The sequence below is a fragment of the Nonomuraea sp. NPDC059194 genome (assembly GCF_042754765.1).
Classification (GTDB): Bacteria; Actinomycetota; Actinomycetes; order Streptosporangiales; family Streptosporangiaceae; genus Nonomuraea.
The window spans coordinates 112117-168462 of record NZ_JBHZBH010000004.1 but is presented as its reverse complement, the minus strand read 5'-3'; the positions used below and the strand labels follow the sequence as shown (position 1 = coordinate 168462).

Here is a 56346-nt window from a genome sequence, read left to right as displayed (position 1 = left end):
GCGCAGGACCGGCGGGTGCAGGTTGTAGGCGACGCGCGTGCCGGGGCCGAACTCGGCGGCGATCCTGGCGCGCTCGGCGGGGTCGAGGTGGAGGCGGGCGACCTCGTACTCGTCCTTGTAGGCCATCAGCCGGTGCAGGTGCGTGGCGTAGGCCTCGGCGACCGCGCCCGGTGCGAGGGCGTGCACCTCGCGGACGGCCGCCAGGTAGCGCTGCGCGTAGCGGGGGTTCTGGTAGGCGACCAGGTCGGGCACCCGTACGGCCAGCAGCTTGTGCAGCTCGCTGCCCTCCCCGGCGAAGGCGATCTGCCGCAGCACCTCGGCCGACGGCTCGGGCGCCGAGGTGGCGGGGAAGAGCGCGTCGACGGCCGACGGGGCGGCGATCACCGCGCGTCCCCAGTGGAAGGCGGTCGCGGACTTGCCGAGCGCCTTCTCCATCGACGTCAGCGACAGCGGGATGAGCCCGAGCTGCCACGCCGCGCCCAGCACGATCGTGTTGGCCTGCATGTGGTCGCCGAACAGCGCCTGCGCGAGCCGTTCGGCGTTGAGCGCCACGACCGAGCGGGCGCGCGCCTCCAGCGCGGTCAGCTGCGGGCCGAGGTCGGTGACGTGCGTGGCGGGGTCGAGCACCATGCCGCCGGTGGGCGACAGGTGCGTGGAGACGACCGCGACCGTGCGCGAGGGCGAGGTGGTGCGCAGGTGCTTGGGGTCGGTCGCGCCGATCACGTCGAGCGCCAGGTAGGCGTCGACCGAGGCGGCGCTGGCCTGGCCCGACCTGTCCTCCTCGCCGTCGAACAGGCGGATGTCGGAGACGACGGTGCCGCCCTTCTGCGCCAGGCCGGTCTGGTCGAGCCCGCGCGACTGGCGTCCGTCCATCAGTGCCGCCTTGCCGAGCAGCCGCGCGACCGACACCACGCCGGTGCCGCCGATGCCGACCAGCCTGATCGTGGTGTCCTTCGCGTGGAGGTCGGGCACCGGCATCTCAGGAGGAGTGGGGACGGCGGAGCGCTTCTTCGTGCCCGGGATGATCGTCAGGAACGACGGGCAGTCGCCCTCGAGGCACGAGTAGTCCTTGTTGCACGACGACTGGTGGATCTCGGTCTTGCGGCCGAACTCCGTCTCGACCGGCAGCACCGACAGGCACTCCGACTTCTGCCCGCAGTCGCCGCAGCCCTCGCACACCCGCTGGTTGATCGCCACCCGCTTCACCGGGTCGGGAAGGTCGCCCTTCTTGCGCAGCCGCCGCTTCTCGGCCGCGCACTGCTGGTCGTGGACCAGCACGGTGACGCCCTCGATCGCGGCCAGCTCACTCTGCGCCTGTTCGAGGTCGGCGCGCTCGCGCAGGGAGGCGATCGGCGACAGCCGTACCCCCTTGTAGCGGGACAGATCGTCAGTGGTGACGATCACCTTGCGCACGCCCTCCAGCTCCAGCCAGTGGGTCAGCGACGCCACCGACAGCGCGGGCGTGATCGTCTGGCCGCCGGTCATGGCGACGGCGCTGTTGTAGAGCAGCTTGTAGGTGATGTTGACGCCCGCGCCGACCGCGGCCCTGATGGCCAGCGAGCCCGAGTGGTGGAAGGTGCCGTCGCCGAGGTTCTGGAAGATGTGCCGCGTGCCGGTGAACGGCGCCTGGCCGATCCACTGCGCGCCCTCGCCGCCCATCTGCGTGAGGCCCGTCAGGTCGCCCTTGCCGGCGGGGTTGAGCACCACCATGGTGTGGCAGCCGATGCCCGCGGCCACGACCGAGCCCTCCGGGACGGCGGTGGAGCGGTTGTGCGGACAGCCCGAGCAGAAGAACGGCGTGCGCGTGGGGCCGAGCAGCTTGAGCGGCTCCCGCTGACGCGGCAGGTCGATGGACAGGCGGTCGGCCAGCACCCTGGCGACCAGGTCGGCGTCGACGCCGCCGTGCTGGGGGATCACCGCCTTGCCGGTGACGGCGGGCGGGTTGGGCGTGCCGTACAGCACGTCCTTGACCAGGCCCTCCAGCAGCGGCGCCTTCTCCTCGACGACGATGATCTCCGACAGGCCGCGGGCGAACTCCTGGACCACCGTCGGCTCCAGCGGCCACAGCATGCCGATCTTCAGCAGCCGGACCTCGTCGGTGAGGCCGAGCTTGCCGAACGCCTCGCGCACGTCGTAGTAGGCCGTGCCCGCCGCGATCACGCCGATCGCGGCCTCGGGCGCGGGCACGGTGATCTGGTTGAGGTTGTTGTCGCGGGCGTAGGCGCGGGCCAGCTCCAGGCGCGGCCCGACCAGCGTGCGCTCCATGTCGAGCGAGTACGGCGTGAGCAGCGTCGCGTCCGGTGTGTGCCGGTACGGCTTGCCCTGCCACATCACCTCGGGCATGACGGGCTTGACCCTGTCGGGGTCGAGGGTGACGGTCGCGGTGCCGTCGACCACGTTGGCCACCGCCTTGATCGCCACCCACAGGCCGCTGGCCCTTGACGCGGCGATCGCGTGCCTGCCCAGGTCGAGCAGCTCCTGGACGGTGCCGGGGTAGATCACCGGCATGCCGAGCGCGGCGAGCGTGCTCTCCGTGGCGCTGGGCAGGGTGGAGGACTTGCAGGTCGGATCGTCGCCGCACAGCGCGATCAGCCCGCCCTCAGGGTGCGCACCGACGAAGTTGCCGTGCCTGAACGCGTCAGCGGCCCGGTCGACGCCGGGCGCCTTGCCGTACCAGACGCCCAGGACGCCCGCCTTGCGCGGGTTCGGCAGCGAGGGGACGAGCTGGCTGCCCCACACAGCGGTCGCGCCCAGCTCCTCGTTCTGGCCCGGACGGTGCACCACGCCCTCGGGCGTGTTCCTGGCCAGCTCCTGGTCGAAGCCGCCCAGCGGCGACCCCGGATACCCGGAGACCATCGCTCCCGTGTCCAGGCCCGCCCTGCGGTCCGCGGCCAGCTGATCCTCGATCAGCCGCACCAGCGCCTGCGTCCCACTCATGAAGGCGTCGCTCGTCATGACGTGAGATTATTTCAAGGATGGGGGTGCGCGATGTCAATACTTGTGGTGGTTTGCGCCATGGTTAGCATCTGACGTCATGGATGCTACGGATCGCGCAATTCTTCGCCTCCTGCAGGAGGACGGCAGGCTCAGCAACATCGAGTTGGCCGAGCGGGTACGGCTAACGCCGTCGCCGTGCCTGCGCAGGGTGCGCAACCTGGAGGAGAGCGGGGTGATCTCCGGTTATCGCGCGGTCGTCGACGCGCCGTCGATCGGGCGGGGCTTCCAGGTGCTGGCCTACGTCGAGCTGGAGGGCCAGGACGCGGAGACCGTCACCGCCTTCGAGTCGGCGGTGATGGAGGTGGAGGACGTCATCGAGTGCCTGCGCATGTTCGGGCGGCCGGACTACGTGCTGCGGGTGGCGGTGGCCGACATGGACGCCTACAGCCGCCTGTGCCTGGAGAAGCTCGGCCGTCTGCCCGGCCTGGACAAGCTCACCTCGCAGATCGCCATGAAGGCCCTCAAGCCGGGCGGCTCGCTGCCCCTGTGACGCGTGGGGCGGGTCGGGGTCGCTGCGCAGGGTCGGCGAGCAGACGGGCGGTGGCCGAGAAGAGAGCGGGGAGCGGCGGGTGCTTCGAGGGGCCGCTTGCCGGGAAAGTCGGACAATGCCCGCCGGCGAGAGGACGCGAGCCCACCGAGCGACACATGGATGATCCAGCGAGAGGACCAGTGGATGACACTGCATCATGTCCGGCCCGACGACCTGACGTCCGAGACCGCGCAGACGGGCGGCATGCTCAGGCGGGCGGCCATCAGCGGCGACAGCGTCGGCTCGTCCGCGCTCTGGATGGGTCAGACCCACGTCGCACCGGGGGCCGTGTCGGCGACCCACCATCACGGCGCGTCCGAGACGGCGATCTACGTGGTCAGCGGGACGCCGTCCTTCGTCTTCGTGCGCGACGGGGAGGAGGTGCGGATCGACACCCAGCCAGGCGACTACGTCTACGTTCCGCCGTTCGTCCCGCATCGGGAGGAGAACCCGGACCCCGAGGTCGAGGCGGTCGTGGTGATCGCGCGGAGTACACAGGAGGCGATTGTGGTGAATCTTTCCGAGTAAATCCGACCTTGACGGATTGTGGGAGATATGGTCGGCTCTTACCTTTCGTGATCAGTCGGCCACACTCTCGGGGGAAAGCCACTCATGCCGCGGCTGTCCTGTGTTCTGCTCGTCTGCGCGCTGGTTGCCGGTGCGCCCGCGGCGGCGCACGCCGTACCGACGACCGGACGAACACCGGCGATGGCGGGCGGCGGTGCGGGCCCCTATATGGCGGACAGCGGAGCCGGACCTGTCGTGACGAGCAGCGGAGCAGGTCCTGGTGGGGTGGGCAGTGGAGCCGGTGCTCGCGTTGCGGGCAGTGGTGTGGCTTCGCGTCTGGCTTTGAGCGGTCCGCGCGGCGGCAAGCCGCGGGTCGAGCCGGTGGCGCGGGTGCGGGTGCCGCCGGCGGCGCAGGTGGCGATGGCGCGGCGGCCCTCGCTGGCGGCCGGGGTGGGGGCCGAGCGGCCGGAGAGCCCCGGCAAGCTCGTGGCGACGGTGCCCGCTGGGCCCACGCTGGTCGGCAAGGTGGCCGCGGAGGCCGAGAAGCGGATGGCGGGGCCGAGCCCGTCGTCGCAACTCGTTCTGCCCGACGCGGAGCAGGGCGGGCTGAGCCTGCTGCCGGTCAGGAAAGGGCTCACGTTCCCCCTCCCGGCCAAGGTGGAGCTCCCGGTGGTACGGGACGGGGTGCCGCTCATGACGTTCAAGCTGTGCGCGGCCGGGGCCGACCTGCCTGCCGCTTGCTCCTCCGCCAGACCGGTCGGCACCCCCGTCCAGGCGGACGTCACCGGCGACGGCACGCCGGACCTGCTCGCCACGCTGGTCCCGCAGCAGGCGGAGGGCGACAGCGTGGGCATCGGCTTCGGTGTCGCCCAGCTCGGCGGGCCGGTCAGGGCGCAGGTGTGGGCGGAGTACGCCGTCACCTCCGGAAAGGTGGTGAAGGTCGGCTTCGACGGTTACCGCAGGGGCCATGCGCTGCAAGGCCGCCACTGGGGCGTCTTCACCGTCGACCTGGGCGAGTTCACGGAGGGCCGGATCGATGTACGGGCGACCGTACGGCGTAGCGCGCCCGGATCCTCGGCCGCCACCATCGCCGGGCTGGAGGGCAAGGCGCTGCTCAGTGTCCGCCAGACGCCCGCCACCGAACGCTTCAGCGCCCACGCCAGGCTCGACGGCGGCAGGACCTCGCTGACCGCGACCGCATCGGCGAACGCCGAGCTCGACGCGCTCGTGGTCGCGGACGGGCGCAGGTTCACCCAGGTGACGGTGAACAAGATGGGCGCCGAGTTGACCGCCGAGCTGACCAGGCCGGGCGGCGTCCACTTCGCCAGCGCGACCCCGATCGCCAGGGCGAGCTTCCACGACTACCTGTACAGCGACGGCAAACTGGCCAGAGCGGCGGGGCTGTCGATCGACCGGCTGCCGCGCGAGTTCCGCGCCACCGCTCGTGCCAGGGGCCTGTCGGTGACCTCGGGCGCGCCCCGAGCCAGGTCCGCCGACCTGACCTTCTACGACGCCGCCAGGGACCAGACGGTCGTCAGCGCGCGTCTCACCGGGCTCCCCGCGCGGATCACGGTCGAGCACGACGCCACCACCAACAAGATCGTCCACACCGCGAGCTCGGCGCTCGGCGGTCTCTCACTGCTGCTCCAGCGCGGGCAGGGCGCGATCGCCGGCCTGCCGGGCAACCACGTCACCATGATCAAGGACGGCGCGCGGCTGGGCGTGTCCGGACGGCTGACCGGGGTGGCCGGCTTCGAGGTGACGTACGGCCCCGCGCCGCACGTCAAGCTGTCCCTCGACTCAGGGGGCAAGCCGTTCACCGGCGCGGCCGACGTCGACGGGACGCACCTGGCCAGGCTGGAGATCTCCAACACGCCCGCCAAGGTGGCCGCCGACCTGGACCCCCGGGCAGGCACGGCCGCCTACACCGCCAGCGGGACCATCGAGCGGTTGCGCGCCTCCTACGCCAACCCGAAGACGGGGCTGATCGTGGACGGCGCCGTGCGCGGGATCCGGGGCAGCGTGAAGGCGTCGTGGGCGCTCGGACCCAGGACGACCGTCGACGTGTCGGCCCCTGGCAGACTCGGCCGGATCGACTTGCGCGCGGCCGCGTCGCAGGGGGTGGTGCGGGCGAGCGTGAAGGGCGTGCGCGGGCACCTCACGGCGGTCGCCGACACCGAGGGCAGGCGGCTCGAATGGACCGCCGACGCGCCGGTCTCCTCGGTCGTCGCGTCGGCGAGGGCGGGGCAGTGGCGGGCGGCCTTCACCGCGACCGGCGTGCCCGCGCACTGGGAGGCCACGTGGTCCCCTCCAGGCACCGCGTCCGCTGGCGCCACCGCTACTCCCGGGCCGGGACACCCGCCCACCCCCTCTCCCGAGTCAGGGAGCGCGGGAGCCGCCGGACAGGCGGGGATGCCGGGTGGTGGGGTGAGGTTCAGGGCGCTGTCCGGCCCCATCGGGTCGGCGACGATCGCGATCGCCAACCACGACGGCGCCACCGCCCCCACGGGCCCCCACGTGGCCGCCCACCACGATGCCGCCACCGGCAGGTTCGACGCCAGCGTCCGTCTGGACGACCTGCGCAAGGCCGACCTCACCCAGAACGAGACCGGCACGGGTTTCACCGCCGACGTCCAGGCCGCCCGCCGTCCCATCGCCGTGGACGCCGACCTGCGCACCGCAGCGGGCGGCGGCTTCGGCGCCACGGCCACCCTCGGCCCCGCCCCCGGCCGTGTCGCGATCTCGAGCGCCGGCGGCAGGCTGACCTACGACGCCTCCGACGTCAACCTGACCGGCAAGGTCTGGCTTGGCCACGCGACGGCCGTGCCCGACGCGCCGCACGTGAAGGGCGGCGTCTCGCTCGTCGACGGCGGCACCCCCGCCCAGCCGGGCATCAGGGCGTTCGTCGACCTCAAGGGCCTGCCCGGCAAGGTGGACGTCGACCTCGCCAGGAAGACCTTCACCTTCTCCGGCTTCCACCCGGCCGGTCGCAGGCTCGCGCTCTACCTCGACAGCCGTGTGCTGTCCCCCATCCCGATCCGCGCCAGCGCCACGCTCACGGGCCTGCCCTCCGCGATCACCAGCATGACCGTCGGCCCGTTCGGGATCCAGGGCCAGTCCGTCACCGCCGGCTACCGGATAGAACCGGCCGCCACCCTCGGCACCCTCGACGTCCGCGCCGAGACCGACGGGGGCAGGCTGCGCGGCCGCGTGCTCGTCGACCCCGTGCCCGCCGCCGTCTCGGTCTCCGGCTCGTACGGCGGCCGCACCAGGATCCGCGTCCACAACTCGGCCCCGGTCGAGCGCCTGGAAGCGGCCGTGACCTCGGAGGGGGCGAAGGACGGGACGAAGGGCGGAGTGAACGACGGGGCGAAGGGCGCGACGGGACTGCTGCGCTTCACCGATGTCCCCTCCGTGTTCGGCGTCGACGCCGACTCCACCGCCTCCGCGCTGCGGTTGCCGAACCTCACCTACAAGGCCAACGCCGGCACCCTCGACGGGCTGCTGGCCGTACAGGCCGGGTTGATCGAGAAGGGCTACCAGCCGCCTCAGGGCCGCGTGCTCGACACCTTCCTCGAGGTCGGCGACCTGGGCGCGGACACCACCGCCAGGCTCAACCCGGACCTGTCCATCGACCTGGTGTCAAAGCCCGCGCCCACCCGGCTGCTGCGCGCCCGCACTGGCCTCGAACTGCAGCCGGTCGCGGCGCGGCAGGTCTCCTCGCGTAAGGACGTGCCGTACGCGGGCGGCTTCCTCGCCTACCGGCTCGACGGTCGGTTCGGGATGGGTCGCAGCAGGATCGACGACGTGACGATCGCCGTGCACAGGATGTCGTGGCTGCGGATCCGACCCGGCAAGGTGCCGTTCGGGGCGTCGGCGCCGCCGGCCTTGGGGTTCGTCTCGCCCGGGTTCGAGGGTGGCTACGACCGCCTCGACCTGCGGGCCAGTGGGGTGGACCTGCGTCCCGACGTACGGCTGGACGTGAAGGTCACCAGAAGCGTCGGCCCCGACGTGTTCGATCAGCGGGTGCGGATCGGCAAAGCCACCTCGCTGCGGTTGCGCCGCTATGACCAGCGGATGCGGCCCATCAGCTCCAGGCAGGCGGTGAAGGCGGGCGGCGTGCCGCTGGCCTGCGTGACCGTCGGCACCAAGCCGGGCGTCGTGCCCGGCAGGCGGGGCGACACGCTGACGCTGCGCGGCGCGGACGGGCCCCAGATGGTCTCGCTGCTCGATCCGGGAGGCCAGGTGCCCGGCTACGCGATCGACCTGCTGACGCACTTCATGTCGCCGTTCCCGGGGGCGGAGTGGAAGGTGTCGTCGGTCGAGGCGGGGCGCTGCGGCTAGAAAACCGCGGCTGGCAGGCCAGACGTCGTCAAGCGGCCCTCAAGCGGCGGAAGCCCAGGTGAAAGCGGTCGGGCTTACACAGGAGTCACCGAAGCCCGCCCGAAGGGACCGCATCGATGACCCACACCTCACGTTCACTCCTGGCCCTCGCGGCGAGCGCCGCCACCGCGGCCGCCGTCCTCGCGGTACCAGCCGCAGCACAGGCCTCGACCGCGGGAGCCGTACCGGCCTCGACCGCCAGGGCGTGTGACGTCCAGCTCGTGGCGCCCCACGGCAGCCTCATCGGCGGCCTGTGGCGCGCCAACGGCGCAGCCAACAGCGTCTACGGCTGCCCCACCACCCAGGAGTTCGGCTTCCCTGACAAGCTGGGCTCCTGGCAGCGCTTCAGGAACGGCAAGATCGTCTGGTCGCCCAACCTCGGGGACGGCACGCTCGTGCGCGTCTTCGCCAAGGGCGGTGGCACCGCCGTCTTCAAGTGGAGCGGCCTCGGCCGTGACTGGGACTTCTTCAACGTCCGCTGGAGCAAGGACGGCGGCCGGGCCACCCAGGTCAAGGTCGGCAGGCTGACCCCGTGGAGCGGCCAGTTCACGCTGTCGCCCTACGGGCAGGACGGCCTCGGCTCCACGACCGGCGGCCACGAGGTCAACACCTTCGCCTTCGTCGTGCAGGGGTGCGACCGCGGCACGTTCAGCTCCGACTGCGGCCCGTGGAGCATCCCGACCTCCGTCAGACTCGCCCACTGAATCTTCCACCAACATCTTCACCAACATCTTTCACCAACCCTAAGGACCACTCATGCCCACCACTCGTGCCCTGCTCGGCGCCGCGGCCGTGACCGCCGCCGTCGCCCTCCTCGCGCCCGCCACCGCCCAGGCCTCCACCACCCAGGCCTCCACCACCGCGGCCACCAGCTCCTGCAATCCCGCGTTGATCGCGCCCCATGGCAGCCTCATCGGCGGCCTGTGGCGCGACAACAACGGCGAGAACAGCGTCTACGGCTGTCCCGTCACCCGGGAGTTCGGCTTCGAGAACACGAAGGGCTCATGGCAGCGGTTCGAGAACGGCAAGATCGTCTGGTCACCGAACGTCGGGGGCGGCGCCCTGCTGCGCGTGTTCAAGAAGAACGGGAAGATGTTCTTCAAGTGGGACGGCATGGGCCGCGACTGGGACTTCTTCAACGTCCGCTGGAGCAAGGACGCCGAGCTGGGCAACAGGACCACGCAGGTGAAGGTCAAGCGTCTGACCCCGTGGAGCGGTCAGTTCTCGATCACCACGAATCCCGCCGTCGACTTCGAGAGCACGTCGAGCCACGGCAGGTCGACCGACACCTGGCGCTTCGTCGTCCAGGGCTGCGACCGCGGCACGTTCAGCTCCGACTGCGGCCCGTGGAGCATCACCAACGTCTACACCTACTAAGGTGATCGGATCGGCACCCGCACAGAGGAACCCTCTGATTGATCGCCCGAATCTGGCACGGCACCACTCCGATCGAGAAGTCGGCCGCATATCTGCGGCTGATGCGCGAGGTCGCGATCCCCGACTACCGATCGACCCCGGGAAACCGAGCCGCCTACGTGCTGCACCGCGAGGAGGACGGCGTCGCCCACTTCTGCACGCTGACGTTCTGGGACTCGGAGGAGTCGATCGCCGCCTTCGCCGGCGACGATGTCACCGTCGCGAAGTACTACGACTTCGACGGCGACTACCTGCTGGCGAAGGAGCCCCGCGTCACCCACTACCACCTGTACGACCAGTGAGCGCCCAGGCGGGGCCTGTCGAGCGGACCTGACGCACCATCGAGAAGAACAGCCCGCTCGGGCTCTCGTGGTCGGCCCAGTGCACGATGTCGTTGCCCCGCTCGGCGATCCTGCGGAACAGCGCTGACCCGCCGTGGGAGACGCCGGTCAGCACCGCCTTCTGGTCGATCGGCATCCCGGCCGCGCCCTCGTAGGACGTCCACGACGACGAATCACACGTGTCGGTCAGCCAGTACAGCGAGACGTTGGTCAGAGCTCCCGGCCGGGCCAGCCGTCGAACTCGTGGAAGCGTTCGACGAGGTAGGCGAGCTGCGCGACGGGCTCCTTCAGGTAGTCGAGGGGTGGGAGTTCGTTCCTCTTTAGAGCCTCGAAAAGTTGGTGGGTGAGGCTCATAAGCGTTCACGATCGTTGGGGTGGCGCGCTCCGGTCGCCAGCATTCGTACAACCCCACCCCCCGAGGAGCACACCCCATGTGGATTGGAAAAGCGCTGCTCGCCGCCGCGCTGCTGACGAGCGCGGCCGTCCCCGCCACCCCCGCGCAGACCACGCTTCAGGAGCCCGCGCGGCAGGAGACCACGCTGCGGGTGAAGATGTCAGGCTCGGGCGTCGACACGCTCAACCCGTTCCTCGCCTTCTTCAACGGCGCGCTCGACATCTTCGGCACGATCTACCCCTCGCTCAACTCCCTCGACGAGAACGGCAAGCCCGGCCCCTACCTGGCGACCGAGTGGACGCAGGGGCCTGACCAGCTCACCTGGACCTTCAAGATCCGCGAAGGGCTGACGTGGAGCGACGGGCGGCCGATCACCGCCGAGGACGCCGCCTGGACGCTCGACCTCGTCAGGACCGACGCCGTGGCGGGCACCGCCAACGGGTCGCTGGTCAGCAACGTCGAGCAGGTCACCGCGCCCGACCCCACCACGCTCGTGATCAAAACGAAGAAGCCGCAGGCGAACGTGATGTACGTGAGCATCCCGATCAGCGGCATCCCCATCGTGCCCAAGCACGTGTGGGAGCCGCACGTGAAGGGGCTGAAGGACTACAAGAACGACACCTTCCCCGTCGTCGGCTACGGTCCGTGGACGCTGACCGACTACAAGCCCGAGCAGTACGCGAAGTTCGACGCCAACAAGGACTTCGTGCTCGGCGCGCCCGGCTTCGACCGCCTCATCCAGCAGAGCTTCAAGGAGTCGGACGCCGCCGTGGCGGCCCTTCGCAGCGGCCAGCTCGACTACATCAACGGCGTCAACCCCACCCAGTTCACCGCGCTCAAGGGCGACGCCTCGCTGCGGGCCGTACAGGAGGTGGGCAACGGGTGGACGGGCATCGAGCTGAACCCCGGCGCCAAGACCCGCAGCGGCAAGCCCATCGGCACCGGGCACCCGGCGCTGCGCGAGCAGGTCGTGCGTGACGCGATCGCGCTGGCCATCGACAAGCCCACGCTGGTCACCAAGGTCATCAACGGCCTCGGCCAGCTCGGGCACGGCTATCTGCCGCCCGCCTGGCCGCAGTGGAGCTGGAAGCCCACGCCCGAGGAGGAGCACGTCTTCGACCCGGCCAAGGCCAACCAGCTGCTCGACGCCGCGGGCTACGCCAAGGGCGCCGACGGCGTCAGAGTCGACCCGAAGAGCGGCAAACCGTTGGCCTTCAGGCTCGGCACCCACTCCGACGACTCGGCCGACGCCGCCATCTCCACCTACCTCGTCGGCTGGCTGCAGGCGATCGGCATCAAGCTGACCATCCAGCCGCTCAGCATGAGCGCCCTCAACAGCGACCTGGCCAAGGGCGACTGGGACATCCTGATGGACGGCTGGACCACCGGGCCCGACCCGACCTACCTGCTGGGCATCCAGACCTGCGCCACCCTGCCGAAGGACGACGGCACCGGCGGCAACACCGAGGCGTACTACTGCGACAAGGACTACGATGCGCTGTTCGAGCGGCAGCTCACCACGGCCGACCCGGCCGAGCGCGCGAAGATCGTCGCGGAGATGCAGCGCACGCTCTACCTGGCCAACGTCGACCAGATCTTCTACTACGCCAACACCCTCGACGTGGCCCGCACCGACACCGTGAGCGGCATCATCACCGGCGCGCCGAACGCCGAAGGGCTCCACCCCGCCCAGACCGCCTTCTGGAGCTACCTCAAGGCCGCGCCGCCCGCCGCCAAGGCGAAGACGACCGGCTCGGCCGGCGGCGGCGCCGGCGGTGAGGCCGGCGGCAGCGGCGTGTGGCTCGGGCTGGGCGCGCTGCTGATCGTCGCCGTCGGCGGCGTGCTGGTCGTGCGCCGCAGGAAGACGGCGGGCGACCGTGAGTAGTGCCTCCTCCGGTACGGCGGTGCGCGGCTTCGGCCGCCACCTCGCCGAGAAGCTCGCCGCCGCCGTGGTCAGCTTCTTCGTCACGCTCGTCATCGGCTTCGTCATCTTCAGCCTCATGCCGGCCGACCCGGTCAGGACCCTCACCAGGGGCCGGCCCACCAGCGAGGCCCAGCTGGCCCAGCTGCGGCTGCAACTCGGCCTCGACGACCCGCTGTGGCTGCGCTTCCTGTCGTTCGTCGGCGACACCCTGCGCGGCGAGCTCGGCTACTCCTGGCAGTTCCAGCAGCAGGTCTCCACGCTGGTCGCCGAACGGCTCGGCCCGACGCTCCTGCTGATGGGCACCTCGGCGGCCATCTCGGTCGCGCTGGGGCTGTGGCTGGGCATGCGCAGCGGCTGGCGGCAGGGCAGCGTGTTCGACCGGATCACCTCCGGCGCCTCGCTGACCCTGTGGTCGGTGCCGACGTTCTGGCTCGGCATGATCCTGCTCGTCGCCTTCAGCATCCCCGGGTTCTTCCCGGCGGGCGGCATGAGCGACCCGTCCCTTCCCGGCACCGACGTGCTCGACGTCGCCCGCCACCTCGTCCTGCCCTGCCTCACCATGGTCCTGGTGATCTTCGCGCAGTACGTGACGGTCATGCGGTCCTCGATCATCGACGAGCGGGGCGCGGCCTACCTGCTCACCGCACGCGCCAAGGGCCTCACCGACGCCGACGTACGGCGCAGGCACGCCGCGCCCAACGCCCTGCTGCCCTCGGTCACCATGATCTTCATGCACCTCGGCACGCTGGTCAGCGGCGCGATCACCGTCGAGGCCGTCTACTCGTGGCCGGGGCTCGGCTACCTCACCTACCAGGCACTCAGGATCCCTGACCTGCCCCTGCTCCAGGGCACGTTCATCATCTTCAGCGCGAGCGTGATCATCATGAACCTGCTGGCGGACCTCGCCTACCGCTTCCTCGACCCCAGGGTGCGTGCCCAGTGAGGTCCCTGTTCTGGGGCGTCGGCGTGCTGGCCGCCTTCGCGCTGCTCGCCCTCACCGCCCCCCTCTACATCGGCGACGCCGACCTCAACGTCGTCAAGGTCACAGGACCGCAGCTGTCGCCGCCCGTCGACGGGTACCCGCTCGGCACCGACCAGGCGGGACGCTCGGTGCTGCTGCTGGTCATCTGGGGCGCGCGGGAGTCGCTGGCCATCGGCCTGATCGCCACCGCGCTCACCGTGGTGCTCGGCAGCGCCGTCGGCCTGCTGGCCGGGCACTACCAGGGCGCGGTCGGCAAGGCGCTGATGCACGTCACCGACTGGTTCATCGCGCTGCCCAGCCTGCCGCTGGCCATCTCGCTGTCGGCGGTGCTCGGCCAGGGCGCGGCCTCCATCACCGTCGCGATCGCCGTCACCTCGTGGACGGCCACGGCCCGCCTGGTCCGCGCCCAGACCCTCGCGGTGGAGGCCAGGCCGTTCATCGAACGGGCCAAGGTCCTCGGCGCGGGAAACGCGCAGGTGATGCTGCGCCACGTGCTGCCCAACGTCCTGCCGCTGATCCTCGTCTCCAGCACGCTGACGGTCGCCTCGGCGATCCTGTCGGAGGCGACGCTGACCTTCCTCGGCCTCGGCGACCCGACCAGCGTGACCTGGGGCTCCATGCTGCAGGCCGCCTTCTCCGGCGGAGCGGTCACCGCGGGAGCCTGGTGGTACCTGCTGCCGCCCGGAGTCGCGATCCTCGTCGTCGTGCTCGGCTTCACGCTCTCCGGGCGGGCCGTCGAGCACCTACTCGACCCCAGGAGGGCCGCCCATGCTTGAGGTACGCGACCTGAACGTCAGCTACGGCGCCGCCCATGCCGTCAGAGGAGTGAGCTTCGAGCTGGGCCGCGGCCAGACGCTCGGCGTCGCGGGCGAGTCGGGCTGCGGCAAGTCGACGATGGCGCTCAGCCTGCTGCGGCTGCTGCCCGACACCGCGCGCGTCACCGGCAGCGTGCTGTTCGAGGGAGAGGACCTGCTCACCGCGCGCTGGGCCCGGCTGCGCGCCGTCCGGTGGAACGCCGCCTCGGTGGTGTTCCAGGGCGCGATGAGCGCGCTCAACCCGGTCCGCACGGTCGGCGACCAGATCTGCGAGCCGATCCTGCTGCACGACAAGGTAGGCGCGAAGGCCGCGCGGAGGCGGGCCGCCGAGCTGCTCGACGCGGTGGGCGTGCCCGCGCGCCGGGCGGGCGACTACCCGCACGAGTTCTCCGGCGGCCAGCGGCAGCGCATCATGATCGCGATGGCGCTGGCCTGCCGGCCCGACCTGATCATCGCCGACGAGCCGACGACCGCGCTCGACGTGATGGTGCAGGCGCAGATCCTGCGGCTGCTCGGCGACCTGGTCCGCGACTCGGGCATCGGCGTCATCATGATCAGTCACGATCTCGCGGTGCTGGCCCAGATGTGCGAGCGTCTGGCCGTGATGTACGCGGGGCGCATCGTCGAGACCGGCCCGGCGCGGGAGCTGATCAGCGATCCCCGCCACCCCTACACCAGGGCGCTGGCCAGGGCGTTCCCCACCATCGGCGACCCCGCGTCCAGGCTGGCGCCCGAAGGGCTGCCAGGCGACCCGCCGCGGATCGCCGACCTGGGCGACGGCTGCGCGTTCGCGCCCAGGTGCGCGTCGGCGGAGGCCGCGTGCCGTACCGGATTGATAGAGCTGTGGCCGCTCGCTGCGGGCCGCGCCGCGGCCTGCGTGCGCGTGCTGGAAGGAGAGGCCTCATGACGCCGGTGCTGGAGGCGCGCGGGCTGGAGATCGCCTACGGGCGGGCCCGCGCGGTCGACGGAGTCGATCTCGAGGTACGGCAGGGCGAGATCGTCGCCCTCGTCGGCGAGTCGGGCTGCGGAAAGTCGAGCCTGGCCCGCGCGCTCGTCGGCCTGGTCAGACCCACGCGCGGCGAGATCCGTTACCAGGGCGCGCCGCTGGACTACCGGCGGTTGAAGGAGTACCGCCGCCATGTCCAGCTCATCCTGCAGGATCCCGGCGGGGCGCTGAATCCCCGGCAGACCGTCCGCGCGGCCGTCGCGGAGGGGCCGCGCCTGCACGGTCTCAAGGGGGACGGCGTCAATGGTGACAGGGTGACCTCGGCCCTGGCCAAGGCCGGGCTGCGGCCACCCGAGGACTATCTCAGGCGCTACCCGCACGAGCTGTCGGGCGGGCAGCAGCAGCGGGTCGTCATCGCGGGCGCGCTCGCCCTCGAACCGTCGGTGATCGTCGCCGACGAGCCCGTCGCCTCGCTCGACGCCTCCGTCAGGGGCGAGATACTCAAGCTCATCCTCGGGCTCAGGGACGAGCTCGGGATGTCGGCTCTGGTCGTCAGCCACGACCTCGGCCTGGCGTGGAACATCGCCGACAGGGTCGCGGTGATGTACCTCGGCAGGATCGTCGAGACGGGAACCGTCGAGGAGGTGCTGATCAGGCCGCGCCACCCCTACACCAGGGCCATGCTCGCCGCCGCTTCGGGCACGGCGACGCCGTTGCAGGGCGAGCCGCCCGACCCCGCCCGCATCCCCGCCGGATGCCGTTTCCACCCCCGCTGTGCCAGCCGTACCGACGAGTGCGGTTCGATCGACCCGCCCGTGCGCGCGGGCGTCGCCTGTCATCTCACTGTTTTGGAGGAGATTTCGTGATCCGTCCGCCTGCTCTGCGACCCGGCGACCGTGTGGCGGTGATCGCCGCGAGCGGCCCGCCGAACCAGGACAACCTCGACCGCGGACTGCTTGCCATGGAGGCGATGGGCCTCAAGCCGGAGGTCTTCAGCGCCGTCCGCATGGGCGGCACCGAGTACGACTACCTGGCCGGCGACGACGTCACCCGCGCCGCCGAGCTGACCGCCTCGCTGGCCGACCCCGCCTTCGCCGCCGTCTTCTGCGCGTGCGGCGGGTACGGCATGCAGCGCACACTCGAACTCGTCGACTGGTCGCGCGTCCCCGCCGACCGGCCCAAGGCGGTGGTCGGCTACTCCGACGTCACCGCCCTGCTGGAGGCGCTGGCGGCCAAGCTCGGCTGGGTGTCGCTGTTCGGCCCCATGGTCGCGTGCGACGGCTTCTACCAGGGGCAGGGACAGTACGACTTCGACCAGCTGATGAAGCTCCTCTTCACCCCCGAAGACGTTCGTGAACTGACTTTTCCGGACTTCAGGACGGTCGTGCCGGGCATCGCCGAGGGCCACACGCTCGGCGGCACCGCCACCCTGCTGGCCGCCTCCCTCGGCACCGACACCAGCGTCCCCGCCCGCGGCGCCATCCTCTTTCTCGAGGACGTCGACGAGGAGCTGTTCCGCCTCGACCGCTACATCACCCAGCTGCGCCGCGCCACCTACAGCGACGGCGTGGCCGGCATCCTGCTGGGCACCTTCACCGACTGCGGCGACCCCCGCGACGTCGAACGCATGCTGGTCGAACGCCTCGGCGACCTCGGCGTGCCCGTCATGGCGGGCGCCGACATCGGCCACGGCATCGCCATGCAGACCTATCCGATCGGCGTACGGGCCCGCCTCGACACCGAGCGCGGCACCCTGACCTTCCTGGAGCCCGTGCTCACCCCGCCCCTCGTCGACTGAGCTGTCCACTGAGCAGGCGAGCGGGCGCCTCAGTCCTGGGGCGCCCGCCGGACCAGGGAGGGCAGCAGCTCGCCCAGGCCCTTGGCGGTCATCGGCTCGGCGGTCACCAGGGCGAACCCGGCGGCGGCCGACAGGTCCTGAGCGAGCGCCGGGTCGGCCAGCACGCCGCCGGCCGGGGCCAGCGACGTCAGCCTGCTGGCCAGGTTGACGGTCGTGCCGAACACGTCGCCCATCCTGCTGATCACCGGCCCGATCGCCAGGCCCACCCGCAGGTCGGGCATGGCCTTGTCGGGCGCGTGCACCTCGACCAGGCGCAGTCCGATCTCGGCGGCCACCCTGGCCAGGTCGGCGACGAACAGCACCGAGTCGCCCAGCGTCTTGACCACTCTGCCGCCCGAGGAGGTGACGACGTCGGCCGAGCGGCCCTCGAACCGCTCCACCAGCCCGGCCAGCTCCTTCTCCGGGATCTGGCGGCTCAGCCTGGTGAAGCCGACCATGTCGGTGAAGCCGACGGCCAGCCGTACGGTGCCGACCTCCTGGTCCACGATGCGCCCGGCGGCCGAGGCGAGCTGCCGCCGCCAGGTGTAGACCAGCAACTGCTCCAGCGAGGGCACCACGCGGTCGGCCCGCGCCCGCCAGGCCGTCGGCCGCTGCGCCAGCGGCACGCCCGCCAGGTCGAGCGTCTCGGCGCCCAGCTCGGCCTGCGACTCGGCCAGGCTCGCCGCCGCCCTGCCGAGCGCCCTGGTCACCAGGAGCATGTGCTCCTCGTCGTAGCAGCCGTCGCTGACCAGGCCGACCAGCGTCTTCAACGCGTCGACGTCGGCTGCGGTGAACACCACCGCGTCGTCGGCGACGTTCGCGAACCCCAGTGCGCGCCAGTAGCGCCGGGCACGGTAGACCGGCACCCCGGCCATCGCGGCGACCTGACGGCTGGTGTAGCGCCTGGGCTGGCGGAGAAAGGCCTCTGCCAGCAGGTCGATATGAGGATCCTCGACCGTCATGGGGACATTGCACCACACACCTGGCGTAGTTAGCGTTCAACACCATGAGGTCTTATGCCGTCCAGCTCTACACCCTCCGAGACCATCTGGCCGCCGACCCCTCCGCCACCCTCTCCAGACTCGCCTCCCTCGGCTACGAGGCCGTCGAACCCTTCGACCTCACGCCCGTCGACGGGTTCGAGGTCCACTCCGCGCACGCCCCACTGCTCGGCCCCGACAGGGAGGAGTACCTGAAGGTCGCCGACACGCTGATCGTGCCCATGGTCGACCCCGAGGAGTTCACCACGGCGGAGGGAGTCCGGCGGACGGCCGACGCCCTGAACGCCGCGGCCGCGTGGGGCAGGGAACGCGGCGTGCGCGTGGGCTACCACAACCACCACTGGGAGCTGGCCTCGCACGTCGGCGGCCGGTCCGCGCTGGAGGCGCTGGCCGACCTGCTCGATCCCGAGGTACTGCTGGAGGTCGACGTCTACTGGGCGGCGGTCGGCGGAGCCGACGTGCCCGCGCTGCTCGACCGGCTGGGGGAGCGGGTGCGCTTCCTGCACGTCAAGGACGGCCCCGCCAACCTGACCGACCCGATGACCGCCGTGGGCTCGGGCACGCTGCCCATCCCCGACATCCTCGCCGCCGCGCCGCAGGCCATGCGCGTGGTCGAGCTCGACAGGTGCGCCACCGACCTGTTCGACGCGCTCGCCGAATCCCTCGCCTACCTGCGCGAGGTGGACCGGTGACCGGAGTCGCGATCGTCGGCTGCGGCAACATCAGCCACCGCTACCTCACCAACCTCGCCGCCCTGCCCGAGCTGCGGGTGGTCGCCTGCGCGGACCTCGACGTGGACCGCGCCAGAGCCGTCGCCAAGGAGTACGGCGTGCCCGTCGCGGGCGAGGTCTCCCAGGTGATCGACCACCCCGACGTCGAGATCGTCGTCAACCTGACGGTGCCGGCCGCCCATGCCTCCGTCGCGATGGCGGCCGTCGAGGCGGGACGGCACGTGTACAACGAGAAACCGCTGACGCTCGACCCCGCCACCGCCCGCACGTTATTGACCGCCGCCGAGCGAGCCGGGGTCAGGGTGGGCTGCGCGCCCGACACCTTCCTCGGCGCGGGACTGCAGACCGTCGCCCGCGCGATCGCGGCGGGCGACATCGGCCGGCCCCTGTCCGCGATCACGCTCCTGCAGGGGCCAGGACCCGAAGGCTGGCATCCCAGCCCCGAGTTCTTCTTCAAGCCGGGCGCGGGGCCGCTGTTCGACATGGGGCCCTACTACCTGACCGCGCTCGCCGTGCTGTTCGGGCCCGTCACCAGGGTGGCGGCCAACGGCAGCAAGGCCCACGCCAGGCGGACGGTCGGCTCGGGCCCCCTGGCCGGCACCGTCTTCGACGTCGAGGTGCTCACCCACGTGAGCGCGTTGCTGGAGTTCGCGGGAGGGCAGCGGGCGACGACCGTGTTCTCCTTCGACTCGCCGCTGGCGCGGGGCGCCTTCCTCGAGCTCACCGGCACCGAGGCCACGCTCGCCGCGCCCGACCCCAACAACTTCACCGGTCCGGTACGACTGCGCCGTACCGGTGCTCCCGACTGGAGTGAGCTGCCGGTGTCGGGCACCACGGCGGGCCGTGGCATCGGCGTGCTGGAGATGGCCCGCGCGATCGCGGCGGGGCGGCCGCACCGGGCGTCGGGCGAGCTGGCGCTACACGTCGTGGAGGTGATGACGGCGATACTCCAGTCGGCCGACGAGGCCCGGTTCGTCCCCGTCACCTCGACGTTCGTCCCTCCGGAGGTGTGGGAGGACCATCCGGCCGAGTGAGCCCCGGCCGGGCATCCACGCCGCGCGTGTCCGGCGGGGGTGCCAGGGCCCACCTGAACTGTCGGTGGCTCTTGGCATGATCCCGGTCGTGACCACCTCTCCGCTCACCCCCTTCCCGGAGGCCGCCGCCTTCTGGAACGCGGCCGCCGACTCCTTCGACGAGGAGCCCGACCACGGGCTGCGCGATCCCGCCGTGCGGGAGGCATGGCGGGCCCGCCTGGCCTCCTGGCTGCCCGCTCCTCCTTCGAGCGTGCTCGACGTCGGGTGCGGCACCGGCTCGCTGGCGCTGCTGCTGGCCGAGGAGGGCCACACGGTCACCGGGGTCGACCTGTCGCCCCGCATGGCCGAGCTGGCCAGGAAGAAGCTGGCGGGCCGCGCCGCCCAGGTGATCGTCGGCGACGCGGCCGACCCGCCCGTGGGCGACACCCGGTTCGACGTGCTGCTCTGCCGCCACGTGGTGTGGAACCTGCCCGACCCGCACGCCGCCCTGCGCCGCTGGCGCGAGCTGGTACGGCCGGGCGGCAGGCTCGTGCTGGTCGAGGGCAGGTGGGGGACGGGCTCCGTCGAGGGGATGCCGGTCGAGGGGATGCCGTGGGCGGGCGGCGTCAGGGCGGACACGTTGGCGCGGGCCGTGCGTGACCTGGTCGCCGAGCTGCGCGTGGAGCCGCTGCCCGATCCGAGGCTGTGGGGCAAGGAGATCGACGACGAGCGCTACGCCCTCATCGCGACGGTCTGAGCCGACTGTGGCCCGGACACAACACAGGGGGGTCGCGCTGTGGTGAGGCCATCTTGGCCGGCCTTCCCGAGCGGGAGATAGTCGTGGTCATGTGGACTCAGACCTACGGATGTGACCGTGCGACACAACCGTGACTACCTGCTCGACGACGACGAGCGGATCCGATCCCTCGTCAGGGACAACCCGTGGGCGACACTCCTCAGCGGGACGCGCGACGGCGGCCTCGTCGGATCCCACCTGCCGGTCCTGCTGGAGGACGGCCCCTCGCTCTCGGTCGTCGGTCACCTCGGCAGTCCTGACGAGGAATTGCACGAGCTGGGCGAGCACGAGGTCCTGCTGATCGTCGCGGGGCCGCACGGCTACGTCTCGCCCGGCTGGTACGGCGACGGCGGGCCCGCCGTGCCCACCTACAACTACCTGGTCGCGCACCTCTACGGCCGTCCGGAGGTGCTCGACCCCGCCGAGACCTACCAGGTCCTCACCGAGACGGTGGACCGTTTCGAGAGCGTGCGGCCCACGCCGTACCGGGTCGACGACGATCACGGGCGCAAGGTCGCCCGCGGCGTGGCCGGCTTCCGGCTGCGCCCCTCCCGCGTGGTCGCCAAGGCGAAGCTCAGCCAGGACAAGCCCGCCGCGACCGCCCACCGCATCATCCACGCCCTGGAAACCGACGCCACCTACCGCAACCCCGCTCTGGCGCGGGAGATGCGCCAGGTATGGACCCAGGAGGAGAGCAGATGAGCAACGGACGGACCCTGCTGCGCTCCGCCCGCCTCGGCGGGCGGAGCACGCCCGCCGACGTACTGGTCGCGGGCGAACGGGTGGCGCGCGTACGGGACCGGATCGATCCCGAGCCCGGCTGGGCGGTCGTCGACGTCGACGGGCGCACCGTGCTGCCCGGACTCTGGGACCACCACGTCCACTTCGACCAGTGGACCTTGGCCAGGCAGCGACTGGACCTGTCAGGGGCGACGTCGGCGGCCGAGGCCGCGGGCCTGGTGGCCGAGCGGCTGCGCGCCAAGCCGCCCGAGCCCGGCCTGCCGCTGGTGGGCTACGGGTTCAGGGACGCGATGTGGCCGGACAGCCCGCACCGCGACCTGCTCGACGCCGTCGCGCCCACGGACGTCCCTGTGGTCCTGGTCAGCGGCGACCTGCACTGCTGCTGGGTCAACTCCGCCGCCGCCCGCGTGTACGGTCACGAGGGGCATCCGACCGGCATCCTGCGCGAGACCGAATGGCAGGCAGTGGGCGAGGACGTCGCCAGGCTGCCCGAGCACCTGCTCGACGGCTGGGCGGCGGAAGCGGCGACCGCCGCCGCGGCCCGCGGTGTCGTCGGCGTCGTGGAGCTGGAGGCGCCGTGGCACCTGGACACCTGGGTGCGCAGGGTGCGCGACGGCAACAGGACGCTGCGGGTGGCGTGCGGCGTGTGGACCGCGCGGCTGGAGGAGGCCATCGCCAGAGGGCTGCGCACCGGCGATGTCATCCCCGGCACCGGCGGGCTGGTCGAGATGGGGCCGTTCAAGGTGATCACCGACGGTTCGCTCAACACGCGCACCGCCTACTGCCACGACCCCTACCCGGGGCTGGAGGACGGGGAGCATCCACGCGGCATGCTGCTCGTGCCGCCGCAGGAGCTGGTCCCGCTGATGCGCAGGGCATGGGAGCACGGGCTGTGGCCGGCCGTCCACGCGATCGGCGACCACGCCAACACCCTCGCGCTCGACGCGTTCGAGCAGGTCGGCGCGCGCGGCAGCATCGAGCACGCGCAACTGCTGAGCGGATCCGACCTGGCCAGGTTCGGCCGGCTCGGCGTGGTCGCCAGCGTCCAGCCCGAGCACGCCATGGACGACAGGGACGTGGCCGACCACCACTGGGCGGGCAGGACAGAGCGGGCGTTCCCCTTCGGCGCGATGCTCGCCGCCGGCGCGGCGCTGGCGCTCGGCTCCGACGCTCCGGTGGCCCCGCTGGACCCGTGGGTCTCGCTCGCCGCGGCCGTCGACAGGAGCAGGGACGACCGCGAGCCGTGGCACGGAGAGCAGGCCATCCCGGTGGAGGAGGCCCTGGCCGCCTCCACGCGCACGCGGCGGGCACGGCTCGTCGAGGGGGATCCGGCCGACCTGGTCGTGGTCGACGCCGACCCCTTCACCGCCACCTCGGCCGTGCTCAGGCAAATGCCGGTCGCCGGCACCATGCTCGACGGCCGGTGGACCTGGCGCAGCGGCATCTGACCGCGCCCGGCCCCGCACGCGGGGCGGCCCTCACGCCCCCAGGAGTCTGACCCTGCACGCCATCTGGAGGGCGAACCGCACGTCGGGGTCGTCGAGGTCGGCGCCGAGCGCCTCGGTGATCCAGCGCAGCCGGTAGGACACCGCGTTGGCGTGCAGGTGCAGGGCTCGCCCCGTCTTGGTGGGCGAGCCCTGGGCGTCCAGGAACGCCGACAGCGTCACGACGCCGATCCACGACCGTTCGGGTCCCAGCGCGTCCAGGGGCGCCAGCAACTCGGCCAGCAGGCCGCGTGACAGCGGCGAGGAGTAGAGGTCGGCGAGGATGCGCCGCAGCCCGCTGGCGTCGGTGTCGGCGATCGTCCCCCGCTTCCCGCTGACCGCCGCCGAGTCGGCCGCCACCCTGGCCTCGGCCGCCGACTGCCTGATGCCGTCAGGGCCCGCCTGGGGTGTGCCCATCCCGATCGTCACGAGGGCGTCGCCGCGCTCGGCCAGCGTCGCCAGCAGCTCCCGCATCTCCTGCCTGACCCTGCTGTAGAGGTGCGCGCCCGCGACGGGGTCGGTGAAGACCACGATCAGGTCGCCGCTGAAGCTCGCCACGTGCCACATTCCCGGCCGGCCGTCCAGCGCCTGCAGCGCCGCCAGCTCCAGCGCGGACAGCAACTGGCGCTGCTGGAACAGGCCCTGGACGCCCCGGGCCGCCTCGACGCGCACCCACGCCACGACATGCGTCTGCTGGACGGGCAGCCCGGCTTGCTGCGCCTGCGCGCTGAGCTGGGGAAGCTGCGCCCGCTCGGCCAGAACGATCTGCACGATCAGCTCCGCCCTGGTCATCGTCGCGGCGAAGCGGCGGCTCAACTCGTTCTGCCGCACCCTGGAGACCACCGCCGCCACGGCGGGCAGCGCCACCTGGGACGCCTCGTCCGGCAGGGCCGCGACCAGCTCGCCGACCGCCTGCTCCCCGATCACGACCGCGCCGGGCGCGCGCGGGTCGGCCGGCGCGCTCTCCAGCAGCTCGACGGTGCAGCCGAGCGCGGCTCCCGCGGCGGCGAGCACGGCCGCCACGGGGTCGTCCGACCCGGCGTCCGCCGCCCCCTGGGCCGCCTCGATGGCGGCGGCGGCCCTGGCGAGGGCGTCGGAGGCGCCCCCGCGCACGTAGCGGTCGATCCGCAGCAGCAGCTCGGCGCCGTCCTGCGCGACCTCCGAGCCCAGGACCGGCACCTGCGCCCGCTTGGCCAGGTGCTGCGAGGTCACCGGCAGCCGTACGGGCGCGGCCAGCACCAGCGCGACCAGCCCCCTGTCGGCCGCGTGCCTGATCGCCACGTCGGCCTCGTAACCGGTCAGCGCCGCGCCCGGCGGCTCCAGAATCACCACCAGGCTGCCCTCTGCCGCGTGCGCGACGGCGGGCAGCGTGGCGACGGCGGTGACCTTCTCGACGGGGCGGCCGGCCCCCGGACCGGCGAGCAGGGTGAGCCCGAACCGCACCGGATGCGCCAGCAGATCCGCAACCGTGGGAGGTGTTTGGGTCATTGCCACAGTATGACCCCCTACTGTTGGGGTCTGGCCATATTGGCTGGAGTTCTTGCAGCGCGCATAGTCGTCGGCATGCAGCTGAACGAGGCAGAACTGCCCGCGCTGGCTCGCGGATGTGCCGTGCTCGGCACAGGTGGCGGCGGGGCCGTGGAGACCGCCATCCCCAGCGCGATCCAGGCCATCAGACGCCACGGCCCCGTCCCCGTGGTGCGCTTGGCCGAACTCGCCGACGACGACCTGATCGTCCCGTTGTCCGGGATCGGCGCCCCCACGGTCGGACACGAGATGCTCATGAGCCTCGAACAGCCCCAGCGGCTGTGCGAGGAGGTCGAGCGGGTTCTCGGACGGCCGATCGCCGCGGTCATGTCGGCCGAGATCGGCGGCAGCAACGGCGTCGAACCCGTCGCCTGGGCGGCGCAGGTCGGGCTGCCGCTGCTCGACGCCGACGGCATGGGCAGAGCCTTTCCCGAGGTCCAGATGGTCTCCATGAACGTCGCAGGGCTTCCCCTCGGCCTCGTGGTGATGTCCGACGTGGTGGGGAACGTCGCCACCCTGCGCCCGGTGAGCGCGGTGTGGGCCGAACGGCTGGCCCGCGCCGTCTGCGTCGCGAGTGGCGCGTCGTCGCTGCTGGCCAGCTACGTCATGACAGTGGCCCAGGCCCGCGGAGCGGTGATCGAGGGCAGCGTCTCCACCGCCATGGCCATCGGCCGCAGCGTCGAGGGCGCCGCCGATCCGCTCGCGGCGCTCCGCGAGCGGATCGGGGCACAGGAGCTGATCCACGGAAAGATCTGCGACGTCGAGCGGCGCACCGGCGGCGGATTCGTCCACGGCTCGGTCGTGGTGGAGGGCACCGACGACTGCCGCGGCCGGATGCTCAGGGTCGAACTGCAGAACGAGAACCTGGTCGCCCTGGAGGACGGTGAGGTCCTGGCCAGCGTGCCCGACCTGATCTCGATCGTCGACACCCAGACGGCCACCGCGATCTCCACCGAGATGCTGCGGTACGGCCAGCGGGTCAGCGTCCTGGCCTGGCCCTGCGACCTGCTGTGGCGCACGTCCCGCGGCCTCGAGATCGCCGGCCCCGCCGCGTTCGGTTACGACATCGACTATCGCCCCGTGGAGGAGCTCGCCCATGTCGGCGCCTGAAGTCTCGCGTGACCTGAAGGTGGGAGTGGACGTCGGCGGCACCAACACCGACGCCGTCGTCCTCGACAGGTCCGACAGGATCCTCGCCTGGACCAAGCAGCCCACGACCGTCGACGTCGCGGGCGGCATGCGGGCCGCGCTGGCCGACGTGCTGGCCAAACTCGGCGACGACAGCGCTCGGGTCGGCCGGGTCATGCTCGGCACGACCCACGCGACGAACGCCATTCTGCAGCGGCGGGGGCTCGGCAGAGTGGCCGTCATCAGGATCGGCGCGCCCGCCACGACCGCGGTGCCGCCGCTGACGACCTGGCCCGCCGACCTCGCCGAGACGGTCGCCGCAGGCTCGGTGATCGTCGAGGGCGGCCACTTCGTCGACGGCTGGCCGATCGCGCCGCTGGACGTGGACGGCGTGCGACGCTTCCTCGGGTCGGTGGCCGGACGGGTCGACGCGGTCGCGGTCACGGGGGTGTTCAGCCCCGCTGTCGCCGACCAGGAGCTCACCGTCGCCGACCTGGCCGCCGCCGAACTCGGCCCCGACCTGCCCGTCTCGATGAGCCACGAGATCGGGGCCCTCGGCCTGGTGGAGCGGGAGAACGCGACGGTGCTGAACGCCGCGCTGTACGGCGCGGCGGGCGATGTCACCAGCGCGCTCACCGCGGTCCTCGCCGACCGCGGGCTCGACGCCGCCGCCTTCTTCGCCCAGAACGACGGCACGCTGATGTCGCTCGACTACGCCGCCCGGTATCCGGTCCTGACCATCGGCTCGGGACCGGCCAACTCCATCCGCGGCGCCGCCTTCCTCGCCGGGGTCGAGGAGGCGATCGTCGCCGACGTGGGCGGCACGTCCACCGACTTCGGCGTGCTGGTCCGCGGCTTCCCCCGCGAGTCCGCGCTCGCGGTCGACATCGGCGGCATCACGACGAACTTCCGGATGCCCGACATCCTGAGCCTCGCCGTCGGCGGCGGCACGATCGTCGCGGGAACCGAGGAGTCGCCCGAGGTCGGACCCGCCTCCGTCGGGTACCGCATCGTCAGCGAAGGGCTCGTCTTCGGCGGGCGCACCCCGACGCTGACCGACGCCGCCGTGCTCGCGGGAAGGGGCGTGGTGGGGCGCGTCGCGCCCGCGCAACGCTCCGCCAGGACCAGGGCGCTGCTCGATGCCGCGCTCGGCCGATCGGACGCCCTGATCAGCGCTGCGGTCGAGCGGATGTCGCTCGGCAAGACCGATCGCCCCCTGGTCGCGGTGGGCGGCGGCGCTTTCCTCATCCCCGACGTGGTGGCGGGCGCGGCCAAGGTGCTGCGGCCCGAGCGCGCGGACGTGGCCAACGCCGTCGGCGCGGCGATCGCGCTGGCCAGCGGGCGGTGGGAGACCCTCACCCCCGCGGGGGACGGCAGACGCGCCGCCGTCGACGAGGCCTGCGACATGGCGGTCCGCAGGGCCGTTCAGGCCGGCGCCGATCCGGAGTCCGTCAGCGTCGTGGAGATCACCGAGACGCCCCTGTCCTATCTGCTCGAACCCATGATCCGGATCAACGTCAAGGCCGCCGGCCCCCTGGCCGCGTGGTAGCGGCTCGCTCTGCAGGAGGAACATCATGCTCACACGGCTGCGGCGGGGACCCACCCGCGCGATCGGCGCGGTGGCCGTCCTCGCGACGCTCACGATCGGCTGCCAGAGCGCCGACCGGGGCCCGGTCCAGGAGGCCGCCACGGGCGGCGTGCTGAGGGTCGGCGTGACCGGCGACCTGGGCCGGCTGGAATCCCTCAACCCGATGGCCACCAACCTGTTCGGCTCGTGGCTGGCCCGCCAGATGATCTACCCCTCGCTCGTCCAGCTCGACGGCGCCGAGGTGAAGCCGGCCTGGGCGGAGAGCTGGACGGCCTCCGCCGACGGCCGGGTCTACACCTTCAAGCTGCGGCAGGGCGCCTGGTCCGACGGCAAGCCGCTGACCTCCGACGACGCGCTGTGGACCGCCGAGACCGTCCTGGAGCACGCCGACGGCGCGGCCGGGCTCGTCGCCTCCGCCCTGGACGGCGTGAAATCCGTCGCCGCGCCCGATCCCCGCACGTTCGTCGTCACCTACGCCGACCCGCTGCCCCCCGCGGCGCTGAGCTCGCTCGCCTACTTCAGCGTCCTGCCCCAGCACGTGTGGTCGAGCCACACGGGCAACGGCGGCAAGGACCTGATGACCTTCCACCCCGAGGACAAGCTGCCGCTGGTGGCGGGCGGTCCCTTCACGGTCACCGAGTTCGACCCGAACGGCACGACGATCTTCGAGCCGAACAAAGGCTACTACGGCCAGCGGCCGAAGGTGGACGCGGTCGGCCTGGAGGTCTTCGAGAACGCCGAAGGACTCGCCAGGGCGCTCAAGTCGGGCGACACCCTGGCGTGGGGTTACACCGACGGCCCCGCGATCGCCAAGTCCGTGGAGGGCTCGAAGGGCGTCGCCGTCCAGCGGACCCCCTCGCAGGCGGTGGCCATGCTGAACATCAACTCCAACCCGAAGAAGAAGGAGCATCCCGAGCTCAGGAACGTCAAGGTCCGCGAGGCCATGTCGCTGGCCATCGACCGCAAGGAGCTGATCGAGGTCGAGCTGAACGGCTTCGGCCAGCCGGGACGCAGCCTCCTCGTGCCGGCCCAGGACGCGTGGATCCCCGGCACGATCACCGCCGACGCCTTCGACCCCGCCCGCGCCAACGCGATCCTCGACGAGCTCGGCTACAAGCGTGGCGCCGACGGGATCAGGGTCGCCGAGGACGGCTCCCGCATGGAGTACTCGCTGGTCGTCTGGGAGATCGGCAGGGTGGCCGAGATCCTGCAGAAGAACCTGAAGGCCGTCGGCATCGCGCTGAAGCCGGAGATCACCGAGGAGTACACGGCCACGGTCGCCGCGCCCGACGGCAAGTACCTCGACTTCGACCTGGCGTTCTCCTACTGGAGATACCTCGAGCCTGACCCCAACCTGTCCCTGCGGATCTACCGGTGCGACGCCTGGGGCAGCTCGAACTTCGCCGGCTACTGCGACAAGAAGTACGACGAGCTCTACGCCAAGCAGCGCGTCACGCTCGACGAGGCGGAGCGCGGGAAGATCATCGCTCAGATGCAGCAGATGGTGCTGCGCGACACCCGGGCGACGCTGCCGCTCTACCACCCGGACGGCGTCCACATCGTCTCGGCGAAGTGGACGGGCATCGAGCCGCAGCGCTACGGCGCCGACCTCTGGACCCAGGCCCGTAGGAACGAGGGCTGAGATGAGCCGCAGCGAGCACGTCGTCAGGCGGCTGGGCTTCGCCCTGGTGACGGTGTGGATCGCGGCGACGATCAACTTCGTCATCTTCAGGGCGGCGCCCGGGGACGCCTCCTCACAGTACGAGGCCTGCAGCACGTGCAGCGCCTCGTTCAGGGAACACCTCAGGCAGGAGCTGGGGCTGAACAGATCGCTGGCCGAGCAGTACCTGCTCTACCTGCGCGACCTGGCCAGAGGCGACCTGGGCACGTCCTTCCAGACCCGCCAGCCGGTCTGGGACGAGCTGGCAGGCCCGCTGCTGAACACGCTGCCGATGGTGCTGCTCGGCATGGGCGTGGGCTTGGCCCTCGGGCTGGTGGCGGGGATCGTCTCGGCCTGGCGCAGGGGCACCGTGGCCGACTGGCTGCCGGTCTCCGGCTCGCTGTTCCTGTCGGCCCTGCCCATCCAGTGGGTGGCGCTGGTGCTTCTGCTCCTGTTCGGCGACGTGCTGCCCGCCGTCGGCGTCTCCGACCCCTACCTGCGCTTCCGCGACCCGTCCTGGTGGGACGTGCTCGTGGACAGGAGCGCGCACCTGATCCTTCCGGCCGCCGCGATCGCGCTGGTCTGGTGCGGCATCTGGGCGCTGATCGTGCGCTCGGCGCTGCTGGAGTCGCTCGGCGAGGACTACATCCTCACCGCGCGGGCGAAAGGACTGCCGAGCCGGCGGATCATGCGCGTCTACGCGCTGCGCAACTCGCTGCCGCCGATCGTGACGCTGGTCTGCCTCAACGCGGGCTTCCTCGTGGCTGGCGCCCTGCTGGTGGAGACGGTGTTCTCCTACCCCGGCATCGGCCTGGAGCTGTACCAGGCGGTGCGCAACAGGGACTACCCGGTGCTCCAGGGCGGCTTCCTGCTGCTGACAGTCGCGATCGTGCTGGCCAACCTGGCCTCCGACCTGCTGCACCAGCGGCTCGACCCGAGGGTCACGGCATGAGCGCGGTCAACGCGGCGCTGCGCGCCGCACGCGCCCAGCCGGGCGGGGCCGTCGGCACGGTCACGCTGGCCCTCATCGTCCTGCTCGCCCTGCTCGCTCCGCTGATCGCCCCCTACGACATCTGGGAGAAGGCCGGCGCCGTCTACCAGCCGCCCTCGCCCGACCACCTCCTCGGCCTCGACGACGCCGGCGCCGACATGACGACGCTGCTGCTGTGGGGCGCGCGGACCTCGCTGCTGGTGGGATTCTGCGCGGCCCTGATCGCCATGGTGATCGGCGGCGCGATCGGCCTGGTCGCGGGGTACTTCGGCGGCCGTATCGACGCGATCGCCATGCGGATCACCGACTACCTGCTGGTGATCCCCGACATCCCGCTGCTGCTCATCGTGGCGGCGGTGTGGGGAAGGAGTCTGACCAGCGTGATCCTGATCATCGGGCTGCTGTCGTGGACCAGGACCGCGCGGGTGGTCAGGACCCAGGCACGCGGCGTGAGGGAGCGCGTCTACGTCAAGCGCGCCCGCTCGATCGGCGCGGGCAGCCTGCGCGTCATCGTCCATCACGTGCTGCCGCAGACCGTGCCGCTGCTGTCGACGCTGACCATCTTCGCGGTGGGCAACGCGATCCTCACCGAGACCGCCATCGCCTTCCTCGGCCTCGGCGACCCGACGGCCGTTTCGTGGGGACGGCTGATCCAGAACGCCTTCGACGGCCAGGCGCTTTCGCGAGGGGCATGGTGGGCCATCGTCCCACCGGGGCTGGCCGTCGGCGTACTGATCGTCTCCTGCACCCTGGTCGGCAGGGCGCTGGAGGAGCGGCTCAACCCCAGGCTGCGCAGCGGGCACCTGTCGGTGCGGACGTTCAGGGTGCAGCCGTGAACGCCCCGCTGCTCGAGGTCAGGGACCTGCACGTGTGGTTCGACCTGGACCGCGGCGACCGCCTGCACGCGCTGGAAGGAGTCGGCTTCGCCGTCGACCGCGGCGAGGGGCTCGGCCTGGTGGGCGGCTCCGGCTCGGGCAAGACGACCGCGATCCTCGCGCTGATGGGGCTGCTGCCGCCGACGGCGACGGTGCGCGGCGAGGTCCTGCTGGCGGGGGAGAACCTGCTCGCCCGTGGCGAGGACAGCGTGCGCCCGCACCGGTGGAAGGACATCGCCATGGTCTTCCAGGGCGCGATGAACGCCTTCAGCCCGGTCGCCACGATCGGCAGGCAGATCGCCGAGCCGATGCTGCTGCACGGGACGCTCACCAGAAGGGCGGCCGAGCGAAAGGTGGGCGAACTGCTCGAACTCGTCGGGATCGCGCCCGCGCGCGCCGCGCGCTACCCGCACGAGTTCTCCGGCGGGATGCGCCAGCGCGCCGCGATCGCGATGGCGCTGGCCTGCGATCCCAGGGTCCTGCTCGCCGACGAGCCGACCACCGCGCTCGACGTGATCGTGCAGGCGCAGGTGCTGGAACTGATCGAACGGCTGCGCCGGGAGCTCGGGCTCGCCGTCGTGTTCGTCTCGCACGACCTGCCCGTCGTGGCCCAGGTCTGCGACCGGATCGCCGTCATGCGCGCGGGCCGCATCGAGCGGCTCGGCGCCGTCGAGGAGGTGCTGACATGACGCCGTTGCTGGAGATCGAAGGGTTGGTGACACGGTTCCCGCTGGCCCGCGGCCTGGTCGAGGCCGCGCGCGGGGTGCCGGCACGGGCCGTCAGAGCCGTCGACGGAATCTCCCTCAGCGTCGGCGAGGGCGAGCTGGTGGCCCTGGTCGGCGAGTCGGGCTCAGGGAAGACGACCACCGCGCAGACCCTGATGCGGATGGCCGAGCCCGCGGCGGGCAGCATCAGGTTCCGCGGGCGCGACATCACCCGGCTGGGGCACGGGGAGCTGAAGCCGATCAGACGCCGGATGCAGATGATCTACCAGGACCCCTACGAATCGCTCGACCCCCGCTTCCGCATCCGCCGTACGGTGGCCGAGCCGCTGGCGGTGCACCGGATCGGCGGCACGCGGCAGGAGCGGGAGGCCCGCGTCGTCGCCGCGCTGGAACGCGCGGGACTGACCCCGGCCGAACGCTATCTCGACCGCTTCCCCCACCAGCTGTCCGGCGGGCAACGGCAGCGGGTGGCGATCGCCACCGCGCTCGCTCCCGAACCCGACCTGCTGATCGCCGACGAGCCCGTCTCGATGCTGGACGTCGACGTCCGCGACGGCATCCTCGCCCTCCTCGACCAGCTCCGGCGCTCCGGCCTGGGCATCCTCATGATCACCCATGACCTGTCCGTCGCGGCGCGGCACGCCGACCGGATCGCGGTCATGTACCTCGGCAGGATCGTCGAGGAGGGGCCCGCGGCCGAGGTGGTGGGCGATCCGATGCATCCGTACACGCGGGCTCTCGTCTCCGCGATCCCGCAGGCCGACCCGAGCCTGCGCAGGCGGCCCGAGATCAGGCCAGGCGAGCCGCCGGACCCCACGGCGATCCCCTCGGGCTGCAGGTTCCACCCTCGCTGTCCCGTCGGCGTGCCGTCGTGCGCCGACCACGAACCGGCCGTACGGCGACGCGGCGACGACCACTGGGCCGCCTGCTCGCTCCAACTCGCATGAACGACAGGTCCCCATGAACGACAGAAAGGGCCAGGCCATGGTCCGCCCACTGGACATCGACGACCTCCACTCGCTCGCCCTGCCCCGCGAGCCCGCCATCTCCCCCGACGGCGAACGAGTCGCCTACACGCTGCGCACCACCGACGCGGCCGCCGACACCGACCGTCGGTCGATCTGGCTGGCCTCGTGGGAGGGCGGGCCTGCCGTACAGGTCACCAACGGGCCCGCCGACGGCTCGCCCGCGTGGTCGCCCGACGGCGGCACGCTCGCGTTCCTGCGCGCCGGGGACGGGCACGCGCAGATCTGGACGCTGCCGATGGCGGGCGGCGAGCCGAGGCAGGCGACACACCTCCCGCTCGGCGCGGGCCGCCCGATCTGGAGCCCGGACGGCGCGCTGATCGCCTTCACCGCCCCCGTCGACCGGGCGGGCGGCGACCCGGAGCGGCGAGCCGTGGCGCCGGTCGTGGTCGAACGGCTCGGCCACAAGGCCGACGGCGTGGGCCTGCGTCGCGCCGTACGCCGTCATCTGCACGTCCTCGACCTGGCCGGCGGCCAGGTCCGCAGGCTCACCGACGGCGACTGGGACGCGGGCGAGCCGTCCTGGTCGCCGGACGGGACCAGGCTGGCCTTCGCCGCCGCGCCGGAGCCCGACGCCGATCTCACGCTCGCCTCGGCCGCGTACGTCGTCGACGTAGCCGGGGTCGACGTGGCGAGGGTCGACGTGGCAGGCTCCCCGCCGCGGCGGGTGGGCCCGGCCGGCGGCTTCGTGGACGCGGTGACGTGGACACCGGACGGCGACGCCCTCGTCGTCGTCGGCACGCCCGCCGTGCGGATCGGCCATCTGGGACTCTTCCTGACGCCCCTGGACGGCGGCGCCCCCGTCCCTGTAGCAGCCTCGCTCGACCGCAACATCCGGCCCGGCCAGGGCGGATGGTACGGGGCCTTCCCGCAGTTCACCCCCGACGGCAGGACCCTCCTGTTCGGCGTGAACGACCGGGGGAGCACCCACGTTTACTCCGTCGAGGTCGAGGCCACCGAGGTCGAGGACGGCTCGCCGAAGCCGTTCCTGGCCACCCCCGGCTGGGTGGTGTCGGGCCTGTCGGTCGCCGCCCGGGCGGACCGGGCCGCCGCGGTGGTGATGACGCCGCAGTCGTACGGCGAGATCGCCGCCGTCGACCTCGCGGGCGGCGAGCCCAGGCTGATCACCCGGCACACCGCCACGTCCCTGCCCGGCGTCGCGTTCACGGCGCCCCAGGAGCGGGAGTTCACCACCGAGGACGGCCGCACCGTGCACGGCTGGCTGCTGCGCGACCCCGCGGCCGCCGCGCCGGGCCCGCTGCTCGTCGACGTGCACGGCGGACCCCATCTGGCGTGGGGTCCTGCGCTCGAACCGGCCAACCCCTACCACCAGATCCTCGCGGGGCGCGGCTGGTCGGTGCTCCTGCTCAATCCGAGGGCCAGCGACGGCTACGGCGAGGACTTCTACACCGCCAACCTCCACTCCTGGGGCCACGGCGACGAACGCGACCTGCTCGACCCCGTCGACCAGCTCGTGGCCGAGGGCGTCGCCGACCCGGCACGGCTCGCGATCTGCGGATACAGCTACGGCGGGTTCATGACCGGTCACCTCACCACCCGCACGGACAGGTTCGCCGCCGCCGTGGTCGCCGGCATGATGGCCGACCTGGTGAGCGCCGCCGGCACCTCCGACCAGAACCAGGTCTTCGCCACGCTCGAGTTCGGCGCGCACCCGCACGAGGACCGCGCCCTGGTCAGGTCCCAGTCGCCGGTGGAGCACGTCGAGCACGTCACCACGCCGACGCTCGTCCTGCACGCCGTACACGACGAACGGTGCCCTGTCGGGCAGGCGGAGGCGTGGTTCACGGCGCTGCGGGTCCGCGGCGTGCGCGCCAGGATGGTGCTCTACCCGGACGCCTCCCACCAGTTCATCGTGGACGGCAGGCCGTCCCACCGGGCCGACTACAACGGCCGGATCATCGACTGGGTGAGCGAGCACACCTCGCGGGAGCGATAACCGGATGACGGGACGGCGGTTCGGCTGACAGCGTCTGAGATTCTCTGTAGTTCCCTAAAGAAGTAGAACTTTAGGGAACTCGAACGGGCGTAGCGTGGTGTCTGCCACTTCCGTACTCACCAAGGTTGAGCACGGGGGTTGTTTTCACTTTGTGGAAGCCGGTTCGGTGGTGAGGATCCCGTACAAGCCCTGAGCGCCCCGGCTGGTGCTGGGGTGTCTTGGGTGCTTGGCCCGCCGGACGCTTTACCACCGAGATGGTGGTGGCGGGCACCAGACGCCGGTCGGGCATCTGGCTGGAAGTCTGCTTCGGTCGAGTCTGGCGCTTGGCGGTGGGGCCGGTCTTGGCCCGGTTCTTACGACTGTCGGGCCGGGGGTGGAGGTCGGTGCCGGAACGTCGGGCGCGGCGGGCCGCCCGGGTCGGCTTCTTCGGGCGGCGGGCGCGGCTGACGTTTCCCTCGATCACGGTGCGGATGACCCGCTTACCGGTCTTCCGCTCCGTCCAGGTGTTCTCCTGGGCGAGGAGCCCTCGGGCGACAATGCGTTCGGCGGCGGCCCAGTCCCGGTCACAGGACAGACCGCACTTTCGGCAGTGCGCCCACTTCCAGCCCCGCTCGCCCAGCCGATCGGGGGCGGGTATGTGCGTGAGTTCGCTCTTGCCGTTCCCGCACCGCGGACAGTATTTCGATGTGCCTCGGGCCGGGACGGTGACGACCGCGATCTGTTCTTTCGCGGCCAGGTGCCGGATCGCCTCTACCACGGTTCCTCGGACCTGCCCGGACAGGCGGGCGTTGCCGCGGCGGGTGCCGCGGGCTTCCAATGTGGCGAGGTCTTCGAGGTAGATGACCGTGACCGCGGCGGCGACGGCTTGGTCCACAGCCCACCGGGCAGCCCCCCAAGCAAGCGCGTCGTTGAGGTTGCGGATCCTCGCGCACGCGTGGCTGTGCGCGAGGTCAGCGCGCTTGTGCAGGGCGAGCAGTTCGGCTCGGCGGCTGTCGCCATCGGTGAGAGGCGCCAGGAGCTTGGCGTACTGGGTGCGCTTGGCGGCCAGGTGTTCGCGGTGGCCGCGCAGGCGGTGCAGCTTGGCGGAGATGGCGCTCGCATCGTAGGCAAGCGGGCGACCGTCGGTTTCGACCCGCCCGCCCACCAGGCGGCCGACGGTCCCGGTCAGGAGGGTATTGACGCCCCAGTCGAAGCTGATGCCGGTGGTGTGACCAGCGGAGGGGGCGAACGGGACGAGGACGGTGAAGGGCAGGTCGACGCAGATCCGCCCGTTCTTGATCCGTAGTGTCGGGGAGGACAGCTGCGCGTCGGCGGGAACGTGTGCGGGCAGCGTGATGGGGATGACGTGCCACGCCCATGTCTTGCGGGAGGACGGCAGGGCCTGCACAGGGAGCTGGAGGCGGAGTTCCGCCGTGCGCTGTCCGGTCCGGGTCAGGGTGAGGAGTTGCCGGTCGGCGGCGGCGAGCAATGCCTGTGGCGCGTTCACCGGGGCGTCTTCGGCTTCGGTGAAACACCCCGGCAGCGCGTCCCCTGGATCGAGGATGGCCTGAATCTGCCGGGTACGGTTACGGATCTCCGCCGCCGTGACCCCGTCTGGGAGCATCGCGCGCAGCGCCGTCCATTCCGCGTCGGTGCGTTTGCGTGGATCGGCGGGCCACGTGGCAAGGATCGCCTCGACGATCGCCCGGCGGTGCAGGGCCAGCCGCAACGCGCGGGCGGCTTCCTCTTCCGCGCACCGGCGGACCCGATCGCAGACGTATACGTCGTCGGGGAAGGCCGCGGTCCAGCCCAGGCGCCGCATTGCCATGTAGCCGTTGGACGGCAAGGCGCGTCCGTCCTGGCTTCTGCCCCGGGCCAGCAGATCGAGATCGGCGGGGTTCCAGTGCTCGGCCACCACCGTCGCGGCGGCAGCCTGGAGCAGAGCGAGCAGGAACCCGACCCGCGCGGCCAGTTCCCGCGTGCCGATCACGACGCCGGTCCTCTCCTCGACCGCCGGTAGGCGCTACATGTTGCCGTCGCGATCAGCTCAGGCATCAGGGCCTGCCGGATCGTCGTCCGCCCGCGCGGCGGCCTGCTCCAGCAGCCGCTTGCGCGCCTGTTTCGACCGGATCCCGTACATCCGGCCGGCGAACGTCGCGGTCAGCGACATGAAGTCCGCGAGCAACTCTTCCCTGCCGCCCGCGCTGCCCGTCTCGTGGAGGATCTCCACGGTGACGCCGTGACAGGCGAGCACCTGGGTGATCCAGGAGACCCCGAACCGGGCCAGCCGGTCGGCGTGGGTGACGCGGACCACGGTGAACTTCCCGGCGGCGGCGTCCTTGAGGAGTTTCGTCAGCCCGGGCCGGTTCTCCCGCAGCCCCGACGCCCGGTCCTTGTACACATGTGTGATCCCGCACGTCGAGGACCGCCGCAGTTCGTCTTCCTGTGCGGCAAGAGACGTCTGCTGCCCCGGCGTCCCCGACACCCGCACATACGCAACCTCAACCCGCGCCCGAACCGGAGCAGCCACGCCAAGGAACGCATCCAAGTCCGCTTCCGCGAACCGACGCTCCGGCTGCGCCTTACTCACCCAGGTGAACGGGATCTGTCCCTGGTCGGCCCACACACGCAACGTCGCCGGGGCAACCCCCAACCGTTCCGCCGCCTTCGCCAACCTCAACAGGGCCATCTAGCGATCATAGTAGAACTTTAAGGTTTGATAGGGAAATCGGACAACAGTCTTGACCCTGAACACCCGCATCGCAGCCACGACCGCCGGAGGAGGACGTGGAGACCGAGCGAAGGCCCTGCCCGCCGAGCTCCGGGCCGAGGTGGAGCGCCGGCTGGGCGCACGGGTGACGGGCGTGCGCCCGACGCCTGGCGGGTTCTCGTGGGGCGTGCTCGATCCCGCCGAGCTGTTCGAGCCGGAGGCGGAGCGGCTCGACGCGTTCCTGGTGGCGCTGGCCGGCTACTGGACGCACACCGCGACACTGCCGGGGCCGGTCCACGCGCCGCACCTGCGGCGGCGAAGGGAGAACTCGCGAAGGCTGACGATCGGGTGGCTGCGGCGGCGCTGGGAGGGGTGACTGCAGCCGTCGTGAAGGAGGTCGGGTCGCGGTATCCAGGAACGTCTCACGCCGGCCGTCCTCGGCGGAGGCCATGGCACGGACGCTACCCGGTGGACATCCGAGTGGGCCTTTCCGCCCACCGTTGCGGCAGGTCAGCGCTTCAGGAGAGCAGGGCGCGGGTGGCGGGCACGACCTCGCGAGCCCAACGCAGAAGCTGGGTGGCGTCGGCGTTCTCAGGCCAGTAGACGAAGGTGTCGAAACCGGTCTCGGTGGCCAGGTCAGCGAGCACCTTCGCCCACTGGCTCGCGTTGGTCCTGATGGGGTTCTCGCCCTCCAGCCGCACGCCGCCCGGCGCCTCGGTGATGGCACCGACCAGTTGCGCCATCCTGGTGATCGCGGCCGGATCGCGCCCCGCGTCACGCGCCGCGTTGTCGATGAGGTCCTGGGAGGACCGCCACTTCTCGTACGGCAGGTAGTGCGGGATCGGAGCGGCCCAGCCGTCGGCAAGCCGTCCTGTCACGGCGTGGGCGCGCGGCCCCACGCTGCCCAGCCAGATGCCGACCCGGTGCGCGGGAGCGGGACCCGCGTGCACGCCGTTGACGGTGTAGTGCTCGCCCTTCACCCGCACGCTCTCGCCCGGCCGCCACATGGCACGGATGATCTCGATGCTCTCCTCCAGCGCCCGCAGCGCCTCGGGAGCCGAACGCGAAGGACCGCCCATGGCCGTGATCGCGGGCCAGAAGGCGCCCGAGCCGAGCCCGAGCTCGAAACGGCCTCCGCTCAGCAGGTCGAGGGTGGCTGCAGCCTTGCCGAGCATCGCGGGCCCCCGCAGCGGCAGGCTCGCCACGTCGGGGAACACCCGCAGCCGCTCGGTCTCGGCCAGCACGGTGGCCATGAGCGCGAAGGCGTCGACGTGCTCGGCGGCGTACGGGTGGTCCTGGACTCCGAGAAGGTCGAGCCCCTCCTGGTCCGCCAGCCGTGCCAGTTCACGGATCGAGCTGAGGCTCGCGACGTCGGGGGCGAGTTGGATACCGAAGCGGGGCGTCAACGTTCGGCCCACCTTTCTGCGGAGCTCGGAGCGACATCAATGATCCCGGGGATTCTACTTCCGGTCAGCTTCAATGATCTGCACCGGTTGACCGAATCAGCCTCTCCATCCCTGAGGATCCTGAAATAGCCGGCGTATTTCTCCAGCACGATCTCGGCCGTTACCGTCGTGTCCGGCCAGTGGAAGACGCTGGCCGGCAGGGACGGACTGGTAGGTCATGGGCCGCAGTCACCGCCGGATGGCCGCGGCCCCGACCGACGTGTGGCCTGGACCGGTGCTCGCGGGTACGGCCCGCCGTGTGTCATGGCCGGGGAGACGGCGACGCCTGTGGGGTAGTCGTTCCACACCAGCCGCCCGACCCGGGTGGCCAGTCGCTCCACCAGTCGCCTGGCCAGCGGCTCGCCAGGATCGCCGTGCACGGCGGCCACCAGGGCGGGCTGAGCGAGGCGAGCGCTGCCAGCAGCGCGTCCTCGCTGGCGTAGCCGACCACGACGGCGAACGGGCCGATCGCCGCCGCCCGGCGGGAGCCGTCTCCGACGCGCGGGCCTCGGCGTCGTTCGTGGCGCGGTCGAAGAAGCGCGGCGGGCGTGCCGTACCAGACCCTGGCACGCTGTCGCTCCTGCCTCACTCGGAGGGACGGCCTGAGCCGGGTCGGCGCTCTCTAGGGGCGTGGATAGCACGGGGGGATAGCACTGGGTGGATAGCGCTTTCATGCCCGGATGGGGTGAAATGTCAGGACCCGATCCGCGATGTTGGGAGACCCTGTGCCCCTGTTCGACCTCCCCCTCGACCAGCTGCGTGAGTACCGTCCCGAGCGTGACGAGCCCGCCGACTTCGACGCCTTCTGGAGCGGCACCCTCGCCGAGGCTGCCGAGCACGATCTGGCTCCGTCGTTCACCCCCTACGACCTACCGCTGACCGCCGTGGACGTCTACGACACCTCCTTTTCCGGCTGGGGAGGGCACAGGATCAACGCCTGGCTGATCGTGCCGCGCGGCTCCGACGGACCCGTGCCGTGCGTGGTGCAGTACATCGGCTACTCGGGCGGACGGGGCTTCGCCCACGACCACCTCACCTGGCCGGCGGCGGGGCTCGCGGTCCTCGTCGTCGACACCCGCGGCCAGGGCGCGCACAACCTGAACACGCCGGGCGCCACGGCCGACCCGCACGGCGGGCGGTCGCCCCAGGCTCCCGGCATGATGACCAGGGGCATCCTCGACCCCGACGACTACTACTACCGGCGCGTGTTCACCGACGCCGTCAGGGCCGTGGAGGCCGCCGAGGGGCACCCCGCCATCGACGCCGGCAGGATCGTGGTGTCGGGCGCCAGCCAGGGCGGCGGCATCGCCCAGGCGGTCGCGGCGCTGCGCCCGTCGGTGAAGGGCGCACTGATCGACGTGCCTTTCCTCACCCACTTCCGCAGGGCCGTCGAGATCACCGGACGCGACCCCTACCAGGAGATCGTCCGCTTCCTGGCCACCCAGCGGGCCAGCGCCGACGCCGTGTTCCGCACGCTGTCCTACTTCGACGGCCTGAACTTCGCCGCCCGCGGCCGGGTTCCCGCGCTGTACTCGGTGGCGATGATGGACGACGTGTGCCCGCCCTCGACGGTGTTCGCCGCCTACAACCACTGGCAGGGCGACAAGGAGATCAGCGTCTGGCCGTGGAACAACCACGAGGGCGGCGGCGGCTTCCATCGAGAGGAGCAGCTCAGATACGTGGCCAAGCTGCTGGCCTGACGCGTCAGGCGGGCGACGGCGAGCGGGCCGCAGGCGGTGGCGCGTCAGCGGGCGGGTCGCGGACGAAGCACGTCTGCGGGGGCGTGCGGGGTGCGGGCGTCGCGCGTCAGCGGGTGGCGACGCGGCGAGTGTGGCGCGTCAGCGGGCGGCGGCGAGTGCGGTGAGCAGGTCGCGGATACGCGGTGCGTCCTTCTCGGGCTCGCCGCGGGTCAGCTCGTCGCCCATGCCGACGGCCACGGCCCCCGCGGCGATCCACGCGGGCGCGGTGGCGGCGCTCACCCCGCCCGTGGGCACGAGCGGCGCCTGCGGCAGCGCCTGCAGGATGTCTCGCAGCGCTCCCGGCGAGCTCTGCGCGGCGGGGAAGAGCTTGACGAGGTCGGCGCCCGCCTCCAGCGCGGCGACGATCTCCGTCGGCGTCGACGCGCCCGCGACCACCGGTACGCCGTGGCGGTGGCCCGCGCGGACCACTTCGGTGCTGAGCGCGGGACAGACCAGGAACCGCGCGCCCGCCTCGATCGCCATCACCGCCTGGGAGGCGTCCAGGACGGTGCCCGCGCCGACGAACGCTTCGCTCGCCAGGGCGCGGACGGCGCCGAGGGCGTCGGGAGTGGACAGCGAGACCTCGACGGCGGTGAGCCCGGCGCAGGCGAGCCGCCTGCCGTACGAGAGGGCGATCTCCGCGGACGGCGCGCGGACGATGCCGATCACCCGGTCGGCCACGACCCGCTCGGTCAGCCGCCACCTGAAGTCACGCACGAGCACCCCCGATGGAGGGCCGATCACCCGGTCCGTCACGACGCGCGGTCAGCCACCTGAAGTCACGCACGAGCACCCCCGATGGAGGGCCGATCATTCGGTCCGCCGCGACGCGCTCGGTCAGCCACCTGAAGTCCCGCACCGACGCCCCCGATGGAAGTGATGGGATGATTTTCCGCATTCTAGAAGCGAGGTAGGGAGATGTGGTGACTCGTCCTGACGTGATCGGGGTCGGAGAGGCGATGGTGCTGCTCCAGCCCGCCGAAGGGGAGAACCTGGCGACCGCCGAGCGGATGGGCGTCCACGTCGGCGGCGCGGAGCTGAACGTGTGCGCCGCCGTTGCGAGACTCGGCGGCTCGGCCTGGTTCGCCTCGCGCGTCGGCGCCGACCCGTTCGGTGAGCGGGTCACGGCCGCCGCCCGCTCCCTCGGCGTCGGCACCTCCCTGATCGGCCGCGACTCCACCAGGCCGACCGGGGTCTTCTTCAAGGACGTGCTGCCGGACGGCGCCAGGCGCGTCCACTACTACCGTGCGGGCTCCGCCGCGGCGGGCATGGACGAGGGCGACGCCGCAGCCATCCTCGACGCCAAGCCGAGGGCCATCGTCGTCAGCGGGATCACGATCGCGCTGGGCGAGGGGCCCGAGCGGCTCGTCAGGGCGCTGGCCGAGGGCGCGCGCTCGGCGGGCGCGCAGTTGGTCGTCGACCCCAACCTCCGCCCGGCGCTCGGCCGGCAGGAGCGCGTGCTGGCCACCGTCCTCGACCTGCTGCCGCGCACCGACCTGCTGGTGCTCGGCCAGGACGAGGCCGAGCCGCTGTTCGGCATCACGGCGCCCGCCGACGTGTTCGCCGCGGCCGGTTCCCGTCGCCCCGAGGGCGTCGAGGTGGTGCTGAAGGCGGGCGCGGACGGCGTCTTCTACCACGGCGAGGACGGCGAGCCCGGCCATCTGCCGAGCGCCGCGCGGGTGGTGCGCGACCCCGTCGGCGCGGGGGACGCGCTGCTCGGCGGCTATCTGGCCGCCCGGCTGTCCGGCGCCACGCGCGAGCACGCGGCCCGGGTGGGCAGCGTGCTCGCCGGGCGGATCGTGGAGGTGTTCGGCGACGTCGAGGGCCTCCCCCCGGCCGCCGAGGCCGCCGCGCTCCTTGCGGGATGACAGGTGTGAGCGAACCCCCTGACAGGCGTGTGGCCGAGCCACTCCGACAGGTGTGACACCGGGAGCCCCCCGAGAGGCTTCCGGTCAACCCGTGAGTCAACCTGTGACGTGGAAGGCGACGCCGCCCTCTCCGTCGGTGTCGGCGTCCAGCGACTTGTCGTCGAGGACGCTGGCCGCCACGGGGTCGAGATAGACCCGGGCTCCTTCCGCCTCCACCACCTCGTCGGTGGGCTCAGGCGCGGTGGCCATGGTGAGCACCAAGGATCCCTGACCGTCCCCCTGTGACGAGATGCGGATACCGCTGGCCTCCGCGTTCTGCTGGGCGGTCAGGTCCTTGATGACCTGGGCTGCGTTGGGCGTCAGAGTGAGCACTACGGCTCCTCCTCGTTCTCGGTTGCAGAGATCCGGGGTCCTTGCCCCGTCTGGTTCGCCCTACACACCCCATCTGCCCGAACAATGGCGAACGTCAGGCAAAGGCGGGCATGATCCGGTCGTGGATGAGCCTGAGCTGGTCCTCCACCGAGGAGACCTCCGGCAGGTCGCGCCCCATGAACTGCTTGACCAGCGTGGCGTCCGTCACCGCGAGGATCAGGTGGTTGACCCCGGACGGCTCGATCTCGCGCCTGATCTTCTCCACGCACTCCTCGGGGGTGCCCGCGATCGACAGCCTGTCGCCCAGCTCGGGGCTGGTCAGCTCGATCGCCCTGGCCAGGTCGCCGGCTCCGAGCGCGTCGACGATGGGCTTCATCGCGTTCGGGTCCACCCCGTTGCGTTCCAGTTGCTCGGCGGGCATCGACGAGGCGTAGAGGCCGACCATGCTGCGCGCGGCCTCCTTGGCCACGGCTGAGTCGGGGCCGGTGGCGAAGACGACCCAGGCGCCGATGTCCATCGCCGACCAGTCCTTGCCCGCCTTCTCGGCTCCCTTCCTGAACTCCGCGACCAGGTAGTCGTAGGCCTCGCGGGTGTAGCTGAGCGCGTGGTGCACGCCGTCCGACAGCTCGCCCGCCGCGCGGAAGGAGCGCGGTCCGCGCATCGCGCCGAGCTTCACCGGCACGTGCTCCTGCACGGGCCTGGCGAAGGTGAACAGCCCGTCGTAGCGGAAGAACTCGCCCTCGAACGTGATCGCGCCGTCGTCCAGGAGCGTGCGCACGACGTGCGCGGCCTCCTTCACCCGTGACAGCGGTCTCATGGTGGTCCAGTCGATGCCGTACTGCGCCAGCAGCCCGAAGTTGCCGCTGGACAGGACCACCTCGGCCCGGCCGCCGCTGAGCTCGTCGAGCGTGGCGGCGGCCTGGGCGATGAGCGAGGGCTCGCGCAGCACCACGGAGGAGACGCTCGGGCCGAACCTGATCCTGCTGGTCTGCTGCGAGGCCGCGGCGAACAGCAGCCACAGATCCTTGTGCCAGGTCTCGTCGGCGGCGTAGCAGGCGTGGAAGCCGAGCTCGTCGGCCAGCCTGATCGCCGACAGCGAATCCTGGAGCGGATAGTCGGGAAGCATCACGTAACTGAACTTCATCGCTCCTCCTGGGGAATGGCGTCGCCCGCCGGGGCCACGCCGAGCTCCTGCGGTCTGGCTGCGACCAGGTACAGCGCTCCCAGACCCACGACGACCAGGCCGGACAGCCCGACGAGCCAGTTGTCGTACCAGGCGGCGTCGGGCGTTCTCGGCCAGATCATGTTCACGATCGCCAGCACGCCGTAGACGAGCGCGCCGATATTGACGGCCAGGCCCGCCGAGCCCAGCGTGAAGGGCCCCGAAGGCCGCCACCCGAGCAGCCGCGCCCGCAGCGCCGCCAGCACCACCATCTGGAAGCCCAGGTAGATGCCGAGTGTCGCGAATGAGATGATCTTGACGAGGGCGTCCTCGGAGATGATCGACCCGGCCACCACGAGCGCGGGCACCAGCGCGGCCACCAGCATCGCGTACGGCGGGACGTGCCGCTTGGCCGAGAACCGGCGGAACAGCCCGCTACCGACGATCATGCCGTCACGCGCGTAGGAGTACAGCAGCCTGCTGGCCGCCGCCTGCAGGCTCAGCGCGCACGACAGGAACGACACCAGCACGATCCCGAGCACCACCCGCAGCCCCACGGGACCGAACGCCGCGGTCAGCACGTCCGAGACGGGATCGGGGCTCGCGCCCGAGATCACCGCCGGGAAGTCCGGTACGGCCAGCAGCAGGGCCAGGCAGACGAAGATCGCCGCCGCCCCGCCCACGTAGATCGTCATGCGCATGGCCTTCGGGATGCGGCGGGTCGGGTCGGGCACCTCCTCCGCCACGTCGCCGCACGCCTCGAACCCGTAGTACTGGTAGATGCCGATCAGCCCAGCGGCCAGGAAGGCGGCCAGATAGCCGGTCTCCGACCCGGCCCCGAACGAGTCGAACAGCGCCCCGAGCCCGTGGTGACGCTGGGTCAGCAGCAGCCAGCCGCCCACCGCCAGCGCCCCCACCAGCTCGGCGGTGAACCCGATGATCGCCGCGAGGGCCAGGGCCCTGGTCCCCGCCAGGTTGATCGCCACCGCGATCGCCAGGATGACCATCGCACACATGATCGTGTTGGTCGTGCTGACCTCGATGCCGAGGAACGCCGACAGGTAGGGGCCTGCGCCGTACGCGACGCTGGCGATGGTGACCAGCAGCGCGATCAGGTACACCCAGCCGGTCATCCACGCCCACTTGCGGCCCCACAGGCGGCGCGCCCACGGGTAGATGCCGCCGCTCAGCGGGTACTGCGAGACGATCTCGCCGAAGACCAGCGCCACCAGGAACTGCCCGGCGCCGACGATCACCAGGCTCCAGATCATCGGTGGGCCGCCGGTGGCCAGCGAGACCGCGAACAGCGTGTAGATCCCGACGACGGGAGACAGGTAGGTGAAGCCGAGCGAGAAGTTCGCCCACAGGCTCATCTCCCTGCGGAACTCGGAGGTGTAGCCGAGGTCGGCCAGCCTGCCGTCATCGGTCGAGGTCATTGAGCAGCTCCTCGCCCGAGATCACCTTGTGCGCGAAGTGCCTGTGCATCCAGGCCAGGTGGTCGCCGCGGGAGCGGACCAGGCGAAGGGTGTCCCAGTTGGGGAAGGTCTGCTGGGTCACGTGCTCGGTCATGAGGGCCGGGTCGACCTCGTAGACGTGCTCGAACCTGGTGACCGCCACCTCCGAGGCGCGTTCGGGCGGGGGCGGGCTCATCTCGTCGTGGTAGCGGTAGCTCACGGCTCCTCCTCACCCGGTGTTGTCTCGTAGGCGCGGTCGAGCAGGTACTTGCCCGGATTCATGATGTTGTGCGGGTCGACGGCCCGTTTGATGGCGAGCATGACGTCGAAGCCGCCGCCCAGTTCCTCGGGCACCAGGTCCACCTCGCCCTCGCGGCACGAGCCGTGGCAGGCGCTGATCGAGCCGCCGTTGGCCAGCGCCACCGCCGCCAGGTCGCGCTTGGCGGCCACCCACGCGGCCCACGCGGCGTCGTCGAGGCGCTGCTCCCAGATGCCGATGTCGATCTCGGTCAGGTAGTCGATGCCGGTGGAGCCGTTGGTGTAGGCGAACATGCCCCAGTCGTCGAACACGTCCGACTCCCGCCGCAGCCGGTCGGCGATCTCGTGCCAGGCGAGCCGTACGGCGGGCAGCCTGGAGTAGTTGATCGCGGCGTCCTCGCAGTGCCAGCTCATCGGCACCACCTGCCCCGACCTGGTCCGCCCGTGCAGGGGAGTGGCGTAGCGGTCGTGGCGGGCGGCCCAGTCGCCCTCGGAGATCTCGTCGCCGAGGTAGCGGGCGCCCATCGAGCGGGCGATGCGCAGCAGCCGCCTGCCGCCCGCGCGCACCTCGTCCTCGTAGCCGTACATGGCCGCGCAGACCAGCGCCTTCACCGACGACGGCTGCGGGATGTAGGCCTCGTCGTCGCGCCGCAGGTAGGCGACCTTCCACTCGTCGAACAGCACCGCGCCCGCGAACGTGGCCACGCCCGCCCGCGCGAGCTGCCCGACCACCGCGTAGGCGGTGTCGTAGTCCTCGAACGCCCAGAACGGCGAGAACTCCGCCTCCGGTTTGGGGAACAGCTTCAGCGTGGCCTCGGTGGCGATGCCCAGCGTGCCCTGGTGCCCCATGAACAGGTGCTTCAGCTGGTAGCCGCTCGACGACTTGGTGATCTTCCTGCCGATGCCGTCGCCGACGTGGATGACCTGGCCGGTCGGCAGCACGTGGTCGAAGCTGAGCACCAGGTCGCGGCTGTGGCCGTACCGGGAGCCGATGAGCGACCAGCCGCTGGTGCCGATCCTGCCGCCGACCAGCGAGCACGGATAGGAGGCGGGGTCGTCGGGATAGAACAGGTCGTGCCGTGAAAGGACCTCGTTGAGCTTCAGCGCGTTGATGCCCGTGCCGACCGTGCACGTCCTGTTCTCGAGGTCTATCTCCTTGATCTGGTTGATCCGCTTCACATCGACGACGATGCCGCCGCGCAGCGGCACCGCGCCGTCGGTCAGCCCCGTGCCGCCGTCGCGCGGCACCACGGGGATGCGGTGGGCGTGCGCGAGCCGCAGCACCGCGGCCACCTCTTCGGTGGAGCCCGGCATGACCACCAGGTCGGGCATCCGCTCGGCCCACCGGTGCACGGGGAAGGGCGCGGGCACGCGCGTCCTGTTGAGCCGGTCGGCCCTGCCCGTCAGCACGTTGGCGGGGCCGAGGGCCTGCCGCAACTGCTCCAGTACCGGGTCGTCCATGGTGACGGTCATGGGGCCACCCCCAGCGACTCGGCGAGCAGCTCGTGCAGGTCCACCACGCCGATCGAGCGGGCCCGGCCCGCCTCGGTCAGCGGCCGCTCGGCCCACGGACAGGCAGTGACCAGGGTGTCGACGCCCAGCTCGGCCGCCTTGCCCATGCGCATGTCGCTGATCTGGGCGGTCAGCTCGGGCTTCTCGACGGCCAGCCCGCCGCCCGCGCCCGAGCAGTACGACCACTGGCTGACCCGGTCCACGTCGTGGAAGGTCAGCCCGGGGATCGCGCGCAGGATCTCGCGGGGCTCCTGCCAGATGCCCTTGCGCTTGTTGAGCCTGCACGGGTCGTGGTAGGTCACCGTCCGCTCGACGGGCACGTGCGGGACCAGCCGCCCCTCCCGCAGCAGCGTGGCGAGCAGCTCGACGACCAGCACCACCTCGATGTCGAACGACTCGCCGAAGTACTTCGGGTAGTCCTCGGTGAAGGTGATGTAGTCGTGCGGGTCGAGCACCAGGACCCGCCGCACGCCGCTGGCCCTCCAGTCCTCCAGGTTGTGCCTGGCGAAGCGGAGCGCCTGCTCCTCGTAGCCCATCTCGGCGGCGGGACCTCCGCAGCACCACTGCTCGTTCATCAGGCCGAACTTGTAGTCGGCCAGGCCGAGGATCCGGGCCACCGCCCGCGGCGCCGTCGTGCGGTGGAAGGCGGCCTCGCAGTCGACGAACAGGATCGTCTCCCCGCCCACCGGCAGGTCGAGCCCCTGCGCCCAGTCGCGCACCCGCTCCTGTGACACCCCTGAGGCCACAGGCTCGTGCGTCTGCTCGTCGGTGAGCAGGTTCCACCGCTGCCAGGCGGGCTGGTGCACGCCCTCCCGTACGGCCAGCGCGCGCACGGCTTTCACCAGGTCGACGGTCCTGGTGCGGAAGCGGTAGAAGTCGCCGGTGAACAGCGAGTTGGGGCAGCGCAGCTCGCACGCGCCGCACCCGGTGCAGTTGACGTAGTCGGCCGCGACCTCGGCGACCTCGAGGGAGCCCTGCTCCATCGCCACCACGTTGGCGTGGAAGGCGGTGGGACTCCACGACTCGTTGCGCGTGACCTGCATGACGGGGCAGACCTCGCGGCAGAACTTGTGGCCTGAGGAGAAACAGTTGTAGGCGGCGTTGCGCCACTCCTCAGCGAACCTCTTTTCGGCTGTGAACCTCTTCTCGGGATCAGGCAACGTGGGCCTCCCTCAGATCGGGTTGCGATTAAAACTATGAGTTCATATTTCAAAAGGCAATATGCTGTCTGCTGTGCATCAGCTCCCCGACGCCGCTGTCTTCGCCCCCGTCGACGACGGCTCGGGCAGAGTGGAGGTCGTGGTCCGGCGCCTGGCCGAGGCGATCGCGCTCGGCCTCATCGCCGACGGCGACCAGCTGCCCGCCGAACTCGACCTGGCGGCCTCCCTCAACGTCTCCACCGTCACCCTGCGCGCGGCCCTGGCCGCCCTGCGCGAACGCGGGCTCGTCGAGACCAGGCGCGGCAGGGGCGGCGGCACGTTCGTGCGCGGCCCCGCCGACCCCTCCACCGCCAGGCTCAGGACCAGGCTGCGCGAGCTGAGCAGCTCCGAGCTGCGCGAGATCGGCGACTACCGCGCCGCCATCGCCGGCGCCGCCGCCCGCCTGGCCGCCCTGCGCGCCTCCACCGACCAGGTCGCCAGGCTCCACCACGTCGTCGACCGCCTCGAAGCGGCCACCACCGTCGCCGAGCGCCGCCGTGCCGACGGCCGCTTCCACATCGAGGTGGCCGCCGCCGCCCAGTCCGTCAGGCTCACCCGAGCCGAGATCGACATCCAGTCCGAGGTCGGCGAGCTGCTCTGGCTCCCGTACGGCGAGGCCGTCGACCCGCAGGAGGTCGTGCGCAGCCACCGCCAGGTCATCGACGCCATCGCCGCGCGGCAGGCCGACCGCGCGCGAACGTTGACCGAGGAGCACCTCGACAGGGGCACCGAGCGTCTGATGGAGTTCCATTGGCGACTTGTCACCCAGGACCAACGGGAGTGGCGATGAGCGATCCACACATGAGCGATCCACACGCTGCTCTCGTGGCCGAGCGGGTCCACGCGATCGTCGAGGACGTCTTCCGCGCGCTGGAGGACATCAGGACGGGCGTGGAAGCCTGCTTCCGATCCCATCCCGCCTTCACCTCCGCCGACCTGGCGGGCGTGCGCCCCCAGATCTTCGGCTGCCTGCGCCGCCTGCACGGCATCGCCGCCGGCACCGGCGTGATCGTCGCCCCCGGCGTGCTGGCCGACCGGCCGCGCTGGCTCGACTGGTGGCAGGCCCCGCCGGAGGACGACCCGATCTTCCTCGACGTCGACCTCGACCCCGAGAGCCTCGACTTCTACGACTACACCGCCGCCGAATGGTTCGCGGTGCCGCGCCGCACCGGCCGCCGTCACGTCGTCGGCCCCTACGTCGACTACGGCGGCACCGACACCTACATGCTCACCTTCACCACGCCCGCCCTGGTCGACGGCCGCTTCCTCGGCGTGGTCGGCGCCGACGTGCGGGCCGCCAGGTTCGAGGCGCTCCTGCTCGGCGTGCTGGCCGCCTGCCCGACCCAGGTGACGCTGGTCAACGCCGAGGGCAGGGTCGTGGCGGCCAACTCGCCCAGGCTCCCCGCCGGATCGCTGCTGATGGGGGAGGGGGCCGAGACCGAACGGCTTGCCGGTTCGCCGTGGAGCGTCGTTTCCGGCACCCGGGAAAGGGCAGTTAAGCTGGCCTGACGATCTTGCATGGAGGGGCTGGCTTTGACACCGCGGCACGAGTTCACCTTCGACCCGACCTACGGCTACGACCTCGACGCGCTGCTGGCCGTACCAGCTCCGGCCGCTCCTGCCGACTTCGAGCGGTTCTGGCGCGAGCGGCGCGAGCAGGCGATGGCGGTCAGTGTCGCGCCCAAGCTCGGCCCGGTGGAATGGGAGGCCGACGGCCTGCGCTTCCACGGCGTGAGCTACACCTCCGCCGACGGGTTCAGGATCGGCGGCTGGCTCAGCGTCCCCGCCGACGGCCGCGTCTCCAGGGCCCGCGTCGTCGCCCACGGCTACGGCGGCAGGGACCAGCCCGAGGTCAGGGTCAACATCCAGGGAACGGCGACCATCTGGCCGTGCGCGCGCGGCCTGCCCGCCCGCAGCCTGCACCCCGACCTGCCCTCCGACGCCCAGGAGCACGTGCTGCACGGCATCGGCTCCCGCGACAGCTACATCCACGGCGGCTGCGTGGCCGACATGTGGTGCGCGGCCACCGCGCTGACCGAGCTGCTGCCCGAGACGGCCGCCGTACGGCTCGACTACATCGGCTCCAGCTTCGGCGGCGGCATCGGCCCCTTCGTCCTGGCCTTCGACGACAGGTTCGCCTCCGGCGCCCTGGTCATCCCCAGCTTCGGCAACCACCCGCTGCGGGTGACGCTGCCCTGCACCGGAAGCGGCGCCGCCGTACGCGACCACCACGCCGCGCACCCCGAGGTGCTCGACGTGCTCGCCTACTTCGACGCCGCCACCGCCGCGACCTTCGTGCGCAAGCCCGTCCACGTGGGCGCCGCCCTGTTCGACCCCGCCGTCCCCCCACCGGGGCAGTTCGCCATCTACAACGCGCTCGCCGGCCCCAAGGAGCTGTTCGTCCTGGAAACCGGACATTTCGACCATCCGGAAGAAGCGGCGCAGGAAGCGGCGTTGACGCAGTCGCAATATCGGTTCATGACCGCTTGATAACCTCCCCGCGGTGCGATGGATCACCCATCGCGGGTACGGCGTCAGGTTGAGAGTGCTTGGAGGAGACGTGGACATCAGTCGGAGCGGCGAATGGGCGGCACTGAAGGCCAACCACGAGGCCGTCGCGGACAAGCATCTGCGGGAGCTGTTCGCCGAGGACCCCGGCAGGGCCGAGCGGATGAGCCTGAGCGCGGGTGAGCTCTACCTCGACTACTCCAAGCACCGCGCCACCGCGGAGACGATGGAGCTGCTGCTGGCGCTGGCCGAGAAGGCGGGGCTGCGCGAGCGGATCGACGCCATGTTCTCCGGCGAGCACATCAACGTGAGCGAGGACCGGGCCGTCCTGCACGCCGCGCTGCGCATGCCCGCCGACGCCAAGCTCGTCGTCGACGGGCAGGACGTCGTGGGCGACGTGCACGCCGTCCTGGACAAGATGAGCGACTTCAGCGCCAGAGTCCGCTCGGGCGAATGGAAGGGCCAGACCGGCCAGGCCATCAAAACTGTGGTGAACATCGGCATCGGCGGCTCCGACCTCGGGCCCGCCATGGCCTACGAGGCGCTGCGCGACTACGCCGACGCGGGCATCACCGCCAGATTCGTCTCCAACATCGACCCGGCCGACATCCACGGCGCGCTGAAGGACCTCGACCCCGCCACCACGCTGGTCATCGTCAGCTCCAAGACCTTCACCACGCTGGAGACGCTGACCAACGCCAAGGTCGCCCGCGCCTGGCTGGTCGGCTCGCTCGGCGAGGAGGCCGTCGCCAAGCACTTCGTCGCCGTTTCCACCAACGCCGAGAAGGTCGCCGAGTTCGGCATCGACACCGCCAACATGTTCGGCTTCTGGGACTGGGTCGGCGGCCGCTACTCCTACGACGGCGCCATCGGCCTGTCGCTGATGATCGCCATCGGGCCCGAGCGCTTCCGCGAGATGCTCGACGGGTTCCACACCATCGACGAGCACTTCCGCACCGCGCCCTTCGAGGCCAACATGCCGGTCCTCATGGGCCTGCTCGGCATCTGGTACACCGACTTCTTCGAGGCGCAGACCCGCGCCGTCCTGCCGTACAGCCAGCGGCTGCACCGCTTCCCCGCCTACCTGCAGCAACTGACGATGGAGTCGAACGGCAAGTCGGTCCAGGCCGACGGCACGCCGGTGACCGTACCGACCGGAGAGATCTTCTGGGGCGAGCCTGGCACCAACGGCCAGCACGCCTTCTACCAGCTGCTGCACCAGGGCACGCGGCTGGTGCCCGCCGACTTCCTCGGCTTCGGCCGGCCTCATGAGGACGCCGAGGGCATGCACGACCTGCTCACCGCCAACCTGCTGGCGCAGACCTCGGCGCTGGCCTTCGGCAAGACCGCCGAGGAGATCGCCGCCGAGGGCACGCCCGCCGCCGTCGTGCCGCACAAGGTGATGCCGGGCAACCGGCCCACCTCCACCATCCTCGCCCCCAAGTTGACCCCCTCCACACTCGGCCAGCTCGTCGCCCTCTACGAGCACATCGTGTTCGTCGAAGGCACGATCTGGGGCGTCGACTCCTTCGACCAGTGGGGTGTCGAGCTGGGCAAGAAGATGGCGATGGACCTGGCGCCCGCGCTCACCTCCGAGGAGCCCCCCACGCAGACGCCCGACGCCTCCACCGCCGCACTGGTGCGCACGTACAGGGAGATGCGGGGAAGAAAGGTCTGATCCATGGCACTGGTCCTGTTCGGCATCACGGGCGACCTGGCGAAGAAGATGCTGCTGCCGGCGCTCGACAAACTCGCGGACACGGGCCAGCTGGACGTGCCGGTCGTCGGGGTGGCCATGACCGACCTCGACCTCGACGGCCTGCGCGCCCTCGCGCGCCAGGCCGTGGGCAAGGACCTGTCACCCCGCCTCGACCTGCGGCTGGTCGCCGGCGACCTCGCCGACGCAGGCACCTTCGACCGGCTGCGCGAGGAGGTGGAGGGTCTCGGATACCTCACGCACTACCTCGCCGTGCCGCCCTCCCTGTTCTCCATCGTCGCCAGGGGACTGGCCGCCGCCGGGCTCAACTCCGACGCGCGGCTGGTGGTGGAGAAACCGTTCGGCCACGACCTGGCCTCGGCCAGGCAGCTCAACGCCGAGATCCTCACCTGCTTCGACGAGGACCGCCTCTTCCGCGTCGACCACTTCCTCGGCAAGGAACCCGTCGAGGACCTGGTCGTCTTCCGCTTCGCCAACACCATGCTGGAGCCCATCTGGAACCGCACCTACGTGCGCAGCGTCCAGATCACCCTGGCCGAGGACTTCGGCGTCACCGACAGGGGAGCGTTCTACGACGGGGTAGGGGCGCTGCGCGACGTCGTGCAGAACCACCTGCTCCAACTGCTGGCCTATGTCGCCATGGACGCGCCGCCCTCGGGCGACGCCCGCGCCGCGCTCGACGAGAAGTGGCGGGTGCTGCGCTCCGTCCGCACCCTCGAAGAGGCCGACGTGGCGCGCGGGCAGTACGACGGGTACCGCGACACGGCCGGTGTGGCTTCTGACTCGCGGACCGAGACGTTCGTCGCGCTGCGGGCCGCGATCGACAACTGGCGCTGGGCGGGCGTGCCGTTCTGCATCCGCACCGGTAAGTGCCTGCCCGTCGACGCGCTGGAGGTCGTCGCCGAACTGCGCAGGCCGCCCGTCGCCTACTTCAGCGCCAGGCCGGCGCCCAACCTGGTCAGGTTCAGGATGCATCCCGATCCGGGAGTGACGTTCGACCTGCTGGCCAAGGAACCGGACGTGCTCGACAGGACCTGTCCGGTGCCGGTGTCCGTCGACTTCACCAAGGTGCTCGGGCCCGCGCAGGAGGCCTACGAGCAGGTGCTGAAGGACGCGCTCGCGGGGGATGCCCGGCATTTCGTCAGGTTCGACCTGGTGGAGGAGTCGTGGCGCATCGTCCAGGACATCCTGGCCTTCGACGGCGCGCCCGAGCCGTACGAGAAGGGGACGTGGCCCGAGGGTGCCGCCCGCATCGCGCCGGGCGGCTGGCACCCCGTCGGGGCTCAGGCCTTGTAGTCGGGGTAGCCGTAGCCGACGACCTGCGACTTCGGACGGACGCGCTGCTCCACCTTGCCGTTGCCGGTGTTGCCCTCGATGGTGCTGATCGTGCCGTCGCCGTTGTCCTTCTCGACGAAACCGACGTGCTGGATGTCGTCGAGGTCCTTGCCGCCCTTCCAGGAGAAGAAGACGACCGCGCCGGGCGTGGACTTGGTGCCCCAGCGCTTGTTGGCCTTGAACCACTTGGCGAAGGTGACGGTGTAGGCGTCCCAGCCGACCGTGGGCCGCAGGCCGCTCTTCTCGCCGACCCAGGAGACGAACATCGCGCACCACGGCGCGTTGGCGTAGGCGCGGATGCTGCCACCGTCGCGGTTCACGGTCTCGGCCGCGCGCTGGGACGACATGTACCAGCGGTGGAAGGGGGTGCCGCCACCGGCGGCGTTCTCGGCCACACCCACCTGCGACTCCGCCACCTTCAGCAGGGAGGCCGCGTTCACCTGAGCGGGCTTCTGGGCCGCGGACACTTGCTGCGGGCGGGCTGCTGCCTGCGCCCGCGCCGCGTGGTCGTCACCGAAGGAGTGAACGTTCGCGAACATCGCTCCGGCCGCGACGGTCAGGCCGACGGCAAGACGGGGAAGGTTCGCGGACACGACGGAACGACGAAGAACGTGCTTGAACATACGGGAATTTGCTCCTAGCTTCCATGCCGCCTACCGGGTTAGCTGACGGGTTCGGGCGTGGAAGTGCCCTACGGACGCCATCTGCGACGGGCGTTCCGATTCACCCCAAGGGAGATTGGGTCCCCGGTTCCGCGACCATCGCGGATTCGGCGGCCGCGCCGGTCTGCGGAATCGACGTTCATGTAGGTGACGTCCATGCAGATGCGCGGTCTCGGCAATATTGAGGGCGCGGGCGGCGTGCAGTGGCACGCCTGATGTGCGCCTTGAGTGCCCTCAACGTAAGCGAAACGTATAGAGCGGTGCAAGTGTTGTCCCGGCCGCGGGCGCGCAATCCCCTGCGGCATAGGGGATCCGCAACGGAATTCTTTACCTTGGCGTCGCCTTTACGCCGGCTCCTCGAGGCGGTCGGCTACAGCCAGTCGCGCTTGCGGAAGACGGCGATCAGTGCGGCGGAGACGCCCACGATCATGGCTGTCGACGTCCAGAACCCGATCGGCTGTTCGGCACCGGGATAGGGCACGTTCTGGCCGTAGAAGCCGGTGATCGCGGTGGGCACGGCGATGATCGCCGCCCAGCTGGTGACGCGCTTCATGATGGTGTTGAGCTGGAAGCCCTGCTGGGACAGGGAGGTCTCGCGGATGTTGCCGATCAGGTCCCGCAGCGAGTCGATCCACTCGCTGACGCGCAGCACGTGGTCGTAGACGTCCTGGTAGTACGGGGTCATTGCCGCGTCGACCACGTGGAGGTCGCGGCGCAGCAGGGCGTTGAGCACCTCCCGCATCGGGAGCACCACGCGGCGGAAGGCGACCATGTCCTTGCGCAGCTCGAACGTGTGCCGCTGGAGCGACCTGGTCGCGCCGTCGTCGGTGAACAGCGAGTCTTCGAGACCTTCGACGCGCTCGTCGAGGTCCTGGACGATCTCGAAGTGGCCGTCGACGATGTAGTCGAGCAGGCCGTGCAGCAGGAAGCCGACTCCGTGACCGGCCAGACCGGCGTTGGCGTCCCAGCGTTTGGCCACCTGGTCGATGTCGACGCCGTCGTCGGAGCGGACGGTCACCAGCGCGTTGCGGGTGACGAAGATGTCGATCTCGCTGATGGCCAGCCGGCCGGTCTCCGGGTTCAGGCGCACGCCGTAGACGCTGAGGAACAGGTGGCTGTCGTAGACGTCGAGCTTGGGCCGCTGGCGATCGTGCAGGACGTCCTCGACGGCCAGGGCGTGCAGGCCGAGCTCTTCGGCGATCACCGCCAGGTCGGCAGGGGTGGGAGAGCACAGGTCGAACCAGACTGTCGCCGCCGTGTCGGAAAGGTGGTCGGAGACGTCGGCGATGGGGAAGCCGTGAGCGCGCAGCACGCCGTTGCGATACAGCCGGGTACGAACCATAACCGCGTAGCTTAGGGGCTTTTCGGCGTTCTGATCCTGCGGTCGAGCAGGTCCCACAAGGCATACGTCGCTGCTCGCGGCGCCGACCACGCCAGGTGTGCCCAGCCGGTGACCGTACGGCCGGGCACCGCCTACACGCTGACCGCCTGGGTGCGCGGAAGCCACGTCCATCTCGGCGTCACCGGCGGCGGTTCCCGCTGTACCTCCTCAACCTCATCCGCATCATCGACGGCGTGCTCGCCCAGATGCCGCCGAACTTCGGCCTGACCATGGCGCCGGAGACCGCCTACGTGACCGGCGGCAGCGTCGTCTACGGCTCGATCTGGGGCGCGGTCGCCAAACCCTGCCGAGTCTTTGACGTACAGCAGACTCGGGCGCGCCGCCGGCCTTCCTAGGCTGGCGGCGGGGTCGGAACGGCGAGGAGGCCGAGATGACCATGGGAACCTCCGGGGACGGCCCGCGGCCCCGGTACCTGCCGATCGCCGACCACGGGCTGATCGGGGATCTGCGCACCACGGCGCTCGTCGGCGTGAACGGCACGATCGACTGGTACTGCTGTCCGGATTTCGACTCTCCCAGCGTGTTCGCCGCGCTGCTGGACAGCGACCTGGGCGGGTCGTTCGAGCTGGCCGCCGACGGGCCGGCCAGGACCAAGCAGTTCTACTTTCCCGACACGAACGTGCTGATCACCCGTTTCTACGCCGACGACGGCGTGGGCGAGATCCAGGACTTCATGCCCGTCGCCGGGCAGTCGCCGGAGTCCGACCGGCA

The 56346-nt window shown here is 71.3% G+C and carries 53 protein-coding genes and 1 riboswitch (2 of these 54 cut by a window edge); of the genes, 35 read left to right on the top strand and 18 right to left on the bottom strand.

Translation table 11 applies throughout. The features are described from left to right. A protein-coding gene (locus tag ACFXJ8_RS08020) for an indolepyruvate ferredoxin oxidoreductase family protein (RefSeq protein WP_379643091.1) crosses the window boundary here: on the bottom strand, positions 1–2955 show its 5' portion. Its footprint begins 315 nt before the window's first position; only the first 2955 of its 3270 coding nucleotides appear in the window; its start codon is at positions 2953–2955; its stop codon lies beyond the left edge, outside the window. Between the two features lie 79 nt (positions 2956–3034). On the opposite strand from ACFXJ8_RS08020, the gene ACFXJ8_RS08015 reads away from it, so the two are divergent. From ACFXJ8_RS08015 to ACFXJ8_RS07990, 6 genes are all read left to right on the top strand, one after another. Beyond that, positions 3035–3487: an Lrp/AsnC family transcriptional regulator gene (locus ACFXJ8_RS08015; RefSeq protein WP_379643090.1), complete on the top strand. Its 453-nt coding sequence runs from the start codon at positions 3035–3037 to the stop codon at positions 3485–3487. Positions 3488–3670: 183 nt separating this feature from the next. Beyond that, a complete protein-coding gene (locus ACFXJ8_RS08010; RefSeq protein WP_379643089.1) occupies positions 3671–4054 on the top strand; it encodes a cupin domain-containing protein in 384 nt (127 codons plus the stop codon). 321 nt (positions 4055–4375) lie between these two features. After that, positions 4376–8377: a hypothetical protein gene (locus tag ACFXJ8_RS08005; RefSeq protein WP_379643088.1), complete on the top strand. Its 4002-nt coding sequence runs from the start codon at positions 4376–4378 to the stop codon at positions 8375–8377. A gap of 116 nt (positions 8378–8493) precedes the next feature. Next, on the top strand, positions 8494–9120 hold the full coding sequence (locus ACFXJ8_RS08000) for an LGFP repeat-containing protein (RefSeq protein WP_379643087.1): 627 nt from the start codon (positions 8494–8496) through the stop codon (positions 9118–9120). Between the two features lie 52 nt (positions 9121–9172). Further along, positions 9173–9793 carry an LGFP repeat-containing protein gene (locus tag ACFXJ8_RS07995; protein ID WP_379643086.1) on the top strand — a complete coding sequence of 207 codons (621 nt, stop codon included), beginning with the start codon at positions 9173–9175 and terminating at the stop codon, positions 9791–9793. 38 nt (positions 9794–9831) lie between these two features. Further along, complete coding sequence (locus tag ACFXJ8_RS07990; protein ID WP_379643085.1) at positions 9832–10134, top strand: antibiotic biosynthesis monooxygenase family protein; 303 nt, start codon at positions 9832–9834, stop codon at positions 10132–10134. Here the strand turns inward: ACFXJ8_RS07990 and ACFXJ8_RS07985 are convergent. Next, complete coding sequence (locus tag ACFXJ8_RS07985) at positions 10106–10309, bottom strand: hypothetical protein (protein WP_379643084.1); 204 nt, start codon at positions 10307–10309, stop codon at positions 10106–10108. The two genes, ACFXJ8_RS07990 and ACFXJ8_RS07985, sit on opposite strands and share 29 nt — an antisense overlap. Before the next feature lie 74 nt (positions 10310–10383). After that, positions 10384–10527, bottom strand: a complete 144-nt coding sequence (locus ACFXJ8_RS07980; protein ID WP_379643083.1) for a hypothetical protein — start codon at positions 10525–10527, stop codon at positions 10384–10386. A gap of 77 nt (positions 10528–10604) precedes the next feature. Between ACFXJ8_RS07980 and ACFXJ8_RS07975 the strand changes: the two genes are divergently transcribed. The 6 genes from ACFXJ8_RS07975 to ACFXJ8_RS07950 are packed head-to-tail and all read left to right on the top strand — an operon-like array spanning position 10605 to position 17032. Beyond that, positions 10605–12452, top strand: a complete 1848-nt coding sequence (locus ACFXJ8_RS07975; RefSeq protein ID WP_379643082.1) for an ABC transporter substrate-binding protein — start codon at positions 10605–10607, stop codon at positions 12450–12452. Continuing rightward, entirely contained in the window at positions 12445–13434 is a 990-nt protein-coding gene (locus ACFXJ8_RS07970; protein ID WP_379643081.1) for an ABC transporter permease, read from the top strand. The genes ACFXJ8_RS07975 and ACFXJ8_RS07970 overlap by 8 nt, the downstream gene beginning before the upstream one ends. Then, a complete protein-coding gene (locus ACFXJ8_RS07965; protein WP_379643080.1) occupies positions 13431–14249 on the top strand; it encodes an ABC transporter permease in 819 nt (272 codons plus the stop codon). The genes ACFXJ8_RS07970 and ACFXJ8_RS07965 overlap by 4 nt, the downstream gene beginning before the upstream one ends. Continuing rightward, a complete protein-coding gene (locus tag ACFXJ8_RS07960) occupies positions 14242–15195 on the top strand; it encodes an ABC transporter ATP-binding protein (protein ID WP_379643079.1) in 954 nt (317 codons plus the stop codon). The genes ACFXJ8_RS07965 and ACFXJ8_RS07960 overlap by 8 nt, the downstream gene beginning before the upstream one ends. Continuing rightward, entirely contained in the window at positions 15192–16100 is a 909-nt protein-coding gene (locus ACFXJ8_RS07955; RefSeq protein ID WP_379643078.1) for an ABC transporter ATP-binding protein, read from the top strand. Before ACFXJ8_RS07960 ends, ACFXJ8_RS07955 begins: the two co-directional genes overlap by 4 nt. Further along, the gene (locus ACFXJ8_RS07950) at positions 16097–17032 is read left to right on the top strand and encodes an LD-carboxypeptidase (protein ID WP_379643077.1); all 936 of its coding nucleotides are present in this window, start codon (positions 16097–16099) and stop codon (positions 17030–17032) included. The genes ACFXJ8_RS07955 and ACFXJ8_RS07950 overlap by 4 nt, the downstream gene beginning before the upstream one ends. A gap of 29 nt (positions 17033–17061) precedes the next feature. On the opposite strand, the gene ACFXJ8_RS07945 is transcribed toward ACFXJ8_RS07950, so the two are convergent. Next, complete coding sequence (locus ACFXJ8_RS07945) at positions 17062–18033, bottom strand: adenylate/guanylate cyclase domain-containing protein (protein WP_379643076.1); 972 nt, start codon at positions 18031–18033, stop codon at positions 17062–17064. A 44-nt stretch (positions 18034–18077) separates the two neighbouring features. Here ACFXJ8_RS07945 and ACFXJ8_RS07940 point away from each other — a divergent pair, with 44 nt between their 5' ends. The 5 genes from ACFXJ8_RS07940 to ACFXJ8_RS07920 all read left to right on the top strand — a co-directional run bounded on the left by ACFXJ8_RS07940 (position 18078) and on the right by ACFXJ8_RS07920 (position 22801). After that, positions 18078–18764, top strand: coding sequence for a sugar phosphate isomerase/epimerase family protein (locus ACFXJ8_RS07940; RefSeq protein WP_379643075.1), 687 nt, complete (start codon positions 18078–18080; stop codon positions 18762–18764). Next, positions 18761–19837 (top strand): Gfo/Idh/MocA family protein, encoded by a 1077-nt coding sequence (locus tag ACFXJ8_RS07935; protein WP_379643074.1) that lies wholly within the window; start codon positions 18761–18763, stop codon positions 19835–19837. Before ACFXJ8_RS07940 ends, ACFXJ8_RS07935 begins: the two co-directional genes overlap by 4 nt. Positions 19838–19925: 88 nt before the next feature. Continuing rightward, complete coding sequence (locus ACFXJ8_RS07930) at positions 19926–20573, top strand: class I SAM-dependent methyltransferase (RefSeq protein WP_379643073.1); 648 nt, start codon at positions 19926–19928, stop codon at positions 20571–20573. 117 nt (positions 20574–20690) lie between these two features. Next, on the top strand, positions 20691–21314 hold the full coding sequence (locus ACFXJ8_RS07925) for an FMN-binding negative transcriptional regulator (RefSeq protein ID WP_379643072.1): 624 nt from the start codon (positions 20691–20693) through the stop codon (positions 21312–21314). Further along, positions 21311–22801, top strand: coding sequence for an amidohydrolase (locus ACFXJ8_RS07920; RefSeq protein WP_379643071.1), 1491 nt, complete (start codon positions 21311–21313; stop codon positions 22799–22801). The genes ACFXJ8_RS07925 and ACFXJ8_RS07920 overlap by 4 nt, the downstream gene beginning before the upstream one ends. Positions 22802–22831: 30 nt before the next feature. Here ACFXJ8_RS07920 and ACFXJ8_RS07915 read toward each other — a convergent pair whose 3' ends face one another. Next, positions 22832–24325, bottom strand: a complete 1494-nt coding sequence (locus tag ACFXJ8_RS07915) for a PucR family transcriptional regulator (RefSeq protein ID WP_379643070.1) — start codon at positions 24323–24325, stop codon at positions 22832–22834. A 75-nt stretch (positions 24326–24400) separates the two neighbouring features. Here ACFXJ8_RS07915 and ACFXJ8_RS07910 point away from each other — a divergent pair, with 75 nt between their 5' ends. From ACFXJ8_RS07910 to ACFXJ8_RS07875, 8 genes are read left to right on the top strand one after another with little or no spacing between them, the layout of a single operon-like run. Then, a complete protein-coding gene (locus tag ACFXJ8_RS07910; protein ID WP_379643069.1) occupies positions 24401–25474 on the top strand; it encodes a DUF917 domain-containing protein in 1074 nt (357 codons plus the stop codon). Next, positions 25461–27041, top strand: coding sequence for a hydantoinase/oxoprolinase N-terminal domain-containing protein (locus ACFXJ8_RS07905; protein ID WP_379643068.1), 1581 nt, complete (start codon positions 25461–25463; stop codon positions 27039–27041). Before ACFXJ8_RS07910 ends, ACFXJ8_RS07905 begins: the two co-directional genes overlap by 14 nt. Before the next feature lie 25 nt (positions 27042–27066). Beyond that, entirely contained in the window at positions 27067–28722 is a 1656-nt protein-coding gene (locus ACFXJ8_RS07900) for an ABC transporter substrate-binding protein (RefSeq protein WP_379643067.1), read from the top strand. A gap of 1 nt (position 28723) precedes the next feature. Next, on the top strand, positions 28724–29692 hold the full coding sequence (locus ACFXJ8_RS07895) for an ABC transporter permease (RefSeq protein WP_379643066.1): 969 nt from the start codon (positions 28724–28726) through the stop codon (positions 29690–29692). After that, positions 29689–30567, top strand: coding sequence for an ABC transporter permease (locus ACFXJ8_RS07890; protein ID WP_379643065.1), 879 nt, complete (start codon positions 29689–29691; stop codon positions 30565–30567). Before ACFXJ8_RS07895 ends, ACFXJ8_RS07890 begins: the two co-directional genes overlap by 4 nt. Then, positions 30564–31295: an ABC transporter ATP-binding protein gene (locus ACFXJ8_RS07885; protein WP_379643064.1), complete on the top strand. Its 732-nt coding sequence runs from the start codon at positions 30564–30566 to the stop codon at positions 31293–31295. The genes ACFXJ8_RS07890 and ACFXJ8_RS07885 overlap by 4 nt, the downstream gene beginning before the upstream one ends. Continuing rightward, entirely contained in the window at positions 31292–32278 is a 987-nt protein-coding gene (locus ACFXJ8_RS07880) for an ABC transporter ATP-binding protein (protein ID WP_379643063.1), read from the top strand. Before ACFXJ8_RS07885 ends, ACFXJ8_RS07880 begins: the two co-directional genes overlap by 4 nt. A 13-nt stretch (positions 32279–32291) precedes the next feature. Continuing rightward, a complete protein-coding gene (locus ACFXJ8_RS07875) occupies positions 32292–34313 on the top strand; it encodes a S9 family peptidase (RefSeq protein WP_379643062.1) in 2022 nt (673 codons plus the stop codon). 70 nt (positions 34314–34383) lie between these two features. Here ACFXJ8_RS07875 and ACFXJ8_RS07870 read toward each other — a convergent pair whose 3' ends face one another. Together ACFXJ8_RS07870 and ACFXJ8_RS07865 are read right to left on the bottom strand one after the other, a co-directional pair. Beyond that, positions 34384–36282, bottom strand: coding sequence for a zinc ribbon domain-containing protein (locus tag ACFXJ8_RS07870; RefSeq protein ID WP_379643061.1), 1899 nt, complete (start codon positions 36280–36282; stop codon positions 34384–34386). A gap of 57 nt (positions 36283–36339) precedes the next feature. Continuing rightward, entirely contained in the window at positions 36340–36981 is a 642-nt protein-coding gene (locus ACFXJ8_RS07865) for an IS607 family transposase (RefSeq protein WP_379643060.1), read from the bottom strand. 52 nt (positions 36982–37033) lie between these two features. On the opposite strand from ACFXJ8_RS07865, the gene ACFXJ8_RS07860 reads away from it, so the two are divergent. Then, positions 37034–37378 carry a hypothetical protein gene (locus tag ACFXJ8_RS07860; protein ID WP_379643059.1) on the top strand — a complete coding sequence of 115 codons (345 nt, stop codon included), beginning with the start codon at positions 37034–37036 and terminating at the stop codon, positions 37376–37378. 142 nt (positions 37379–37520) lie between these two features. On the opposite strand, the gene ACFXJ8_RS07855 is transcribed toward ACFXJ8_RS07860, so the two are convergent. Continuing rightward, positions 37521–38408, bottom strand: coding sequence for an LLM class flavin-dependent oxidoreductase (locus tag ACFXJ8_RS07855; protein WP_379643058.1), 888 nt, complete (start codon positions 38406–38408; stop codon positions 37521–37523). 301 nt (positions 38409–38709) lie between these two features. Next, entirely contained in the window at positions 38710–39036 is a 327-nt protein-coding gene (locus tag ACFXJ8_RS07850) for a hypothetical protein (protein ID WP_379643057.1), read from the bottom strand. Positions 39037–39172: 136 nt separating this feature from the next. Here ACFXJ8_RS07850 and ACFXJ8_RS07845 point away from each other — a divergent pair, with 136 nt between their 5' ends. Next, complete coding sequence (locus tag ACFXJ8_RS07845; protein WP_379643056.1) at positions 39173–40147, top strand: acetylxylan esterase; 975 nt, start codon at positions 39173–39175, stop codon at positions 40145–40147. Positions 40148–40285: 138 nt separating this feature from the next. On the opposite strand, the gene ACFXJ8_RS07840 is transcribed toward ACFXJ8_RS07845, so the two are convergent. Then, the gene (locus tag ACFXJ8_RS07840; RefSeq protein WP_379643055.1) at positions 40286–40942 is read right to left on the bottom strand and encodes a bifunctional 4-hydroxy-2-oxoglutarate aldolase/2-dehydro-3-deoxy-phosphogluconate aldolase; all 657 of its coding nucleotides are present in this window, start codon (positions 40940–40942) and stop codon (positions 40286–40288) included. A 167-nt stretch (positions 40943–41109) separates the two neighbouring features. Here ACFXJ8_RS07840 and ACFXJ8_RS07835 point away from each other — a divergent pair, with 167 nt between their 5' ends. Beyond that, the gene (locus ACFXJ8_RS07835; protein WP_379643054.1) at positions 41110–42054 is read left to right on the top strand and encodes a sugar kinase; all 945 of its coding nucleotides are present in this window, start codon (positions 41110–41112) and stop codon (positions 42052–42054) included. 96 nt (positions 42055–42150) lie between these two features. On the opposite strand, the gene ACFXJ8_RS07830 is transcribed toward ACFXJ8_RS07835, so the two are convergent. The 6 genes from ACFXJ8_RS07830 to ACFXJ8_RS07805 all read right to left on the bottom strand — a co-directional run bounded on the left by ACFXJ8_RS07830 (position 42151) and on the right by ACFXJ8_RS07805 (position 47972). Beyond that, a complete protein-coding gene (locus ACFXJ8_RS07830) occupies positions 42151–42426 on the bottom strand; it encodes a HesB/IscA family protein (RefSeq protein ID WP_379643053.1) in 276 nt (91 codons plus the stop codon). A gap of 94 nt (positions 42427–42520) precedes the next feature. Beyond that, positions 42521–43570, bottom strand: a complete 1050-nt coding sequence (locus ACFXJ8_RS07825; protein ID WP_379643052.1) for an LLM class flavin-dependent oxidoreductase — start codon at positions 43568–43570, stop codon at positions 42521–42523. Next, a complete protein-coding gene (locus ACFXJ8_RS07820) occupies positions 43567–45024 on the bottom strand; it encodes an APC family permease (RefSeq protein ID WP_379643051.1) in 1458 nt (485 codons plus the stop codon). Before ACFXJ8_RS07820 ends, ACFXJ8_RS07825 begins: the two co-directional genes overlap by 4 nt. Beyond that, positions 45008–45262, bottom strand: coding sequence for a hypothetical protein (locus tag ACFXJ8_RS07815; RefSeq protein WP_379643050.1), 255 nt, complete (start codon positions 45260–45262; stop codon positions 45008–45010). The genes ACFXJ8_RS07820 and ACFXJ8_RS07815 overlap by 17 nt, the downstream gene beginning before the upstream one ends. After that, entirely contained in the window at positions 45259–46773 is a 1515-nt protein-coding gene (locus tag ACFXJ8_RS07810; RefSeq protein ID WP_379643049.1) for an FAD-binding oxidoreductase, read from the bottom strand. Before ACFXJ8_RS07810 ends, ACFXJ8_RS07815 begins: the two co-directional genes overlap by 4 nt. Beyond that, positions 46770–47972 (bottom strand): (Fe-S)-binding protein, encoded by a 1203-nt coding sequence (locus ACFXJ8_RS07805; RefSeq protein ID WP_379643048.1) that lies wholly within the window; start codon positions 47970–47972, stop codon positions 46770–46772. Before ACFXJ8_RS07805 ends, ACFXJ8_RS07810 begins: the two co-directional genes overlap by 4 nt. A gap of 73 nt (positions 47973–48045) precedes the next feature. Here ACFXJ8_RS07805 and ACFXJ8_RS07800 point away from each other — a divergent pair, with 73 nt between their 5' ends. From ACFXJ8_RS07800 to zwf, 5 genes are all read left to right on the top strand, one after another. Further along, complete coding sequence (locus tag ACFXJ8_RS07800; protein WP_379643047.1) at positions 48046–48801, top strand: FadR/GntR family transcriptional regulator; 756 nt, start codon at positions 48046–48048, stop codon at positions 48799–48801. Beyond that, a complete protein-coding gene (locus tag ACFXJ8_RS07795) occupies positions 48798–49520 on the top strand; it encodes a hypothetical protein (protein ID WP_379643046.1) in 723 nt (240 codons plus the stop codon). Before ACFXJ8_RS07800 ends, ACFXJ8_RS07795 begins: the two co-directional genes overlap by 4 nt. Positions 49521–49544: 24 nt before the next feature. Continuing rightward, positions 49545–50501 (top strand): acetylxylan esterase, encoded by a 957-nt coding sequence (locus ACFXJ8_RS07790; protein ID WP_379643045.1) that lies wholly within the window; start codon positions 49545–49547, stop codon positions 50499–50501. A gap of 70 nt (positions 50502–50571) precedes the next feature. Beyond that, complete coding sequence (pgi, locus tag ACFXJ8_RS07785) at positions 50572–52197, top strand: glucose-6-phosphate isomerase (protein ID WP_379643044.1); 1626 nt, start codon at positions 50572–50574, stop codon at positions 52195–52197. A gap of 3 nt (positions 52198–52200) precedes the next feature. Then, positions 52201–53532: a glucose-6-phosphate dehydrogenase gene (zwf, locus tag ACFXJ8_RS07780; protein WP_379643043.1), complete on the top strand. Its 1332-nt coding sequence runs from the start codon at positions 52201–52203 to the stop codon at positions 53530–53532. Here the strand turns inward: zwf and ACFXJ8_RS07775 are convergent. Together ACFXJ8_RS07775 and ACFXJ8_RS07770 are read right to left on the bottom strand one after the other, a co-directional pair. Continuing rightward, positions 53520–54164: a CHAP domain-containing protein gene (locus tag ACFXJ8_RS07775; protein WP_379643042.1), complete on the bottom strand. Its 645-nt coding sequence runs from the start codon at positions 54162–54164 to the stop codon at positions 53520–53522. The two genes, zwf and ACFXJ8_RS07775, sit on opposite strands and share 13 nt — an antisense overlap. A 42-nt stretch (positions 54165–54206) precedes the next feature. Then, a riboswitch (cyclic di-AMP (ydaO/yuaA leader) is annotated at positions 54207–54356 on the bottom strand. A 247-nt stretch (positions 54357–54603) separates the two neighbouring features. Then, positions 54604–55575: a magnesium transporter CorA family protein gene (locus ACFXJ8_RS07770; protein ID WP_379643041.1), complete on the bottom strand. Its 972-nt coding sequence runs from the start codon at positions 55573–55575 to the stop codon at positions 54604–54606. Positions 55576–55808: 233 nt separating this feature from the next. Between ACFXJ8_RS07770 and ACFXJ8_RS07765 the strand changes: the two genes are divergently transcribed. Continuing rightward, complete coding sequence (locus tag ACFXJ8_RS07765) at positions 55809–55970, top strand: hypothetical protein (RefSeq protein ID WP_379643040.1); 162 nt, start codon at positions 55809–55811, stop codon at positions 55968–55970. 35 nt (positions 55971–56005) lie between these two features. Then, a protein-coding gene (locus ACFXJ8_RS07760; RefSeq protein ID WP_379643039.1) for a glycoside hydrolase family 15 protein crosses the window boundary here: on the top strand, positions 56006–56346 show its beginning. It continues 1489 nt past the right edge of the window; 341 of the gene's 1830 nt are visible here — the first part of the coding sequence; the start codon lies at positions 56006–56008; its stop codon lies beyond the right edge, outside the window.

Coding starts and splice junctions, on each gene's coding strand:
- ACFXJ8_RS07915 (WP_379643070.1), bottom strand. CDS start 24,325: ATGACCCAAACACCTCCCACGGTTGCGGATCTGCTGGCGCATCCGGTG.
- ACFXJ8_RS07985 (WP_379643084.1), bottom strand. CDS start 10,309: ATGCCGATCGACCAGAAGGCGGTGCTGACCGGCGTCTCCCACGGCGGG.
- ACFXJ8_RS07880 (WP_379643063.1), top strand. CDS start 31,292: ATGACGCCGTTGCTGGAGATCGAAGGGTTGGTGACACGGTTCCCGCTG.
- ACFXJ8_RS07975 (WP_379643082.1), top strand. CDS start 10,605: ATGTGGATTGGAAAAGCGCTGCTCGCCGCCGCGCTGCTGACGAGCGCG.
- ACFXJ8_RS07890 (WP_379643065.1), top strand. CDS start 29,689: ATGAGCGCGGTCAACGCGGCGCTGCGCGCCGCACGCGCCCAGCCGGGC.
- ACFXJ8_RS07820 (WP_379643051.1), bottom strand. CDS start 45,024: ATGACCTCGACCGATGACGGCAGGCTGGCCGACCTCGGCTACACCTCC.
- ACFXJ8_RS08015 (WP_379643090.1), top strand. CDS start 3,035: ATGGATGCTACGGATCGCGCAATTCTTCGCCTCCTGCAGGAGGACGGC.
- ACFXJ8_RS07865 (WP_379643060.1), bottom strand. CDS start 36,981: ATGGCCCTGTTGAGGTTGGCGAAGGCGGCGGAACGGTTGGGGGTTGCC.
- zwf (WP_379643043.1), top strand. CDS start 52,201: ATGGCACTGGTCCTGTTCGGCATCACGGGCGACCTGGCGAAGAAGATG.
- ACFXJ8_RS07980 (WP_379643083.1), bottom strand. CDS start 10,527: ATGAGCCTCACCCACCAACTTTTCGAGGCTCTAAAGAGGAACGAACTC.
- ACFXJ8_RS07995 (WP_379643086.1), top strand. CDS start 9,173: ATGCCCACCACTCGTGCCCTGCTCGGCGCCGCGGCCGTGACCGCCGCC.
- ACFXJ8_RS08000 (WP_379643087.1), top strand. CDS start 8,494: ATGACCCACACCTCACGTTCACTCCTGGCCCTCGCGGCGAGCGCCGCC.
- ACFXJ8_RS07770 (WP_379643041.1), bottom strand. CDS start 55,575: ATGGTTCGTACCCGGCTGTATCGCAACGGCGTGCTGCGCGCTCACGGC.
- ACFXJ8_RS07825 (WP_379643052.1), bottom strand. CDS start 43,570: ATGAAGTTCAGTTACGTGATGCTTCCCGACTATCCGCTCCAGGATTCG.
- ACFXJ8_RS07955 (WP_379643078.1), top strand. CDS start 15,192: ATGACGCCGGTGCTGGAGGCGCGCGGGCTGGAGATCGCCTACGGGCGG.
- ACFXJ8_RS07810 (WP_379643049.1), bottom strand. CDS start 46,773: ATGACCGTCACCATGGACGACCCGGTACTGGAGCAGTTGCGGCAGGCC.
- ACFXJ8_RS07900 (WP_379643067.1), top strand. CDS start 27,067: ATGCTCACACGGCTGCGGCGGGGACCCACCCGCGCGATCGGCGCGGTG.
- ACFXJ8_RS08010 (WP_379643089.1), top strand. CDS start 3,671: ATGACACTGCATCATGTCCGGCCCGACGACCTGACGTCCGAGACCGCG.
- ACFXJ8_RS07940 (WP_379643075.1), top strand. CDS start 18,078: ATGAGGTCTTATGCCGTCCAGCTCTACACCCTCCGAGACCATCTGGCC.
- ACFXJ8_RS07910 (WP_379643069.1), top strand. CDS start 24,401: ATGCAGCTGAACGAGGCAGAACTGCCCGCGCTGGCTCGCGGATGTGCC.
- ACFXJ8_RS07795 (WP_379643046.1), top strand. CDS start 48,798: ATGAGCGATCCACACATGAGCGATCCACACGCTGCTCTCGTGGCCGAG.
- ACFXJ8_RS07895 (WP_379643066.1), top strand. CDS start 28,724: ATGAGCCGCAGCGAGCACGTCGTCAGGCGGCTGGGCTTCGCCCTGGTG.
- ACFXJ8_RS07920 (WP_379643071.1), top strand. CDS start 21,311: ATGAGCAACGGACGGACCCTGCTGCGCTCCGCCCGCCTCGGCGGGCGG.
- ACFXJ8_RS07875 (WP_379643062.1), top strand. CDS start 32,292: ATGAACGACAGAAAGGGCCAGGCCATGGTCCGCCCACTGGACATCGAC.
- ACFXJ8_RS07960 (WP_379643079.1), top strand. CDS start 14,242: ATGCTTGAGGTACGCGACCTGAACGTCAGCTACGGCGCCGCCCATGCC.
- ACFXJ8_RS07905 (WP_379643068.1), top strand. CDS start 25,461: ATGTCGGCGCCTGAAGTCTCGCGTGACCTGAAGGTGGGAGTGGACGTC.
- ACFXJ8_RS07945 (WP_379643076.1), bottom strand. CDS start 18,033: ATGACGGTCGAGGATCCTCATATCGACCTGCTGGCAGAGGCCTTTCTC.